Here is a 49,425-nt window from a genome sequence, read left to right as displayed (position 1 = left end):
TACCACCGCACCAACTGCTGCTGCTACCACCGCACCAACTGCTGCTGCTACCACCGCACCAACTGCTGCTGCTACCACCGCACCAACTGCTGCTGCTACCACCGCACCAACTGCTGCTGCTACCACCAGCCCTACCTCACAGATTGCCGACAAAGCGCAACTCGATGCGATCGGACAGCAGTTATATGCACAAATTGACCAAAATTGGACCACAACTCCTACCTTTACTGAAAGTTTGACTTATCGAGTCAAAGTGAAGCAAAATGGGGACATAGTGCAGTTCGATCCTACAAATAAAGCAGCTAAAGATTTCGTCAAAGAAACTCCTCTGCCCGTTTTGCAAATTCCGGCAGGTGCCCCAGCAGGTGCTGAAAAAACTGCTGAATTTCAAGTAACTTTTAGCCCCAGTAATGGTGGTAAATTAGAAGTTAAAACTGGCAAATAGCTAATGGGTACGATCGACCGGGTTTTTAGCAAAAATTCGGTCGATCCTAGTCGATTTATGGTAGTGGCTGATTGCTAGTAAGATCGAATGATAGGGTGCGTCAGGTAAGTTTTTTGAATAATTTTTATAGGGTATGAAACTGATGCACCTTACCAATGGTGACAATTACGTCCAGGAATGACCAACTATTCCTGCTAAAAAAAGGTAATATTTGATCCGCAATTTGCAGTAGTTCTTGCTTGCTACTACAATTAGCTGTTATCAATTACCTATTAGCTTAAAAAACAAGCATCTATAAATTAGCAGATGGAAACTATCAAAACTCTTTGCCCTTACTGCGGTGTAGGTTGTGGTCTAGAAGTTGTTCCCGACAAAAACCAAGGTTGGAAAGTCCGGGGCGATCGCAACCACCCATCCAGTCAGGGCATGGTTTGTGTCAAGGGAGCAACGGTAGCAGAGTCAATTCGCACCGATCGACTACTTTATCCGATGATGCGGGATACTCTCGATCGACCGTTCCGCCGCGCTAGCTGGGACGAAGCACTAGATGCCATTGCCGATCGGATTCAAACAATTCGCAGCACTACCGGCCCCGATGGTATCTGCGTTTATGGTTCCGGTCAATTCATCACAGAAGATTATTATGTGGCCCAAAAATTGTTTAAAGGTTGTCTGGGAACTAATAATTTTGATGCCAATTCTCGCCTGTGTATGTCTTCAGCAGTTTCGGGATACGTGCAAAGTTTTGGTGCTGACGGTCCCCCTTGCTGTTACGACGATTTAGAATTAACAGATTGCGCTTTTATTATTGGTAGCAATACCGCAGAATGCCATCCCATTGTTTTCAATCGCTTAGCAAAATACCATAAAAAGAATCCCCATGTCAAAATGATTGTCGTAGATCCGAGGCGGACTCCCACGGCGGAAGCAGCGGATTTGCACTTGGCAATCAAACCAGGTACTGATATAGATTTGCTCAATGGAATTGCCTATTTACTGTTGCAAAGCGACAGCATAGATCGAAAATTCATTCAAGAATCCACAGTTCATTTTGAGCAGTTTGTGCAAGTTGTCAACAGCTATACGCCGGAATTCGTAGCCTCGCGCTGTGGCATTTCTGTGGGAGACTTGGAAACCGCCGCTAAGTATTGGCAACAGTCCCAGCGGGTTTTGTCTCTGTGGTCCATGGGCATTAACCAGTCCTCTGAAGGCACGGCAAAGGTGCGATCGCTAATTAATTTGCACTTGATGACCGGTCAAATCGGCAAACCGGGATGCGGCCCGTTTTCCCTCACAGGCCAGCCAAACGCCATGGGAGGGCGGGAAGCAGGGGGACTTTCTAACCTATTACCGGGATATCGAGCGGTGAAAAATGCCCAACACCGAACCCAAGTAGAGGAATTGTGGGGTCTGACACCCGGAAGTATTTCGCCCAATCCAGGCCGCACTGCTTGGGAGATGATTTTGGGTTTGGAAACCGGCCAAGTAGATATGTTGTGGATTGCAGCTACGAATCCGGTAGTGAGTATGCCGGATTTGGAACGGACAAAAGCCGCTTTGTTGCGATCGCCTTTTACAGTTTATCAAGAAGCTTACTATCCCACCGAAACCTCCGGCTACGCTCACATCCTCTTGCCGGCAACTCAGTGGAGTGAAAAAACCGGAGTGATGACGAATTCAGAACGTCGCGTTAGTCTTTGTATCGGTTTCGACACTCCTTTAGGGGAAGCCCGCGACGACTGGAGTATTTTCGCTGAAGTGGGACGCAGGTTGGGTTTTGCCGAACAATTTGCTTTCAATAACAGTGGTGATGTTTACCAAGAGTTCGTACAGTTGACGCGGGGCCAGCCTTGCGACGTCACAGGCCTCAGTCACGAATACTTGCACCAAGAAGGCCCTCAGCAGTGGCCTTGTCGGGAAAATGAACCCAAGCATTCAGCCAAAGAAGCTAAGCGGCTTTACACTGATGCACGTTTCCCAACTCCCGACCAGCGGGCGAGATTTTCAGCTTATCATTCCCGTGGACTGGCTGAACCTCCAGACCCCAATTATCCTTTTGTGTTAACCACGGGCAGAGTTTATGGACACTGGCACACCATGACGCGCACTGGTAGAACCGACAAAATTAATCAATTGCACCCGGAACCCTTTTTGGAAATTCATCCCCGCGATGCTGCTAATTTGAAGATTAAGGAAGGGGATTTGTTGGAAGTTCGATCGCGCCGTGGTAAAGGAGTGTTTCCCGCAAAAGTGACTAAGGCGATCGCCCCTGGTACTCTATTTGTACCAATGCACTGGGGTTCTCTGTGGGCCCAAGGCGCCGAAGCCAATGCCATGACTCATGCTGAAAGTTGTCCTGATTCTAAACAACCGGAGTTAAAAGCTTGTGCAGTCCAGTTGGTGAGGGTTGGGGCTGAAATTGAAGCGGAAGTAGGTGAGTTTAATTGGGCCCAATCTCCCATCCCAGTCAGTTCTTGAGCACGGAGTTAATTTTTTCAGCTCAATTTTTGCGCTTTTACAGGTGGGTTGTTCCCCAGAAAAACAGGGTTTTTTAACCCCAATACTCCTCTGATACCTTTAAGTCCGATCGAAGCCACCAGGTTTTCGATCGGCCTGACTCTCATTTATATAAACAAAAATTTGCTGTTTAAACCCACAACGTTGAGTCAGAAACCCAATTAATTCATAGCTTTTGCCTCAGTTCTGTTTGCTTTTTTATTGGTTGTGTTTGATTGATTTTTGGTGGTTTTTGGTTTTGGCTTTCGATCGACTATCACCAAATAATTGCAGTATGGAGCGATAGGTGCTATGCTCTATTCATAAGGCTTATTTTCGGCAGTATAGTTCGTTCGATCGGCGTTCCTCCGGATTTAATTCTCTACACCCTCTAATTCTGGAGAATGTTTAATGTCAATTTATGTCGGCAATTTATCCTACGAAGTTACGCAGGAGCACCTCAACCAAACTTTCGGAGAATACGGCACTGTTAAGCGCGTTCAGTTACCTGCCGATCGGGAAACAGGTCGGATGCGTGGCTTTGCTTTCGTAGAAATGTCCACAGAAGCCGAAGAAGCAGCAGCTATTGAAGCACTTGACGGCGCTGAATGGATGGGTCGTGACCTGAAAGTCAACAAAGCAAAACCCCGCGAAGAACGTGGTGGTTCTAATGCCGGTGGTAACTGGGGCGGCGGCAACAATCGCTCTTCTCGTCGCTACTAAAGCATCCAAGCTAAATTTTTGGCTTCCTTGCTTGTCCCTAGGCTGGCCGCTAGTTAAGAGTCAATAATCCTTCTCTATTGACGAGAAAGAACTCTCTGTGCGATCGTACCCAGTCTTCAAATCCTCAAAATATTGTCGTTTAGCAATAGTTTGAGGATTTTTTATGGCAAAAAATAATTAAACAGTCCCAGACACAGGGGATTGCCAAGAACAGCAGACAATGACATCATTAATAATAAATCATCATTAAGTCAAGGGTATGCTGAAAAAAATACTGAGGCAACTTTCTAAATTCGGCAGCGATGAACAATTTCTGCACTTTACTGAAAATGTAGAAGTAGTCGTATCGAAAGTTTTATCTCTGGCGATGATTATGGTAATTATCATCAGCGTTTGCGATCTAATTATTTATTTAACAAAACAATTAATTAATGACCCCCAGACTTTGTTAAAAGACACGCTATTTGTAATCTTTGGGTTATTTTTAAATGTTTTAATTGCGTTAGAAATCTTGGAAAATATTACAGCTTACCTGAAAAAGCACGTCATTCAAGTAGAATTAGTCATTGTCACTTCTTTAATCGCCGTCTCTCGTAAAATAATTATTCTAGACTTAGAAAAAAAAACTGCCGCCGACTTAATCGGTTTAGCTACAGCAATTTTCGCTCTTTCCATTAGTTATTTGATAGTGCGACGCACGAATAAAGAAAATAATTAACATTGGGGGAATTATGTTTAGAGAATTTTAAACCTGATTCCTGATTCCTGATTCCTTAAATTTCATCCAACAAACCCGAAGGAGGAACAATTTCAATTCTACCTTTTTCTAAATCAACAATTGGAACTATCTCTTTCACAAAAGGAATCAAAACCTTTTTTGTTTGCAGTGGTTTAACACGAGGAGTTTTACGTTTTTTCCGACGACTATCTTTGTGTTCCACCTGTACAGACACAATTTCTGGTACTTCCGGTTCTGCCGCCTTTATCGCCTCCGTTTGATTTAATTCAACTTCCAAAAGGTCATTTCCTGCGGGGATAATATCACTAACTTTCCCCAACATTTCTCCCGTTAATTGATTGAAAACCTCCATCCCAAACAAATCTTGCACATAAAATTCATCTGGTTCTAGGTAAGGTCTCGATCCTTTTTGCACAAAAAGCTTGCAGCCCCGCAGCGCCTCAGCAGCATCCCGGTCTTCCACCCCAGCCACCTCTACAGCATACAATCCTTTGCCCGGAATGTAGCGACCTCCCAAAAATTCGATCGCTTCTGGTTCTGTTTTATTAGGAAACAACAGCCACCGCTTTCCCGGTTCGATAAACCTTTCCGGGAAATCAGAATCGGGATATACTCGCACTTCCCCGTATAAACCTTGAGCTGCTACAATTGTACCGATTTCTATCCACTCAGACATAGATTATTTGTGATGTGTTATTTGTTAGTAGTTATTTGTGATTGTTGGTTAGCCAACGGACAACTGCCAACTGCCAACTTTAAACCAATCCAGTTCTAAGCGCCACAACTGCTGCTTGCACCCGGTCGTCTACAGCCAACTTATTCATAATACCACGAACATGAGTTTTAATAGTATTTGGACTCAAATAAAGCGCCGCAGCAATTTCAGGATTAGTATTACCTTCCACCATCAACCTTAACACCTCCAACTCCCGCTGCGATAATTGACCAAAATTAGTGGTAGACACAGGCACTGGAGGTTTAAGATGTTCAATCACAGTGCGAGCGATTTGAGGATCGAGGTATGTAGCCCCCTCTGCCGCCGCCGCGATTGCTGCTAACAACCTATCTACAGAAGCACCTTTAATACAATAAGCGTCAGCACCACTAGACAGAGATGCAATAATTTCAGTTTCTGCCATATGGGAAGTCAACATCACTACTCGAACATCGGGTAATTGCGCTTTAATTTGTTGCGTCGCCGCTATCCCATCCAGCCGTGGCAAACCGATATCCATGACAATAATATCAGGTTTGAGTTTCAGTGCCGCTGCTACTCCTAAATAACCATCTTCTGCTTGTCCTACTATTTCTATTTCTGGGGCATCGGCTAAAACTTGCTCTAGCCCCAGTTGCATCATCGGATCGTCTTCAACAATTAAAATTTTCATATAACCAATAACTAATGACTAACTTTTAAAACATCAACAAATTCCCCTGCTAAAACCCAGGTTTCAGTTGGTGGTAAAACTGCTAAACCAGTCGTATGTGCCAGATTAATTAAATTCGCTGAATTTTGGCTACCCTTGGCCGGTTCAAATTCCCACACTCCGGTCACTAAATACAGTTTACCCCAAACATAGGTTTCCCGCTGACCCTGCGATCGCAATTCCACACGACATCGAGCCCGCACCAACTCCGGCCCCCAAGCATCTGCCCCAACTCCAGAAATTTTTCTCAAGGCAGGTACCACAAACCGCCAACAACATACTAACGCTGAAACCGGATTTCCCGGCAAACCAAAATAAAGACAATCAGAACTCATCATCGGCGAATCCGATTTGTTTTCATCTCCTTTAAACTGAGCAACCGTCAAAGGCTTACCCGGTTTAATTGCCACAGAGCGAATGTGAATTTCCCCTCCCAAATCCGCCAATATTTGCTCAACATAATCATATTCTCCTACCGAAACTCCCCCTGTAGAAAGCACTACATCTGCTGTCAAAATAGCTTGATTGATTGCTTTTGTTAGTTCCTGCTGATTATCGGGAATTATCCCCAATCTTATCACTTCACATCCCATTTGTGTCAGCAAAACAGTCAAAGCATACTGATTCGAGTCTACCAATTTACCAGGTGACAAAGGTTGGTCTGGTGATACCAATTCATCCCCAGTGGAAAAAATCGCCACCCGCACTCGCCGATAAACAGGCACTTGAATACACTGTGCAGTTGCTAACACTGCGATTTCCGAAGCATTGATAACAGTACCCGGATTTAACAAAGGAGTTCCTGCTTGATAAAAAGCGCCTTGGTGACGGACAAAAGCTTGAGGCTTACCAGGAGCAACCAGGATCGAAACACGATCGCCCTCACGCCTAGTTTCCTCCTGCATTACCACCGTATCAGCACCTGCGGGCATCATCCCACCCGTAAAAATCCGCGCCGCTTGTCCAGGTTGTACAGTATTTTGAGGCTGATATCCCGCCGGAATCTCTTCAACTATCTCAAGGGCGACAGGTATGTCGCTGTTGCAATTTTCCACATCAGCAAACCGCACCGCATAGCCATCCATTGCCGAATTATCCCAATAGGGAAAATCCAGGGAACTTGTGACAGTTGCAGCCAAAACTCGCCCCGATGCAGCCAGCAAATCTACAGTTTCTACATCCCGCTGACTGTCAAGGGGTTGTGCTAAATTTAGTACGATCGCTTCTGCTTCTTTCACTGACAGCATCACTGTCTCCTGGTTTTAATAACACTCTCATTAGTTTAGCAAAAAAAACCGACCTAGTGGAGTGATATAATTTTTTCGTGCTTCGACGCTCAAATCGCATTTTTATGTAAATCGCTTATGACTATTTCTCGCTCTCTTGTTAAATTAAATTGTTTCTCCTTATTGCTGGTATTAGGACTGATAATTATCACTCAATATTCGGGCTTGAAAGTCAGCGATTTATTCTTTAATCCTTATTTTTCCCCCAATCCAAATGTCGCCTTATTAACTCGGACTTTCCAGATTTTATGTGCTGTACCTGTCATTGTTTGTACTTTCACCTATGGATTAGCAAAAAGTAGCCACCCCCGCCATTTGGGCAATCAATTTATTTTATGTTCTGCGTTGTTAACAGGGGGATTTCTGCTCAATGAAATTTACAGAATTCATATATATATGATAGGGGTAGGGATTCCCAAACTGGGAGTATGTCTTCTGTATGCTGTTGTTTTGTCTTCCTATGGATGGTTTTTTCAGCGAGAACTTAAGTTGACTCCATACAAAATATTGTTAGTTGGTTTGGGATTGTTGTTTTTGGCGATCGGGATTGATACTCTCAAATTAAAAAGCCAGATACTTGCCAGTTTACTAGAAGGACTTCCTAAATTGTTTAGTGAAATCAACATTGCCTTTTATTATTGGTATGTGTGTAAGTGTTTCCTGCAAAAAACTGCTCTATCAATCGACTGAAAACAAAGTATAATCATGTGATACAATAGAATAGGTAAGGACAAAAAGTCAACTCCAAACCTTTTTACAAGATTAATATTTACAGTATCTGCATCGTCATTCATCTGCGTCCCAAAAAATCCAACGCATCCCTATAAAATACTATGATAGCAGCCACCATCAACTTTAATGCGATCGCCGAAATCACTGACGACCAATTTTATCAACTGTGTCGCCAAAACCCCGATGTCAAATTTGAACGCAACGCCAAAGGAGAAATAATCATTGTGTCACCGACAGGAGGAGAAACCGGAAGTTACAATTCTGAAATTAATGCTGATTTTGTGATTTGGAACAGACAAACTAAGCTGGGAATTTGTTTCGATTCTTCAACTTGCTTCAAATTACCAAGCGGTGCAAATCGTTCTCCCGATGTCTCTTGGATTAAACAAGAAAGATGGGATGCACTCACTCCCGAACAAAAACAGAAATTTCCTCCCATTTCTCCAGATTTTGTCTTGGAATTAATGTCACCAACAGACAGTCTCAAAGAAACCCAAGACAAAATGCAAGAATACATGAATAACGGAGTAAAATTAGGCTGGTTAATTAACAGCAAAACCCGCAGCGTTGAAATCTACCGCCCAGGACAAGAAATAGAAGTGCTGGAATCTCCTGCGCAACTTTCAGGAGAAGATATTTTGCCCGGTTTCGTGCTAAACTTACAGAGAGTCTGGAAGCAATCACCATCTAAATTTTTATAAAAAAATCAAATAATACTATGATAGCAGCCACCATCAACTTTAACGCGATCGCCCAAATCACTGACGACCAATTTTATCAACTGTGTCGCCAAAACCCCGATGTCAAATTTGAACGCAACGCCAAAGGAGAAATAATCATTGTGTCACCGACAGGAGGAGAAACCGGAAGTTACAATTTTGAAATAGCAACGGATTTTGGAATATGGAACCGACAAACTAAGCTGGGAATTTGTTTCGATTCTTCCACTTGCTTCAAATTACCAAGCGGTGCAAATCGTTCTCCCGATGTCTCTTGGATTAAACAAGAAAGATGGGACGCACTAACTGCCGAAGAAAAACAAAAATTTCCTCCGATAGCCCCAGATTTTGTCTTGGAATTAATGTCACCGACAGACAGTCTCAAAGAAACCCAAGACAAGATGCAAGAATACATGGACAACCAAGTAAAATTAGGTTGGTTGATTAATCGCAAAACCCGCAGAGTCGAAATCTACCGTCAAGGACAAGCAGTAGAAATACTGGAATCTCCCGCAGAACTATCAGGAGAGGATGTTCTGCCCGGTTTCGTGCTAAAATTGCAGCTAGTGTGGCAATAACCATAAATCTGGCATCTATAATAGACCTCTCCCATAATTAATTGTTGTGGAACAGGCATCCTGCCTGTTATTGACTATCTGTTTGGGATATATCTAGTGAGTCGTGAAACTCTATTCTCTTTCCGTTCTTCGCGTTCTTCGCGTCTTCGCGGTTCGTTTAAAACTTTTTTTTCACAACTCCTGCAAGACTGGCTTTATCAGTATTTATTTGCATTCATCTGCGTTAAAAAAATCCAATGGAAACTAAAGACACAAATTCCCTAACAGCGGAACAATACAAGCAGAAAATGCGCCGCCGCCAAGAAGTCCAATCTGAGCGCATCGCTAATTCATCAAAAGAAAAAGGTTTAATTATAGTCAATACTGGTAATGGGAAAGGGAAAACTACCGCTGCTTTGGGTATGGTAGTGCGATCGCTCGGTCACGGATATCGCGTCGCCATAGTACAATTTATCAAGGGAGCCTGGGAACCAGCAGAAAAAGCCGTGTTTGAAATGTGGGAAAATCAGCTAGAATTTCATGCCATGGGAGAAGGCTTTACCTGGGATACACAAGACAGGGACAGAGATATCGAAACAGCTCAAAAAGCCTGGGATAAAGCTCTAACTTTTATCTGCAATCCTGAATTCAGATTAGTCCTCCTAGATGAAGTTAACATAGCATTAAAACTGGGTTATTTGCAAATAGAACAAGTATTAGCAGGATTAGAACAAAAACCCGAAAATACTCATGTTATTTTGACAGGTAGAGGCGCGCCTTCTGCCCTCATTGAGCGTGCGGACTTAGTGACAGAAATGAGTTTAGTTAAGCATCCATTTCGAGAACAAGGAATTAAAGCTCAGGCAGGTATTGAGTATTAATCACTGTGGGATAAATTCTGGTCTCCCCAATCGATTTATAACCCAGCAGACAACATTAAAGTAAAAGTTGACCCCTTACCCAGCTCGCTCTCCACTGTAATTTCTCCCCCTAGCATCTGAGCATATTTCTGGCCTATTGCTAAACCCAAACCAGTACCTCCGTACTTGCGGGTAGTCGAAGCATCAGCTTGAGTAAAAGGTTGAAATAACTTCTGTACCTGTTGGGCATTCATCCCAATCCCAGTATCGATACACTTAAAAATTAAACTGTCATAATCCCAAGAATTTTCTGTGTTTTTAATTCTTTCCACCCTGAGTGTCACTGTTCCATTCTGCGTAAACTTAGCTGCATTACTAAGTAAATTTAGTAAAATTTGAATAAGTTTAGTTCGGTCCGAGTTAATGGCACCTATATTGACTTCAAATTCTATGTTTAAGCGATTTTTGTTCTTCAATAATAAAGGCTCCACAGTTGTTTTTACTTGTTGAAGAGCAGCGGACAAGTCAAAAGTTTCTAAAACAAGTTCCATGCGCCCTGCTTCAATTTTTGATAAATCCAGAATATCATTGATTAATCCTAATAAATGATTTCCGGCACTGTGAATTTTTTCCAAATCTATTACAAAATCATCTTCCCCCAATTCCAAGGCATCTTCTTGTAGAATTTCACTGTAGCCAATAATTGCATTTAGAGGAGTTCGCAGTTCGTGGCTCATGTTAGCCAAAAACTGACTTTTAGCCAAATTAGCTGCTTCTGCGGCTTCCTTCGCCTGATATAGTTCTGTCTCAGCTTGCAAGCGGTCTGTAACGTCCTGAGCTAACACTAACTCAGCTTTCCTGTTGTCAAATACTAACTCGTAAGAATTAATTTGTACATCAATAATCTCACCATTTTTCTTTTGGTGTTGACCGATGCTTATCGAAGTTATTTCCCCATCTACTAGAGGTAGATTTTCGATCAATTTAGGTGAATTTTCAGGAGCCATAATTTCCACAATAGTCATGGTGAGAAACTCCTCGCGAGTGTAACCGTAGTGTTCAATAGCCGCCTGATTGACAGCTATAAATTCAAGAGTTTTTAAATCATAAACCCACATCGGATGGGGATTTTTTTTAAATAAAAGTCGGTAGCGTTCTTCCGATGCTCGCAGTTCGGCTTCAGCCTGTTTGCGTTCGGTAATGTCGCGGACAACGGTGCAAATAATCTCCCGGCCACCGTAGGAAATCACACTCCCGCTGACTTCTACATCCACGCAGGAACCGTCTCGGCGACGGTAGAGAACTTCGCCAATTCGGAATTGTTTGTCAGCTAGTAGGAACTCAATATTGGTGTCAATCAGCTCTTTCGAGTAGGCCACTATATCGTAAATAGTCAGTTGCGAAATCACATCGGGGCTGTAATCTAGCAATTTTCTAAATGCTGTATTCGCTTCCAAAAGGCGTTGGGTTTTAGCATCCCAGAGGAAGATACAGTCTGTAGCCTGCTCGACTACGGCTTGGTACCGTGCTTTTTCTTCTATTTGCTCGTTTTCAGCGGTGGCGATCGCGCTGAGCATTCCGTTGATAGTATGAGCAAGGTCGGACAACTCATCTTCACCAACCACCGGTAGTCGCAGCGACAAATCTTGGCTAGCACTGACGCGACTGACTCCTTTGGCCAAATCGCTCAGCCGAGAAAGCACCAGATATTCCAGCAGCAGGAGAGTGCAGCCGATAAAACCGATTCCCGCCAACCCTACAGACACCAGAAGATATAGCAGACTTTTTTGACCTTGGCGATAGGTTTCTCTGGGGATGTCCACCCGTAATAGCAGCGCGGGTTGGTTGTAAATATCTTGGACTAAAGCGTAACCTGCGATCGAGTCTTCGTTCACAGCACGCACAAAAATCGATTTTTTTCCCGAAAATTTCGCCCGCACTTTTTGGAAGTCAGCAGGCAAGTCCGGCTCATTAATGCTGTGTACAATCAATGGTAGGCGAGTGATTTTAGAAAGCTTCGCAATGCCAACAGCGTCCAAATTGCGCCCAAACACCAGAGTCCCTCGAATCGGCCCTGTGCTTTTAGTAGTAACAATTGGTCGAGAACTAATCAGCATTGGCCCGGAAGGCATCAACATGACACCAGCCAGGCTGCTGTCCGGGTTAGGGTGCTGCAACAATGGGTCTTTTAGGGAAATGTGCTGTTTTAATGTCTCTGGAACAGGCCTTAGTTGCAGCTTTTTGGTGTCTAAAGCAGTACCGTAAACAATCTTGCCAGAAGTATTGACAAATACTGCAATATTAACTCTCAAATTAGCCAACCCTTCTGGCACCAGATTGGAGGCAATGAATTCTTTGTTGCGATTTTGGATGAAAGCATAGGTATCATCCCACGCTGACCAGTCTGCAAAGCGGGAGTTGAAGTCATCTGCGGTTTGACTGAAGACATTGAGCACTCCTTGGACAACCTGAGTGGCTTCCTGTTCCTCGGCTTTGACTAAGCTACCCAACAGGATACGGGAGGATGTGGCGTACAGAACACCAGTCAATCCAGCAATGGTAATCCCAACTATCGAGAGTGTCTTCCGACGCAGTTTCATGTTGCCGAGTATAGTTTGTCGGTCTGAAAGTTTCAACTTAGGAGCAACTTTACCGCAGTTAGTTGAACTATGACTGCTGATTTCCCCAAGTTTGACTTGTTAAGCAGTATACAGTTTAAATATTCTGACTTCAGGTATTCAGATCACAGCTATGTTGTCGGTAAAGAAAGCCGTTTTTAGGAAAAATCAGGGATTTGACCAGAAAGCATCCAGGAATTAATATCAAATCCCCTAGCATGGGAATTATTCATCTCTCCGATCTCCCTCTGTGTTCTCTGCGTTCTCTGTGGTCAAATCATTCCCATGCAACCGGAAACGATATAATGGGGTTTTTCAGCATTTTTGAGAGAGCCAACTTTCCGCTGACTCAGATGGTAATGCCAGGGCTACTTTCCCCACACTTCGTGCTGGTGATCTCTCTTGCAAATGCCCAAGATTCGCCGATCGTTGTCACTGACAGTGGAAAGGTGGTGATACTGTTGCAGGTTTACCGAGTAGGGAGAGCGACTGCCATCGTAGGTGTCTACTACTGTTAAATTTAACTGATTTACCTCCATACTGCCGTAAAAACAGTAAAAAGCAGAGCGAGGTAGGTAAAAAGCGCCGACTACCTTGCCCTGACGCACTTCAAATACAAAATACTCTTGTTTAATTTGTTCTGGCTCAGGAGACTGACCGTAGAGGTAAATACTCTGTGTGGCGTCGATGCTAGCTGCATCGGGCGTTGAATTTGGGACAGTTCGATCGCCCACAACTGGTTTTAACTCCTTCTCCTGTGCCCCATCTGGAGTTGACTGGTTTACCAGGAGTTGCGCCACGGGGAATGGCGTGCTGAAGTTACTGGGGGAAAAGCCCAGGGCGATCGCCCATAGTTGTAGACTGACACCATAGCAGAATGCCGAAGGCAAAAGTCGATTTGAAACTGCAATAAAATTAATGATTTCAGTAAGTAAAAATTTCTTAATTACCGACAAGGTGGCTATAAGTATCACATTTAAAATAACTGCAAGATTTGGGTTGACAAATTTGGCGATTTACCATTGAAATAACAATATCCCAACCCCAGCACCCATAGGTAAAAAGAGTTTAGATTTTGGGGATAATCTAAACTCTTTGAGGTGCTAGCTAGCTAGGTATTCTCGGACTTGAGCTTGGCGGCGTCGGAGGTGGGCGAGGGCTTGATGTTCTAGTTGCCTCACCCGTTCCCGGCTGAGATTGAGCCGTTCTCCAACTTTTGCTAGAGACATTTCAATGCCGTCTTCTAAACCGAAGCGCAGAATTATGACATCTCGTTGCTGAGGCGTAAGTTCTGATATCAAAGTATCGAGGTCTTGCCGCAACAATTCCGAAGTAATGTAATTGTCGGGAGATGCGGTTTCGTCTTCGAGAAGTTCTTGGAGTTCAGTATCTTGGTTGTCTCCTACCCGCAAGTCCAAGGAAACTGGATGCCTAGACATTAGTAGGTATTCCCGAATTTGGGATGGGTGCAGTTCCAACAAGTCGGCAATTTCTGTTGGTGTGGGAGACCGGCCCAATTGTTGGGTAAGTTCCCGCTGCACTTTTTTGATTTTGTTGAGTTTTTCAGTGATGTGAATGGGTAAGCGAATGGTGCGGGCGTGTTGGGCGATCGCGCGAGTAATTGCTTGCCGAATCCACCAGTAGGCATAGGTAGAAAATTTGTATCCCCGCATCGGGTCAAATTTTTCGACTCCTCGTTCTAAACCGAGGGTGCCTTCTTGAATTAAATCCAAGAATTCCATGTTGCGTTTCTGGTATTTTTTGGCGATCGCGACTACTAGGCGCAGATTCGCTTCAATCATCTTTTGTTTGGCGCGTCGTCCTAAATGCAAGATCCGGCTTAGTTCAGCTTCGGTCAACTCCATTTCGGCTGCCCACTCTTGGGGGGTCAGATCGCGCTGCCATTCTTTAACAAGTGCTTGTTTTGCTTCGACTAATTTCATCATTTGCTGCACTTGCTTCCCTAAAATAATTTCTTCTTCTCGGGTAAGTAGTGGCACGCGACCGATCTCGTGCAGATAGGTACGAACCGTATCCGTTGAGGAGTATGGCCGAGTGCCCATGCGATCGGCTTTCACTGTTTTGTTTTTGGCGGTTGTGGTGGACATGGGTGAGTATTGCACTCCTTGTAACAACAGATAAAAAGTTGGTGATACCCTGTCCCACTTTTGCAAGTGGGATACAGACTGCTACAGGGGGAGATGTTTCCCCTCCTGTTCATCGGTAACGATCGGTAGAAGCTTTTTGTTGGGGATTACTTTTAAGCTTGATTTTCCAGCAATCCTCGTTGATTTTGGGCAGCTCGCTAGCTTTAACGGCTAGTTCAAGGCGAAGTGAATTTCAGTTTACTTTGCTCAATATTATTCCAAATTTTGAGGTTAGTAAAGGGCAAAAACCTCTGTCTTAAGGTGAACATTCTACATTTTTCCTTAAGGTTTTATATTCCCTGCTAGTTTTGACCGTAATTCCACTTCACAATACTCATGCAAACAGACTCATGCAAATCGAGAGGTTTTTTTGCTCTCTGTTCTATCATCGCTTGAAATTTTCGTACTGCCTAGATGGTGGGATGCGAGATAACCGAACCCCCGATCGCGTAGTAGTATGGTCGAAGATCGATGTGAAGAAGGAAAAAGGAAGCGCGAGAAGGGGTGAGGGGGAGAAAGAGGGTGAGGGGGAGACCAAGAGCCAAGTAGAGCTGGTTAAACTCATCTCAAAGCTAGTTTTTGGGGTGTTTAATTTTCAAGATGGCGATCGGCTTAACAATACTTAACTTTTCCGGGGTTTTTAATTCGCAGTTGGAGGGATGAGGGGTGAGAGGGTGAGGGGTTTAAAACCCCGTCGTTTACGGCGTTATTGTGTTTAAATTAAAATTAAGTTGTTGACTTTGGGAACGCAGGAAACAAGCGACACTCCGTCATCCCTAAATCTCTGTCTGTCAACTGGTTTTCAAAAGATTAAACTCAAAGAGTTTGAGGCTAGATTGCCAGTAGGCGATCGAGTAATTATGTATTGTGTGTTACAATAGCCCTTCGATCGAGTCAACTAACAAAACTATACGATTGGTAGTGAGGCAAATGCTTATGTGATAATGATGATTAATTTGTAATGCCAAAACTAGCATCAAGATGTAAAATTAAGAATGAAGCCACTCGAATGGATAGCCAGTTCCAAAAAAGACCTCAAAGCAATGCCTGATGAGGTACAAGATGATGTGGGTTATGCTCTACTACTAGCTCAACTAGGTGAAAAGCATGATGATACTAAGCCACTGAAAGGTTTTAAAGGTGCTGGGATACTGGAAATTGTCGATAATTTTGATGGAGATACTTATCGTGCTATCTACACTGTCCGGTTTGAATCCGCCGTTTATGTCCTCCACGTCTTCCAAAAAAAGTCTAAAAGCGGCATAGCGACACCTAAACAAGATATCGAATTGATTGAGAACAGGCTCAAAGTTGCTCAAGAGCATCATCAGACTAATTATGAAAACTAACCACGATTTGACTGAAGATTTAGAAAACACTGTAACTACTGGCAGTGGCAATGTTTATGCTGATTTAGGCTATGATAATCCAGAAGAAATGCTGCTCAAAGCACAATTAGTGCGGTTGTTGAGTCAGGCGATCAAAGCCAAAGGTTTAAATCAATATCAAGCTGCTGAAATGTTGGGAATCGATCAGCCCAAGGTATCGGCTTTAGTAAGAGGTCAATTTCGAGGGTATTCGTTAGAAAGGTTGTTTAGGTTCTTAAATGCTTTCGATCTCGACGTAGAAGTCAGTGTCAAATCTAAGCCGGAGAATAGAGCGCGCAGCTATATTAATGTCGGAAGTTAGAGTGCGAACATTGAAGCGTGCCCCAAAACTAATGCTTGCTGCTTCGAGTCCAGTTTAGCTAAAACCGATCGTGAATCACTTCTGTGGCTGGTTTTTCTTGATTTATTTCCCCATCATTTGAATTGGTGCATTGATGAACATGAACTGTGCCGATGGTAGATAGCAACGTTGTTAGATATTCTTTGGCAAAGCGATCGTAAATAAATTGTGTCATTGTGACCCCGATCACTGACGTAGTCAAATGGTGCATCAATTCTTCTATGAAGAAAGAACCAAAGGATACCCGATGAAAAATTTACCCGGCAAAAGCTTCGCCCTCGCCCTGTTGCTCGCCTCGATCTTCATGAGCCTTGCCCCGGCCTCAGCCACGGAAGCCACCGGCGGAGCGAAGGCGAGTGCTACAACCTCCCTTAACGACCAGCCGCGCAACGACCACGTCGCGATGACCGCGCGGGAGCGTAACAGGCGCCCGTACCGCCCGCGCCGATGACCGCGCGGGGAAGATCAGGCCAACCTGAGCAATCGGGAAGCTTAGAGCATCTGATAAGGGCTAAACATAAACCGCTAAGTTTGACCTACAGATTTCTGTAGATTTTTAGAAGCGGTTTATAGCTGCGTCATAAAAGCTATGCACATCTGTACAAGTCTGGTAATGAAAGCTCGCGCTGAAGCGACGGGGCTTCGTGCCTCACTGAGGGTGATAGTTGACCAGCCGTTGTGCCTGTGTACTACGTTTTTTGAGTCATGACACCCTGCGGATGCGTAGCTAGTCCCCAGCTCTGTCGTTAGTGGTTAAACATCTTTATCGGGCTTAAAACCCCAGATCCATTTTGGCAGCTTCAGATTCTGCAAATACATCTGCGTCGGGCATTTCTTGCCAATCAATATCACCAATTTCCCGATAAAATTGTTCATCATAAGGACGAGTTTGCACAACCACCGGCATCGGTACAGCGTGCCCTAAAACTAATGCTTGCTGCTTCGAGTCCAGTTTTGCCAAAACCGATCGCAAACTTTGACCACCTGAAACACCAGTGAAAATAGCATCAATGTCCTTATCATCGTTTAGCAAGGCTGTGATGCGAGTGCCCACTTGCGACATCACTTCCCCGTCGATACCAGAGGGGCGCTGGTCTACAATTAACAGAGTTACGAAGTATTTTCGCATTTCACGGGCGATCGTACCGAAAATAGTCGATCGCACGATCGCCGGATCGAGAAAACGGTGCGCTTCCTCAATCGTAATCACTAACGGCTGCGGGCGATCGCACGGATTCTTACTCTGCAAAAACTTCTCAGCCTTCCGCACATAAGATCCGTGAATGCGACGAGTAATCACATTTGCTGCTAACATATAAGACAGCAAATCCGAGTGGGAACCAAACTCAATTACCACATTTTTGCCACCATCCAAACACTGCAAAACCTCACTCACATAATTTTTAGGACAGCGTTTGCGAATGTATTTTAAATCGTTCAATCTCTCCAACTTCCGCTGCAAAGCCATAATCGAAGACTTATTTCCCCGCTTCTCTTCGCAAAACATGGAAATATCTTCATTGCTCATTTCCAGCAACTTATTAATCCAACCAGTTCCCAACTCGTTTCGTAAAATAATCGCATTTTCAATACTAGCTTCCGATAGATTCAACTCCCGCTGCACCAGGGAAATATCTTCCACTTCAATTTCATCGAAACTCAAGTATAATTCTTGAGCATCGCGAACTCCCCGGCGTTTCGTCGATTCTGGATCGAGGGTATAAATCTGAATTTGACTCGGAAATAACTGCCGTAAACCTTTAACAGTGCTAAATTGTTTGCCTTCGGAAACTGCTTCCCAGCCGTATTCGGAGTGCATATCAAAAATTAGATTCACCGCAGCTTGTTTGCGAATAATCCCCGATAATAGCAAGCGCGTGAGGAAAGATTTGCCCGTTCCAGACTTGCCAAAAACTCCGTTGCTACGTTCGACAAATCTATCTAAATCTAAGCATACAGGAACGTCCATGTCAATGGGTTTGCCGATCGCAAAATTGCGGCGATAGGGGTCATCTTCCCAGCCAAAAACTGCCCTAAAGTCAGTTTCTTTGGCATCAAACACCTGGGAAAAGTGGCTGGGAATGGTTTTAACGGGCAATAGTTCAAAGTCAGCGCTGCTTTGTGGCTGTAGAGAAGCTAAGTTTTCGGCGCTGGATTTTTTACCATTAGTTTGGCTGGAGTTGGGAGCGAAAATTGCCTGTTGTTTTTCTCGTTCCGCAGTCAGCATCAACATGGGAGCTAGTTCAATTGTACCGTAGGTGCTGCTGCCGGCGAGCACTGCAATCAAAAAATCGTCGCTGGGGTTAGGAGGATTGGATAAAATCCGTCCGCTGGATGTTCCCAGAGACACATCAGTAAGCATACAGAAAAAGTGCGATCGGACCCCGCGCACTACTAAAAATTTCCCCACTCTCATATCTTCTACCGAAACGTCGGCGTGCAGTCGCACTTCCAATCCCTTGCTGAGGGAACCTTGGATAACAGAGCCTAAAGGTTTGTCAGTAGTCATTAGTCATTAGTCATTAGTTATTGGTCAGTAGTCATTAGTTATTGGTCATTAGTCATTAGCTGATTTTATTTATCCGCACTCTTTATCTTACAGTTATTAGTTGTTAGTTGCTAACAATCACTAATGACTGCTGACTAATGACTGCTGACTAATGACTAATTACTCTTCTGATTCCCATGGCAGTTCAAAGAAACTCGGACTCAGATGGATATCAGTCAAATCCGTTTCGCTCAAATGAGCATCAGTTAAAAATACTACCTTAAAATTTGCCCCTTTCAGGTTTGCCCCTTTTAGATTAGCACCTTTGAGATTAACTCGAAATAAATGAGCATCGCTCAAATCTACCTCAGTTAAATCGGCTCCTTCTAAATTTACCCTCACTAAATCTGCTTTTCTGAGGTCGGCTTCGTTCAACTTAGCGCCACTGAGATCGGCTTTTGTCAAGTCTACACCTCTCAAGTCGGCTCCGCTTAAATTAGCGAACAACAAAGTCGCGCCGGTTAAATCTGTCTCCCTCAAATCGGCATCGCTCAAATTAGCACCGCTGAGGTCAGCCCTAGTTAAGTCTACACCCCGGAGGTCTGCTGACCTCAAGTTTACTTGGTGCAAAATTGCGCCGCTTAAATCTGCTCCTCTCAAATCGGTTCCCTCCAAGTTGGCACCTTTGAGGTAAGCTTTTTTCATGCTAGCTCTGCTGAGGTCTACATTTTTGAGGTTGACTGAACTTAAGTTAGTTCCGCTCAAATTAGCTCCGCTTAAATCCAATCCGTTCAAGTCGGCTCCCGTCAAATTTAAACCTTGTAGCGATACATTGGGAGCAATTAAATAAGCGCCGGCCATCCTGGGGTCAATACCTTCTGAAAACAATGTTTTGTTGCTATAAACAGCTTTTTCCAAAATCGCGCCATTCAAATTAGCTTCCCTCAAGTCTGCTCCGCTGAGGTTGGCTCCTGTTAAGTTGGCGCGCTCCAGTTTGGCTCCAAATAATATAGCTTGGCACAGGTTTGTCCGGCGCAAATCCGAGCCTTTTAAATCAACTCCAGTTAAATCTACCATCGACAGATTTAAGCCTGGGAGTGAAGCGTTGGGGGCTAGTAAAAATGCTCCCATAGCACTGGGGTCAATATCGTAGGGAAATACTGTCCGATTGTTGTAGACAGCTTTGTCTAAAATTGTGTCGATCAACTGGGCACCGCGCAAATCGGCCCCACTGAGGTTGGCTCTGGTGAAGTTGGCTTCTTGGAGATTCGCTCCAACTAAATTGGCTTTAATTAAACTTGCTTGTTGGAGGTTGGCTCCCAACAGTTCAGCTCCTACGAGAGTAGCTTCTCTAAGCACCGCACCAGTCAAGTCGGCTTTGGTGAGGTTGGCTAAATTAAGAAATGATTCTGCTAAATCGGCCCCCCTGAGATTGGCAAGGGTGAGGTCGGCTTCGATCAGGTCTGCATACCTCAGAATAGCATCGCTGAGGTTGGTTTCTCTGAGGTCAGTGCCTCTGAGGTTTGCTCCTTTGAGTTCTGCACCGCTGAGGTTGATACCTTTAAGGGCCTGTCCTCTGAGGTCGAGCCGATTGAGAAAGTCACCAACGTTCATTTCCATTAGCGATAAGTAGTCTGGTCTGCTGTTTTTTGACGCCAGGAATATGCTGGCATCAACTAGCATTATTCTGGAACTTACACTTATTTTTGCTGGATTTTTGCCTAGATTCTCCCCTGGGCGGGAGGGGAGTTTTATTCTACATTATCGGTTTAGGGAACAGGGGCAAAACTGTAAATTTTTTGAGGTTTGAGCCGATCGCAAATTCCGACTAATTCTGACCAAGGGAATGTCTCGCGATCGAGCTGGACTTGCAGGATTTTGAGCGGATCGGAACCGGAGGAAACCATGAATTCTAATGTTTGCAAGTCTTCCCAGGTGCTGATTTCGCTGAGAATTTGGGCGATCGCCTTGACATAAGGGTGACTTGGTTCTTTGTACCAGTCGGTGGCGGCGAGTCCAGCTTGGTCGAAGCCGAGATGAAAGATTAAGGAACCTTCTCCGAACAGGGCTATGCCCACGGGGCGCGCTTCCTCTTGCAGCAATAAATCCCGATTTGCCGCCAGATGTCGCAGTTTTGCCAGGTGTTCGTACCTCCTGGCAATTCGAGATTGTAGTCCTGGAATTAAAGCTTCTTCTCCTTCCTGCTTCCTCCCTTTTTGTGCCGTTGGCGTAGTCGAAGGGCCTTCTGCCTTCTTCCCTCTGCCTTCTTCCTTGGTTTCGTCCCACTGAATTGCCACTGTGACTAGATAAGTTTGCAATAGCATATGACCTAGTTTTTCAGCTTTTGTTGCCAGATAGATAGAGTTATAATCTGTGGCTTCAATTAATAGGGGAAGGCGATCGACTACTTCTATGCCATAACCTTTCAAACCTGCTATTTTTCGTGGGTTATTGGTAATTAACCGGATTTTTTGAACTCCCAAGTCATTGAGCATTTGTGCTCCCACGCCGTAGTTCCGCAAGTCGGCGGCAAAACCCAAGCGTTCGTTGGCTTCTACGGTATCAAACCCGATATCTTGTAGCGAGTAGGCTTTGAGTTTATTCACCAGTCCAATGCCCCTACCTTCTTGGCGCAAGTAAACTATGATGCCAGAACCTGCATTTTCAATCATTTTCAGTGCGGCTTGCAGTTGCATTCGGCAGTCACAGCGCAGGGAACCCAAAGCATCGCCGGTCAGACATTCGGAATGCACCCGCACCATCACGGGTTTGTCTTTAAATTCTGCTGGATCGCCCTTGACAACGGCAACGTGTTCGGAGTTGTCTTGAGTATCGCGGTAGGCGTAAATCATAAACTCGCCGAATTGAGTTGGCAATTTGGCGACGGTTTCGCGGCGGACAAATCGATCGTGCTTCAGTCGGTAGCTAATTAAATCAGCAATGCTGATGATTTTCAAGTTATGGGTTTTGGCATACTCAATTAATTCTGGCAACCTGGCCATCGAACCGTCGGGGTTTTGAATTTCGCAGATGACACCGCTGGGGTAGAGGCCTGCGAGTCTAGCGAGGTCAACGGAGGCTTCGGTGTGGCCGGCCCGTTTGAGGACGCCACCATCGATCGCCCGCAGGGGGAAAATATGACCGGGACGACGCAAATCTTGAGGTTTGGTGTCGGGGTGAATGGCTACTTGGATGGTGCGAGCTCTGTCTTCGGCGGAGATGCCGGTACTAACGCCATGGACTGCATCGATGCTGACGGTAAATGCAGTTTGGTTGTTGTCGGTATTTTTGGTGACCATCAGGGGCAGTTCCAGGCGATCGAGTCGATCGCCCGTCAAGGCCAGACAAATCAAACCCCGTGCGTTTACTGCCATGAAATTGATATGGTCTGGGGTGGCGAATTGGGCGGCACAAATGACATCGCCTTCGTTTTCGCGGTTTTCGTCATCGACTACTACCAGGGCGCGACCTGCTTTGAGGTCTGCGAGGGCGCTGTCGATGGAGTCAAATTGAAAGGATTGAGTTGAGGTATGGTTATTGGGCACTGAGAAGTTCAAACTATAAACAGTAATGTTATGGAATCAGAGTGTATTTTTGATTGTAACCTTTTGTTTCCGACAGGGGGATTGGGCGATCGAGATGAGTTTCCCCATCTTTTTGAACTTGCCTACTATACTAATTGCATTTTGTCAACAAAATATCTCCCATTTCAAGACATTGATGGATGTTGTCGATCGCACCCATAGACGTGACAATACTCCGACAGCTTGCGCTGCGTCGCGGACTAAGAATCAAGTCTCCAGTAGATATAAAGCAGTCCTAGAATGACGGGGTTTTAAACCCTATTTCCTGATAGTTAGCAATTTTGTTGAATCGATCAACCTGAAACTATTGACTCGCAGAGGATTGAAATTGATGGGAGTAGAAGGACTTGAACCTTCGACCTTGAGATTAAGAGTCACCTGCTCTAACCAACTGAGCTATACTCCCGCATTTTTATTAATATAACATAGCAAGTTTATTTTGGCAATACTTTTTCAAATTTAGGGCGATCGCCCAGCAGAGAATTGCCCTATCTAGCTGTGGTTGAGAGTCTGATAGGGTGATGGGCATTAGGTTTGCGGAAGTGCGATCGGGCAAACACCTCATTGGAGCGCCAATCAGGAAATCCGTTCTTCTAAGATTTCCGCGATTGCAGCAAGTCGCTTCGATGTCAAGCACCAGATAGTAATTATAATGTTGTAAATTCATCTAAATTTAACCTAAAATAATCTCTAATGAATTTCAATGAGTTGTGAAACTCTCTTGTCTTTCCAATCTTCGCGTTCTTTGCGTCTTCGCGGACTGAACAGCCGGGAGAGTAGATGAGTCTATCCGAGTAGAGCAGCGATTTATGAGAGCGATGATACTCGTAGTATTTAGGACATTTTAAAAGGCTTTTGTACAGTGCAGAACTGCGTGCTAAGCTCTCTTCTTGCGCTTGGGAGCCTCTGATGAATCCACCACCAGGATTTTTAGCAGAAGCGAAATTTAGGACTCCAATTTTTGCAAATTTGTGCGATCGCCCTATACGCTCTGCACCCGTTAGCGTTGTCTCATTCCTCACCATAAATTCCGTGTTCGAGAATTGGGGAGTAGCTGAGAGAACCTTTTCCTGAATCGCTGACAGGGCATCGGGTTCGTAGTATGCCGTCCCAGCAAGACAGGATGCTAATTGGCGATCGATCTTAACCTGCTTCCCTTCCGGGGACAAGTAGCAGCCATCTTCGAGAATTTTTAGGGTGTTTTGGGCGATCGCAATTCTTTTCATGCTTGTTTATCCGATTAGTTAGTACAAAATTAACAAAAATAGGACTTACGCATGGGGCCCCAGAAACCGGGTTTTTTAGAGAATCTGTGGGTCAAAACGAAGTATTTTCGTCAAAAAACCCGGTTTCTTTGGTTGGGTGCGTAAGTCCTGAAAAATAAGATTTCGATCGCCCTTAGCAATTTGCTAAACTGGGAATCTGAGGTAAAACCTATGAAACTGATACTTACAGCACCCAATCCAGAATTATTCGCCGCCTTCCAAGAGTATTTTTTCTACCTGCCAAATGTCGAAATTACCGACAAGCGCTTCGAGGATTTAACCGAGTATGACTGTTTGGTTAGTCCCGCCAATTCATTTGGCATGATGGATGGCGGTATCGATGCAGCTATAGTCGATTTTTTCGGACATTCTCTGATGGTTAGAGTTCAGGAGCATATTTTAGAAGACTATCTAGGCGAACAGCCTGTCGGTACTTCATTCATCATCGAAACTCACCATCCCAAACATCCTTTTCTCGCTCATACTCCCACCATGCGCGTACCGATGTCTGTCGTAGAAACAGATATTCCGTATGTAGCAATGTGGGCAATGTTATTAACAATTCGGCGCTACAACCGACACGCAGAACGTAAAATTGAGAGTGTCGTTTGTCCGGGATTGGGAACTGGAATCGGCAGAGTTCCTTATCGCGAAGCTGCGCGGCAAATGGCGCTGGCTTACGATTATTTTGTGTATCCCACGCCCTATGTTAACTGTTTTGTTGCCGCAGAAAGACAACTGCAAATTTGGGAAGGTGGCGATCGCACTTCTGCCTAAAGAGCGATCGTATTTACCCAAGCAGGTGACAGGAGTTGAACCTGCAAGAAAGCTTTACAAGAGCCTCATATTGCCAGTTACATCACACCTGCAATTTTGGTGGCGGGGATAGGAGTATAATTGATCTGCTTTGGTAATAGCAGAACTCGGAAGGCAGGGCTTGAACCTGCATTTTTCCGCTTTCAAAGAGCGGTGCCATACCGATTAGGCGACTTCCGAATAATTGGATGCCGGGGTAGGCTTTGAACCTACATAAATTCCTGTTTCAGAGACAGGTGACTTTACCAATTTGTCTACCCGGCAATTTAGAAAATGGCTGCCTCAGTAGGACTCGAACCTACAACCTAGCGGTTAACAGCCGCTTGCTCTACCATTGAGCTATGAGGCAACGCAATCCCCCAAGTCAGTATCGAACTGACGCCCTCTTGTTCTTCACACAAGCGCTCTACCAACTGAGCTATCGGGGGAAAACGGAGAAGGTGGGATTTGAACCCACGACGGGTGTTAAACCGCTCTTTCTTAGCAGGAAAGCGCCATAAGCCGCTCGGCCACTTCTCCAAGAGCGAGAACGGAGGGATTTGAACCCTCAAATCTTCAGTCGCGCTAACTGAGTTGTTGTCCTGTCACAACACATTCTCAAAATTGCAACTGCATATTAAATACACAAGGCTTACCAACGGGGGTCAAAAACCCGGTTTCTATCTCAATATCTCTCGTAGAGATGCAAGATTTTTCTCAGAAACCTGGTTTTTTGTGTACGTCATAATACAGTTACAAATGGGTCGGGCTGGAATCGAACCAGCAACGCTTTAAGCTACTATTTTACAGACAGCTACCCACACCAATAGGAGGGCCGACCCAAGATCGAAAATTTGGTAGGTCGCCGAGGAATTGAACCTCGATCCATCCGCTTAAAAGGCGGCTGCAAAACCATTCTGCCAACGACCCACACAAAGTGCTGACGGGATTTGAACCCGCAATCACTTGGGTGAAAACCAAGCGGCTTATACCGTTTGCCTACAGCACTATAAATTGGCACAGGGACTGAGATTTGAACTCAGAAAATCAGTTTTGGAGACTGATATGTTGCCAGTTACATCATCCCTGCATTTGGTGGCAGTGGCGGGATTTGAACCCGCATTTACCAAGGTATGAACTTGGGGCTTTACCGTTAAGCTACGCTGCAACGTTATCTGATTTGAAATTTCAGATTTGAGATTCCTCCTATTAATAAATAGGAACAAAGGTTAGAGTGAGATTTGAACTCACGAAAATCGCTTTTGCAGAGCGACGCCTTAAACCACTCGGCCATCTAACCTGGGAGTCCCGACGAGGTTTGAACTCGCAATCTTCACGCCAGAGAGGGTGACGGCTTCAACCAATTTGCCTACGGGACTATCGACGGGACTGACGGGTTTCGATCCCGCTACCTTCGCTGTGACAAAGCGACACTCTCCCAATTGAGCTAGTACCTAGCTAGCGATTAAATAGACAAGGTGGTACACTTATAGACAAATCTACGATGTACCATTTTGTTCAAACCCTGCGCGATTCCCAAAAAAGCTTGGATTATCAGTAAAGACACTTGCTTTCGCAGGGATGTTTCGGGGAAGTTACCAGCCAAACGCACCCTGTCGGGTCATCGGTGAAATCCAGTGTTGAGGTCGAACAATGCTTTTATCCATCAAAACAAAGTTAAAGCTAAACAAGAGTCAGGCAACAATTATGAGCAAACACGCAGGAATAGCGAGGTTTACTTATAACTGGGGATTGGCTACTTGGAGCAACCTTTATAAAGATGGAGTAGCGCCCAACAAATACCTGCTTAAGAAATTCTTCAACAATCATGTGAAACCTGAGTTTACATGGATTAAAGAAACAGGAATCTGCCAGAAAATAACTCAATACGCTTTTGACAATCTTGGAGACTCTTTCTCCTTATTTTTCTCAAAAAAAGGTGGATATCCCAAGTTCAAGAAAAAAGGACATCACGACTCTTTCACGATTGACGCAGGCGGTAAGCCTATTCCTGTGGGCGGTACGTCTATAAAGTTACCCACAATCGGCTGGGTGAAAACTTACGAGGGATTGCCTCATACTACCTGCAAGTCTATCACCATTTCACGTACTGCTGATAGTTGGTTTATCGCCTTTGCTTATGAACAAAATCATGAACCGACCATCAAAAGTCATGAAGTTGTAGGGGTTGATTTGGGAGTAAAAGAGTTAGCTACCCTTTCAACGGGCGTAGTATTTTCTAACCCAAAACACTACAAATCGCATCAGGCAAAACTCAAGAGATTATCAAGAGTTCTGGCGAGAAAAGTGAAAGGTTCTAATAATAGACAGAAAGCTAAAGTCCAGCTAGGGAAACATCATGCAAAAATAGCCAACCTGAGAAAAAACACTCTGCATCAAATCACTACTTACTTATGCAAAAACCACGCAACGATAGTAGTAGAAGATTTGAAGGTCAGTGGGATGCTAAAGAATCACAAGCTAGCACAAGTAATAGCTGACTGTGGATTCCATGAATTCAAACGTCAGTTAGAATACAAGGCTAAAAAGTTTGGTTGTGAAATAGTCATTGCCGACCCTTGGTTTCCCTCAAGCAAAACCTGTTCAAATTGCGGACATATACAAGATATGCCACTAAAAGAAAGGACTTACAAATGTGGAAGTTGCGGTCATGCGATGGACAGGGATTTGAACGCAGCAATTAATTTATCGCGGTTGGCTAAATCGTGAAAGCTTGCCCAGGGATAGCCGCTCCCATGCTCCCGATGAAGCAAGAAGCAAATGTCTAGACAAGTCTTGGATTTGTATAGCAGCTACAACCCCACAGATTTTTGTTGGGAATTTCTGTTTGGACGGGGTGGCGGTTGATTCCGCGTACTACAACTCAAGGGAGTTATTGTTGCCGGAGTCTACACCGCCAAGGTCCAAAAGTCTGTGACATGATTAATTATCTATTTGGTTGTCAAGGTTCATATTGCTCTTGAGATAAAGCTTTGAGGCTCTTTCCCCTTCGCCATACATTTATACTACAGAATGTGTTACACAACTGTCAAGGGGGTAATACAATTTTTTTTTCGATCTGCTGCTTGGCGGGAAAGCAGAGGGGCTGTTTTGGGGCTGAACCTCTGATAAATCAAGAGATTTGGGAGCTGAAGTGGTAGTGTGACGGGAGGTGAATTCAATGCTGAAGCTGTACTACACTCCCATTTCTCTGAATTCTCGCCGCCTGTGGGTGGCCCCTTCTGGAAAAGCAGATGGCTTCTGAGCCGATCGAACTTAACCTAGATAGGATGTTTGGGATATTTTGTGATCAGTGTCGGAAGTTGCAGGCTTGGTGCGATCGAGCCGGCAGCAGACACAGGATATTGCTGTTAGCACTGCGACTTGTTACAGAAGTCGGAGTTGTGAGATCTATATAGATCGGCTTTAGATTGTTTCGCCACAATTCCCTTTATCATATTGGGCATTGTGGAGTGAAAGGAATCTGAAGTGAGCGGAAATCATTTATTTCAAATACTAAGAAAAAAATGGCGTTTTGTGGCGATCGTACTGGCAGGAGCAGCCATTAGCTTCGTCATGGGTGCCCTACTGCCGGAGTTTCAGCCGAATGACCATCCTGGCACTGCTGTGGCTCAGGTGCAAAACCTTAACCAATCTTTAACGTCAAATCCTTTATTTCATGAGGTAGGAGACAATCAAACAGGGTTTAATCTCGATCGCCAGATTCAACAACTTCTCACTGTATTAGAATCTAAAGAAAAACTGCTGACCTTTGTACCGCCAGAAAAATTTCAAGGAACGACTATTTTTGAAGGACAAGTAAACAAGTCAGATAAAGTTATTGCCTTAACCGTTGATGACGGGCCTTGGCCGGAAACGACGGCACAAATGCTAGATATTTTTCAGCAAAATGATGTGAAAGCCACATTTTTTTGGATAGGTAAATCTCTGGAACGTTCACCGGAAATTGGTCGGAGAGTTGTGGCCGAAGGTCATGCGATCGGCAATCATACGTGGCATCATCCCTACGATCCAATGGATGCGGCGACGGCTGCTGACGAAATCGATCGCACCGCCAAACTGATTTACGAAACAACGGGAGTTAAGACAACTTACTTTCGCCCACCTGGGGGAGTTTTGAATAACGGCTTGGCCAAGTATGCCAAAGAGCACAATTATTCTGTGGTAATGTGGTCTGTAACTTCCGCAGATACCGATCCGCGGGCTCAACCAGAAGCTTTTGTGGAAAATGTGCTCAAGGGTGCGAAACCGGGTGCGATTGTGTTGATGCACGACGGCGGGGGCGATCGATCTCGTACTATTAAAGCCTTACCTGATATGATTGCTGGTTTGAAAAAGCAGGGATATCGGTTTGTGACGATTCCTGAGTTGCTGGAAATGCCAGAGCAACAAGCGTAGCTCAAACGATGAGACCTCTCCGATAATAATTGTGGAACAGGCATCTTGCCTGTTCTTGACATCGTTTTTAGCTAAACCGACTCGAATCCCTCCTACGGCTTCTCTAGGAAGGTCTAAATAGGCGATCGTTTTTGGTTGGATGGGGATTTTTTTACCGCAGAGGGCGCAGAGCACGCAGAGAGATTTCTGAGATTTTTTGTTGGTCGATAGGTGCTTGTTTCTGGTTGGATGGGGATTTTTTTACCGCAGAGGGCGCAGAGCACACAGAGAGATTTCTGAGATTTTTTTCCGATGGAGAGGGGAATTGAGAGGTGGTTTTATGAATGGAATTTGCACGTTAGCTAATGATACAGTTTACGACCAAGTTGTTGCTTTGCTCAACAGTATTGAAGTTATCTTAGGCTCAAGTATTCCCGTTTGTATTTATCCTTTTGATGACCAAATAGAGCAAATTAAAGGGGAAATTGTCAACCGTCCCAATGTTTTTATTTATGATGATATCGCCTCTATTCAGCGATGGGACAATTTCATGGCATCTGCTGCGCCAGAGCGTTTGAATCGCAACAAATTTCGGCTTTACGGCGCACACAGACGTTTTTGTGCTTTCGACGGTCCGTTTGCAAAGTTTATCTATATGGATGCTGATACTTTGCTGATGAATTCCCTTGATGCAGTTTTTCGGCAGTTAGATAAATCGGATTTTGTAGTTTATGATTTTCAATTTAGGGACCCTACTAAAGTCTACAACATTAAATCACCTAAACTGGTTAAAGTGTTTGAGCAAGAGCGGATAGAATCGGAAATATTTTGTTCTGGATTTTATGGCAGTAAGCAAGGATTTTTTGAGCAAAATACTAGAGCATGGCTGGTATCTCAACTGCAATCGGGGGATGGGGAAATTCTCTATGAAGGTGCGGGAGAACAGCCTTTGCTCAATTATATGGTGATGAAAACTGGCATGAGTAGTTATAATTTTGCTTATAGTTTACCGGAGGATGCAAAAACTGGGTGTTGTGTCAGTTCTCAACATTTTGAAGAGCAAGATAAAATTTTGTACGATCAGGGAAATCGACTGACTTACATTCATTATATTGGGGTGCCGCCGGATTTAATTCGGAGAGTTTGTGCGGGGGAAAATATTGATTTTCCCTATCGCGATTTGTTTCTGCATTATCGCTATCTCCGGGAACCGTCCCAGAGTCCTGTTTTTAGGGAAGCGCCGAAGTCTTATACTGAGGTTTCTAGGTCGAATTTGTTAACAAGGGTATGGAGAAGGTTGAGGATAAATACATGAATCGCGGTATTTATATTGTGGCGAACGACCGGGTGATGGAAAGTGCGATCGCACTTATGAACAGCATAGGATTGTACAATCGTCAAGTACCAGTTTTTTTGATTCCCTTCGATGAGAATTATCAGCAAGTCGCCGCCACACTCAGCCATCTCCATGGGGTGCAATTGTTCCCAAATCTGGAGTTTGTCGAACAGTTTACCAGAGAAATTGGGCAAATATTCGATCGCAATTTTTTAGCCCTCCCTCACAAAATGCGAAAACTCGTCGCCTGGTTTGGCCCTCTGGACGAATTTCTGTACATCGATACCGATATCATCGTCTTTGAAGACATCGCAGCCAACCTCAACAAACTATCCGAAGTAGACTTTTTTTGCTGCGACTACCACCACCTCAGCGAAAAACTGCGAAATGTATTTTCACCCATTGTCAAAGCACAAAATATTTTTACAGATTCCGAACTTCAAGATGTCTTCAACAGCGGTTTTTGGGCTTCGCGGAAAGGAACTATTTCAGAATTGCAAATGTACGAAATATTGCGCGAATGTTCCCAGCATCGAGAATATTTCGACTTCACTCAAAATGTCACTGACCAACCGATACTAAATTACCTGATTCTTAAACTAATTCCCCAACGGTGTAACCTGGTGAAAGCGACGGAATCAGAACCGGGAAGCTGGGCTGGTTCCAAGCATTTTCAGGAAATAGATTATGTGCTTTATGACAAAGGTAAAAGGTTAAAATATATTCATTGGGCTGGAATACCGATTAAATCTGGTAGTCCTTACTGGAAACTGTGGAAACATTATCGTTATCTGAATGAGGAAAAACCCAATTTAGTGCAAAGAATATTTCGATCCTGGTAGGGATAATATTGTTTGTAGGGAGGGGGCGGGTTTACGAGATAGTTAATTTTCCCCATAGATGGTTGGTAAAACCCGCCCCTACGAGGTCACAAATTAGATAATAACGAATCAACCGAACCTGATATATATAATTTATTTTCAAAATATGACCAATGGTATTTATATACTAGCAAATGATGTGGTTTTCGACCACTTAGTCGCCTTATTAAACAGTCTGCAAGTGAACGGGGCAAAAGATATTCCTGTTTGCATCATTCCCTATGATGAGAGACTGCAAAAAGTGCGCGTAGAAATTGCAACTCGTCCTCATGTCACCTTGTTTGACAATACCGATTCAATCATGTTTTGGGAAGACTTTGCCACTCAAGTTTGGCAAACTCATGGGAAAGCTCAAAAAGTGTGGAAATCTAAAGGTTGGAAACCAGTTCAATGTTTGGAAATGCACCGAAAGTTATGTTGTTTTGACGGCGATTTTGATAAGTTTATCTATTTTGACGCAGACACTCTGTTAATGGGAAATCTGGATTACATATATCAAAAACTTAATGACTTTGATTGGGTAGCTAACGATTTTCAATACAAATCAGACCTCAACTATATATTTGATTTATCCTCTCCCAAATTGCCACAAATTTTAAATATTGACCAACTGCAATCTCATACTTTTTGTGCGGGTTGGTTTGCGTCAAAATCAGGCATTTTAAATCGGAATAATTGCTCTCAATATTTAGAATATTTAACATCAGGAGAAGCGGAAATTATGTCTTTGCGGGGGGCTGACCAATCTTTACTTAACTATTTAGTCGCCCGCAGCCAAATCTCTTTTTACAACTTTGCCTATGCTCAACCAGAACAGGTGACGGGGAATCATTGGTCTTCCCAATTTGATGTGAAAGATAATGTTCTATACGATAAAGGACGGAGGCTGACTTATTTGCACTACATGAGTATTTCGGCGGCCAAAATTAATCGATTGTGTGCTGGCGAAGATGTGGAGATTCCCTACCGAGATATATTTCTGCACTACCGTTATTTGAAGTCGCCGGAAACCCAGCCAAAACTCACCCCTCCAAATTTGCTAGTTCGCTTCCACAGAAATCTCAAAAGTTGGGGAAATCAAAAAGTTAATAATGTTCAATTTAAGTTGCGGAATTTCTGGGATAAATAGTATAATATCAAATCCTCTCATCATCGTAATTATTAATCTCTCTCTTCTCTTCCTTCGCGTCCTTTGCGCCTTCGCGGTTAAATCATATCAAATCCAGTTGTATCGGAATGATATAGAGGACAAAGCAAAGCCGTGTCCCTACTTGATAAATCGGTCAAAAACCCGGTTTCTGCATCAATATCTCTCGGATATAGCGAGGATTTTTCCAAGAAACCGGGTTTTTTGCGTAACTGTTATGGGATTTAACCGTACAAAGACTGAATCCACTCCCATTCGCGCCTTAAACCTGCTTCTAAACTAACTTGTGGCTGATAACCCAATATTTTCTTAGCTTTAGATACATCAGCGCTAGTGTGTCGCGCGTCACCCCGCGCCGTTTCGGTAAATTCGATCCGAATGGGTCGATCGACAATCTGCTCTATTGTATCAATAACTTCTTTCAAAACCACGCGACTTCCCCCACCAATATTAAAAACTTCCCCTGCTGCTTCTGCAACCTCAGCCGCCGCTAAATTAGCAGCAACGCAATCGCTGATAAAAGTAAAATCCCGCGTTTGTAATCCATCGCCAAAAATAGAAATCGGCTGGTTGAACAAAATCGACTTAAAAAACTTGTGAAAAGCCATATCAGGGCGCTGTCGAGGCCCATAAACAGTAAAATAACGCAGCGAAGTTGTGGGAACACCAAAATTATGATAGTAAAGCCCGCACAAACGTTCACCAGCTAACTTTGTAATTCCGTAGGGAGAAACGGGCTGGGGACAAGCATTTTCACTGGTGGGGAAAGATTCAGCATTTCCGTAAATTGAGGAAGAAGAAGCGTAGACAAACTTTTGCAATCTTGGTGCATTTTTAGCAGCTTCTAATAATACTTGGGTGCTGTTAATATTGCGTTCGGTATAGCTGCGAAAACCCTCGCCCCAGCTAGCACGAACTCCCGCCTGGGCGGCCTGATGAAAAATCACTTTAGCATCGGACAAAAGCGATGACCAATTTAGAGACAAAATATCTCCTTCCACCAATTCAAAACCAGGATAGTTTTCAAATCGTGCAATATTCTTGCGTTTGAGGGAGGGATCGTAATAATCGTTGAACTCATCAACACCTATTACTGTCTCGCCTTTATTTAAAAGAGTTTCTACTAAGTTAGAACCAATAAATCCCGCGGCACCCGTAACAATAAAAATACTCATTCTATTTTAAATTTTAGATTTGAAAGCTTTTACAGAAATCATTGAATAACTTGCGAGTCTCTTCTACCTCTAACTCTGCGTTCTCTGCGCCCTCTGCGGTTCAAAAATCATCGAAATTAATTAGGCTCAAAGATTCGAGAAAAATCAACCCCCTTTTTTTTATCAAAAAAGGGGGGTAATTGTTAACTATCATCCTTCATAGGAATCTAAGTCAAGGGCTTGGGAGCCTCCCCGTTCTAACTCCAACAATAGCTTACCTAGCTGCCTCCAAATTAGCCAGCCTGTGAGTAAAGTTAGTGGTAGAGACAAAGCATAAGAAAACAATTTAGGAATTCCAAAAATCTCTACACCAGAAGCTAAAAACACACAAATTCCTCCTGCCATTCCCAGGAAAGGCACGAATAATTGTAATCCTTGGAGGTTAGCTAAGGTGCGAGTAGAACGATTTTTTGACCAGAGCTTGACGGCTTCTTTTAGGGTTGCTTCAAAGGCTAAGCCAGAGGCGATTCCTGCTAGCAATCCAGCGGTCATTAAAAAATAGGGAGGTTCGGCAAAATAATACACGAATAATTCCTGAATTTGGGTAATTGGGAATGGGGAATTGGTAATTGGTAATGGGTAATTGTCTTTTGACTAATAACTAATTACCAATGACTAATTACCAATGACTAACTAAAATCGAGTGAGGGCGGCGGCTCCTTCTGTGGAAAGTTCTGCTAATGCGCCCAGAGCAACGTTGAATAGGCGGCTTGGTTGCAGGTCTTCCTTGACTAGGTTCCACAGGCTGCCAACTTCTGCTGTGTGGATGCGATCGTCCTCAATCAAAGCTAGCATTAGCTGGCGTCGCAAAAACGAGCCTTCCTCTGATAGCAAGAATTGTAAACCTAGTTGTGCAGTCGGGAGTAGATCGAAACTTCGATCGGACCTAGCGATCGCGATCATCTCCTCTAATCTATTCCACTGGAATTTGCCATCCTTGAATAATACCTCAATCAAGCGCCGCCGCAGTGCCGGAGATTCCCCGTTCAACAAACGTCGCGCCACGTAAGGATAGGCAACCTCAACTATCTTGAAATCTGGATTTAGCGTCAGGGCCAAACCTTCTTCTGTCACCAGAGAGCGAATAATTAAGGCAAACTTGGCAGGCACTCGGAAAGGATAATCGTACATCAATTCCGAAAACTGGTCTGTAATCGTTTTGAAGTTAAAATCTGCTACCTTTTCGCCGACGATATCTCCCAGTACAGATTCTAGGGCCGGGACGATGGGCATAATATTTGTATCGGGAGTCAAAAAGCCGAGTTTTACAAAATCTTTTGCTAACTCTAAATAATCTTTGTTGATTAAATGAACGACGGAATCAACCAAAGTTTCTTTAGTTGTTTCTTCCATCTGATCCATCATCCCAAAATCGATATATGCCATGCGGCCGTCCGCTAGAGCAAATAGATTTCCTGGATGGGGGTCTGCGTGAAAAAATCCGTGTTCTAGCAACTGTCGTAAACCGCTGCGGACTCCGACTTCAATTAAGCTATTGGTATCCAAACCTGCGGCTTTAACACTTGCCATATCGGTCAGCTTGATGCCGTCAATCCACTCAAGAGTGAGAACGGATTTTGAAGTATGGCGCCAGTAGATGCTCGGTACTTTTACTGTGGGGTCATCGGCAAAATTTGTCGCAAATTTCTCGGCGTTGCGGCCTTCATTGATGTAGTCGATTTCTTCGAACAATTTGATGCCGAATTCATCGACAATTAAACTGAGGTCGTGACCGAGATTTAGTGGCAAGAATGGGCCTAATAATCCGGCGGCCTGGCGCATTAAGTAGAGGTCAAGACTCAAGATGGGGAGCAAGTTTGGTCGCTGAACTTTGACGGCGACTGCTTCTCCGGTGATCAGACGAGCCCGATAGACTTGGCCGAGACTGGCTGCTGCGACTGGTTCTGGGGAGATTTGGCTGTAGGTGTCGCTAATTTTGCGATCGAGTTCTGCTTCAATAATCTCAAAGGCCAGGGCAGAGTCAAAGGGCGGCAACTGATCCTGGAGTTTGATCAGTTCTTGGAGAAAGTCTTTGCGGATCAAGTCTGGTCTGGTCGAGAGCGCTTGACCGACTTTAATGAAAGTGGGACCCAAGCGAGTCAGTATTTGTCGCAGGTGTGCCGCTCGTTCCGGCTGGTGTGCGGCGACTTCGTGCTGCCAACTGTCCCAGAGCATCCCGATGACGAAGCCTGCAAAGGACCAAATAACGGTGATGGCTCGCCAAATTGCTTTCCAAGGACGGTTGCGGTAATACTGAGCGATCGCTTGTGGATCGTAGCGTCTAGCTTGAGTAGATTGATACTGACGCACTCGTTTATTTTCCTCTTAGTTTCCGAAATTGACAATTTATAGGGAATGGGGCATTGGGTGTCGGGCATTGGGCATGGGTAGTTAAAACTGTCTTCCCTGTTCCTTTTTCCTTCTTCCTTCTTCCTTCTTCCTTCTTCTAAATTTGTTTCTTTTCATTAACTATAGTACATAAAAGTACAAGTGCTTATTGACATACTCCCCGTCGTAAACGAGCGGGGATTCTTGACACTTCAACGAGTCCTGCTACCAAAGTAGTCTTACAGTCCCGACCTGTCCGTTTAAAGTCTCCCAATGCCCGCTCGGCGACTATCTGTATTCTAGCAAAAAGCCGTCAAGCGAAGGACGGGGCTTGTATCCCATTTTCTTGGTCAAAAAACGTCGCTGATTGAGCTAAGCAATCTTTGAGTCCATAAATCGCGCGCTCTTGTTGATCCCTAGACAGTTCGGGGAACATGGGCAAAGACAAGACTTCGCAACAAACTTGCTCCGCCACGGGCAACTGACCAGGCTGATAACCTAAAGATTTGTAAACGGGTTGCAGGTGTAAAGGTAAGGGATAGTAAACCATGGAACCGATGCCGTTTTCCTGTAACTGAGTCCGCATCCAGTCGCGAAATTTGCCAGAGGGAGAAATAGGAGGATGGTGCGGGTTTTCTGGACTGGTGAGCCGGATAGTATATTGATTCCAAACTCCTTTTGCTGCGGGCAATTCTTGTGGTACGGCTACTCCGGGGATGTGGCTGAGAATTTCGCTGTAGAATTCGGCTTTCTCCCGCCGCTGAGCATTCCATGTGTCGAGATATCGCAATTTAATGCTGAGAATCACTGCTTGTATGGCATCTAAACGGCTGTTGTAGCCGATTTCTTCGTAAAAGTATCTGGAGGACTGGCCGTGTTCTTTGAGCATCCGCATGGATGCTGCCAGGGCCCGATCGTTTGTGGTGACAGCTCCGCCGTCGCCGCAAGCTCCTAAGTTTTTGGTCGGATAAAAACTGAAGCAGCCTACATGGCCGATGCTGCCGACTTTTTGAGATTGCCATTGGGCACCGACTGATTGGGCGCAATCTTCAATGACTGCTAGATTGTGTCTGTTGGCAATTTCCATGAGCTGTGTCATGTCTGTGGGTTGCCCGAAGATATGCACGGGCATAATTGCCTTGGTTTTTTCGGTAATGGCTGCTTCTAGGCGATCGACATTCATGTTAAATGTCCCAGAGTCAATATCCACAAACACTGGAGTTGCACCGACGGCGCTAATTGTCTCAGCGGAGGCAAAAAAGGTAAAAGGAGTGGTGATGACTTCATCGCCAGGGCCAATTTTGAGCGCCCGCAAAGCTAAAATCAGGGCATCGGTGCCGGAGTTACAGCCCACGCAGTCGGAAACTCCGGTGTAGTTGGCGAACTCTTGTTCAAAATTCTTCACAGCCGGGCCGCCGATGTAGCCACCAGAGGCAAGCACTTTTTGTACCGCAGCAGCTATTTCGTCGCCAATCAGGGCGTATTGGCTGGTTAAGTCGAGGGGGGGGACATTATTCACTCTTCACACCATAAATTTCAACCATTATCAAACCAAATTCTTGCAGTAAAACTGTTTCCCAGACACCTTTATTGCAATATCTTATATTTTGACGCGCCAACAATCACTTTATCGAAACGGAGTTCCTGTGTTAATTTTGCTAGATTTTACGGATTTGGGTTGGGCTTTGGGGATGGTGGCGATCGCGATCGGGCTTTCGGCTTGGCAGGAATTGGGAATGTCCGGGTCGATCGCGATCGCCGCGGGGCGCACCCTGATCCAGTTAATCTTAGTCGGCTACGTGCTGGCAGTCGTATTTGACCCCAATGCTAAAAATCCTTGGCTGGTTTTAGCAGTGTTAGCAATCATGGTGACAACAGCTAGCGTAGTCGCCACCAACCGCATCAGCAAAAAAATCAAAAACTTACTACCTTTAGTTTCGGGTTCAATTTTGACCGGCACCGCCTTGACTTTGGCCTATACAAATTTGCTAATTCTACAACCTGAGCCTTGGTACGAACCACAATACCTGATTCCTTTAGCGGGGATGATATTAGGAAATGCCATGAATTCCGGGGCGATCGCCGGTGAAAGACTCGTGAGTACAATTAATGGTAGTCAGTTAGAAATAGAAACCCATCTGAGTTTAGGAGCCACCCCCCAGCAAGCAGTAAAGCAGTATCGCAAAGATGCTATTAAAGCTGGATTAATCCCCACTTTAAATACAATGACGGTTGTGGGAATTGTGACTTTGCCCGGTATGATGACAGGTCAAATGCTCAGTGGTGTTGCCCCTCTGGATGCAGCATCTTACCAGATTTTGATTATGTTTGTGTTAGCGCTGGCAACTTTAATCGCAACCTTGCTATTGACTGAGGGATTGTATCGCAGATTTTTTAATCAAGATGCACAATTGATTAAATGGTAATTGGCCATAGGGAATTGGGCATAGGGCATGGGGCATTGGGAATTGGTAATTGGGCATTGGGCATGGGGAATTGGGAATGAGGAGACGGCAGTGCCGTTTCCCTACTATGATTAATTGTAGGGACACGGCATTGCCCATTGGTGTCAACTTAAGCTCAAACCCAGTCAAAGATGGCTGTTTGACCATTAAACTTAGATCCCCCCTAACCCCCCTTAAGAAGGGGGGGACAAGAAGTTACTCAAAGTCCCCCTTCTTAAGGGGGATTTAGGGGGATCTAGACTTGGCATAAAAACGAGATTTCTCAAGGGTTTCAGCCTTAAGTTGACACCAATGGGCATTGCCGTCTCCTGGCTGTGAGTAATATCAATTCCGATGCTACCAGATTTGATATGAGTTATCTTGTGGGGTGGGCTTCTAGCCCGCCCTAATCACCACTAAGGAGAATAACCATGATTCAAATAGCAACTAAAACACTAAGTTTTGAAGAATTTGCGGAATGGAAGCCAGAAAACGGACGCTATGAACTGCACAATAGAGAGATTGTTGAAATGTCACAGCCTTTAGGAGACCATGAAGAAGTTATCGGTTTTTCCGCAAGAAAATTGACTGTGGAATTCGATCGGCTAAACCTTCCCTACTTCATCCCCGGACAAGCATTAGTTAAGCCCCCAGAAAACGAATCAGCTTATTCGCCCGATATTCTGATCTTAAATCGTCCGAATTTAGCATCAGAACCTCTGTGGAAAAAATTCTCCACTGTGACTCAAGGGGCATCAATTCCGCTGGTTGTTGAAGTCGTGAGCACGAATTGGCAAGATGACTACATCAAAAAAGTAGGTGAATACGAACTAATCGGGATTCTTGAATACTGGATTGTGGATTATCTCGGTTTGGGCGGCCGCAGATTTATTGGTAATCCTAAGCAACCGACTATTTCGATTTATCGGTTGGTTGATGGCGAGTATGAAATTAGTCAATTTCGGGGAGACGATCGGATTGAGTCGCCAACTTTTCCAGGGTTGAATTTGACGGCGCAACAGGTTTTTCAGGCTGGATTGATTGCGGATGAGATTCCTGGGGATACTGATTAGTTTTGAATGAACAGGGCTTATTCAAAAAGTGGTTTTATGCGCTACTTATAGCTGTAAGGTGTTTAGGTTCCACTTTTATTCAGCAGATTCAATGATTGGAATTAATCGTTCTTCGATTTCATCAAGATAGGCTGTTAACCCTGTCTGAACACCTTTTTTTCGCAGAATTTCCAGCTCCGTGTCTTCCCAGCACTGTTGTTCCCGTTCCATCTTGCCACCTGTGAGCTTTTCCACAACAATTTTAGGGTTTCTAATGCGATCGGGTTCTGTCAATGACTTAAAGCGTAGTCTGTGTGACTCCTCGCAAGGATTAAACGTCAATTCTGTTGCGATCTCTTTAAGGATTTGTTCTTCCTTTTGATTAGATGGAACAAACCCATTCAAAACCCAGGCTTCCCGCATTCTGTCGGCTGTACCAATAATAATTGCTAATTTAGGTTGTCGATCAATGTTCTCTAAACGTACTTCCTCGATATGTTCTTTTCGCTGAGGTTGATTGTCTAAATCACGCATCAAAATAACCGCTTTAATATCTCTCTTTTGTTTGTATTGTAGAAAGCTGATTAACTTGATAATTTTATTAGCTGATTGACCATCACTTTTAAATCTTCCATTCGATCTGATGGTGGGGAACTTAAATTTATCTGAAATACGTTTAGTTATATCATCAATATTTTTCCAGCAAGAATTCTCTGTACCAGCTTCTAAACCACTCCATTGAAAATGATATTGCAGCAGATCAGGCTCTAACCAATCAATTTTATCTACTAAAACGCGATCGGCTAATTTAGTAGCGGTTCGTGCGTCTGCACTACTTTCGACAATCACCACAAACTCAATCATTGATTTCTCCTGCAACCACCCAATCTTCTCCCTCTGCATCCCAGAATTCTCCGGTGGTTAAAGTTTGTTTTGCCCATTCTACATCAGGATGTTCATCTAATCTTTTGCAACGAGTCACACCGGAGTTATTGTTACTTAATACATGAACTTGAGACGGCGTAAGTTCATCCACAATGTAAGGAGAATGGGTGGAAAAAATAATTTGGAGGTTGTTGTTTTGTTGAATAATTTCTTTAAAAACAGCGATTAATTCTCGTTGCGCTTTGGGGTGGAGTCCCTGTTCGACATCATCTAGTAACACTAAATTAGGTTGATTCGGATTCATTAAAACAGTCAGTAATCCGAGGGCGAGCATTGTTCCTTCGCTAATGGCATGGGCTGGAATGCGCTTACCAGTATTCATGTCTAGGACAACTTCTTGCCCTGCAATTTCCTGACTTTCTTCGTAGGAGATAGATTTGCCATCGACTTCGATTAAGCGTTGGCGATTTACCATAACCTTGGCTCGTCTTACGCCTACCTCGCGTACACCTGGTACAATCCGTTTCAACATTTCCTGTAAAGATTGAAATTTATCTGGAGCTTCGTCACGAAGATAGTCTAAGGTAGGTGCTAAGCCTGAACCATCGAACTCAACTCGCGGTGTAATTGCATCACTGTAAGCTGCTTTGGCAAGATTACTGGCTACGAGCTTAAGATGAACTGCGTTTCTCAAAGATTGCTGAATTGGCTCTGGAGCATACATGAAGGAACTTGCCTCTCCTTCCATACTGTTCGGCTTTTTATCTGCCTCCCATGATAGTCTAGGAGACCAATAATCATTAACTGTTTGTCTCCAGTCATAAGAAGCTTTCCAATCATTTCTATCTGGGTTTCCCCAAAAACCACTTACACTAACAGACATATTATTTTGCCCAATTGTTGTAAGAAATTGAGGCGCTCTTTCATACTGAAAAATATTGGCAAATGATGATTTAGCAAGCTGACTGAGATAATGCAATGCTTGCAACACTGATGTTTTACCAGAACTGTTTTGTCCTACGAGTGCGTGGAGGGATGAATTATCAAAATTTAGTTCTGTATTATTATGACTTTTGAAGTTATGAAGTTTGACCTTTTCTAGCATTTAATTTATAACATCTTTTTATAGCGTTCTTTACAGGATTTGCGATCGCATATTTTGACTTTGCGTAGGGGTTGGTGGATTAGTCCCGGTTAAATATTTACTTCATGGCCTCCGCCAACCCACGCTAAAATCTGTTCCAATCCCAACTAATTCCCGTGAGTGCCAATGCGCTTGCCTTCGGCATTGTACACTTGCATGGGAATATTGGCGTTATCGCCGATCGCCTCCAAAGCGAGTTGCAGAGTTTGAACGTGCTTTTCTACAGCTTGGCGAGTCTTGGTAGCATTGTTATAGTCAGCTTGAATGAAAATTTGTTGCAGTTTCTGGACGTAATCGGGAGTCATCTGCACAGCAATCAAATCTTTGCTAACAGTATAGTCGCAAATCTTGGGATTACCCTTGCAAGTTTTATCTAAATCAGTGCGGGCTTTTTGTAAAGTCCTTTCTTCCTGCAACTTAACTTCTGCTTCGTGCAAATAAGTTCGATAGGAAGGCATCAGCGACTTTGTTTTCAAGTAATAATCAGTTGTCGATGGAACTTTTTCGGCGTAACTCAAAGCTCGACGCCAGTGTTCTGATGCTTGAAACCAAGCATTTCGCTCCTCAAAAATTCTCGCTTGAGCAGCTATTGTTACTGCTTGAGTATAAGCCTCTTCTGCCATTGTTTCGACTTGTTTTCGCTCGCTAGCTTCTGATAGTTTGGTTTCGTATTGAGGAATCAGTGCTTTCGCTTGTTCGTAAGATTCCGTATTGGTGGAAATTTCTGATAGCTTGTCGAGGGATTTTTGCCAATTTGCTTGCACCTGTTCCCAACTTTCGGCTTGCTGAGCTACTATGGCGCGGGCTGCTGCTATTTGGGCTGTCTTTTTAGCATCTAGGAGTTGGTTTTCGGCTGTTTTTTCTGTGGTTAACTGTCTATTTCCCTTTGCTAGTTTTTGGCGATATTCCTTTAACTTTTGTTGAGCAAAGGGATAAGCTGTGCTGTTTTGGGGAATTTGTTTGAGTTTGGCGATCGCACTTTGCCACAGAGACTGGGATTCTTGCCAATTCTGTGTACTATGGGGCGGATTTTCGGTGATTTCTGCGGCGGATATTGCGAGTCTCGCAGCATCTACTGCCAAGTTTAAATTCTGACTTTGCCTGCGGTATCTGTCAAGTTCATCTTCAGCTTTGCCGTGATGAATTGACCAAAATGGAATAGGTTCTAAAAGGGCGATCGCCTGTTTTAACTGTACTTGCGCTGCTTCGGGAGTATTGTCAACTTTTGAGGTTTTGAGCGTCCTCGCTGAATTATCGCTTAACTGTTTAGCCTCAGCCAATGCGGTACACTCGCCGATAACGCAAGGGCGACTCAGCAGGTAATAAACGCCTCCCAAAACTACGATCGCCACACTAGAAATAGCTACTACAGCTAAGCCCACAAACGGTGAATGCTTGGGTTTTTTGGTGACGGTGACTGGTTCTAAATCCAGCGGATCGAAGGGATTTAGCTCGCCATCTGTCGGTATTGCTGAGACTTTAAAGGCGATCGGTTCCTCATGGCTGGGAGTCTCCCACACATCGGGAAAAGTTTCCTCAAACCTGGGGTTTCCATCGTCTGTTTCCCAGGGCGACTCACCAGCTACATTCGGTACACTAGCTGTCTCCGTTGTTTGCTGCGTCTCCGGTACTTTAAGTACGATCGCACTTTCCGTTGAGTCTGCGGCTATTGCTGCGGCTTTTTGCGGTATTTCCACTGTTTTTGTCCTTGACAAAACAGGGTGATTCATGGTAAAAGAATGAAACGCATAGGGCTGTTTTTGCCCGGTAATTTTCAGGCAAAGTCCAATCTGTTGAATAGATTGGGGTTGCAATTCCAGAAGGGCTGCTTCTAGCACCGCAAAAGTTTGTTTAGCTTTGAGAACCAAACTACGCGGATGTTCTCCAACTACTGTTAAAGATGCTTCTTGAAAATCGCAGCTTAGATAAAGTGGTAAATTTTTAAATCCGGCGGCCTGTAAATACTTCTGTAAATCTACTTCGAGAATTTCCGATTTGCTTTGTCGCGCTGCTACTTTCATATTAATTGTTCCTTACGATCTCACCACAATAACAATTTTCGATGGGATATTTGAAATTTTTTATGGCTCGGTTGTCTGTGTTCAATAGGACTTACGCAGTAGGGGCTGTTATGCCATAATTTGAGATGCTTGGCAACATTTGTGAATGACAGCATCATGTTGAAATTCGTAAGTCCTATTAATTTTCCGGGTACGCACTTCTAGGGAAAGTCTAAACTCTAAATATTCCCCTTTAAAATCGCAAATATTCCCCATAACTTTCGCTGTAATAAACTCGATCCAAATTAAAGCGTCCGCCGTATTTTTTGAAAGGTTCTTCTGCATAACCAAGGGGAAGCAAACAACAAACATCCACGGCTTCGGGAATGTTAAAAGCTTCTTTCACCTGGGCGGATACAAAACCTTCCATCGGACAACTGTCCACCCCAAAACTTTTGGCTGCAATCATTAAATGAGCTACAGCTAACATTGTGTGGCGATTAGTCCAAGCTTCTAAGGACTCAAAACTAGGACGAGACTCGAACAATTGCGGGATTGCGCCGCGTATATAATCGGCTAAAGTGTCATTTACCCCACCCACGGCTTTACCCAATTCAATGACTGCTTCAATGTTTTCGGGTTGAGCAGCGCGCCGATCGCCACAGCAAATTAATACAATGGGGGCTTCTACAACTTGGCGCTGATCGAAAGCACAGGCTTTCAATTTTTCCTTACTTGTTTGGTCTTGGAGTATGATAAACCGCCAAGGCTGTAAGTTGTAACCCGAAGGCGATCGCACTCCCAAGCGTAAAATCTCTTTGATAATTTCTGGGGGAATTAGATCGGGTCTGAAACTGCGGGCAGCCCGGCGGCTTTCGATGGCTGTTTTGACATTAATTGAAGGCTGCATTTCAATATTCATGGGTGATGGGTTATGGGTTATTCGTTATTAGAACAACAAATAACAACTTTAACTGCTTTCGGGTCAACTGACTTATCCTAAGCCCAACTCGCGCTTGAGCAAATTAATCGACTTAGAACCGATGTAATTTTCGCAGCATACCAGTTGAGGCGGACGAATAATATCTTCTCTGGCCGCGTTAATCGCAGCTTTTACTGTAGCAAAACTTGGTTGGTCGCAAAAGATTGTTCTGGCCGATCGCACGATGGAGTTAATTTTGTACGTGTCTGACAGCAGCGCCGTCATCACCAGCAAATCCTCTCCCCGGAAACTGTGAATGATTACTTCAGTCGATCGCAGCATACCAGGGCTGAGACTGACCAAACCCAAATAACTGTCTTTCGGTAAACCCCCCACTAACTTAATCTCCTGAACATAATCGTAAATGTCTACGGGAATCACTCGCACAGAACGAGGTGCCGCGATCGACTCTGCCTCTCCGATAAAATAGCGGCTAGTGATGACAGTTCCAGAAGAGATTTGATCCAAAAAAGTGCCCAAATCTTCCATCGCCACCAACTGTATGGGGATACGCAAAGCTTGTTCAAGTTCTTTCGCCATCAACTCTCCGACGCCGATGTCTTCTGCGGGGGCTGTGACAACCACCCGCGCGCTGCACCGGAGACGCCAGTCAATTTCGGCCAAAAATAATTCCCTGGCTTGGTTGAGGGTACAGCCCTGTCCCAGCAGTTGATCCAGGCTTTCTTGCACTATCTTGTTTGCCAGAGGATATTCATCCAGGATGGGAGATTTGAGTTTACTGCCGCCTTCGTGGCCTTGAGCCCGCACGTAAATCCCCGATCCGGCTTGAGCTTCCACGAGTCCAGTATTTTCTAGCTGTCGGTAAACTTTGCTGATGGTGTTGCGGTGCAAACCCGTCTGCATGGCTAGTTGTCGGGTACTGGGTAAGCGGTGTCCAGGCGGAAATTGTCGCGAGGCGATCGCAAACCTGATTTGATTGAACAGTTGCGTGGAGGCTGGAATGTCACTATCTGTTTGAATATGAAATTGAACCATCTTAAAGGCTCCAAGGACTTCAACTTAATATTTATATAGGTGAGTACCGGGCCCATTAGGGATCGGATATCTCTCTCTATAGCATAATCTTATTTGGATCATCACTTGAGGTTTTCCTCCCCTTCAGGAGATAAGTCCGCATTTCCCCCTTGCCTTTAATCTCGATCAAGCCCCGTTCTTCAAATTCATATTTTTCCTGGAGTAATTCGTAACTGTAGATGCTAACTTGAATCCGACCTGGTAGGCCGTGAGATTCCATACGGCTGGCTGTATTTACAGCATTTCCCCACAAATCGTAAATAAATTTTTTAGTACCAATGACTCCCGCTACCACCGGGCCGCTATTAATCCCGATGCGGAGGTCAAATTTCGCTTCTAGCTTCACATTTAATTCCTTAATTGCTGCTAGCATATCCATGGCCATTTCGGCGATCGCCTCTGCATGATCTAGCCGTTGAATGGGAATACCAGCCGCTACCATATAAGCATCCCCGATCGTCTTAATTTTTTCTAAACCGTGCTTTTCTGTTAATTTGTCAAAAGTTGAGAAAATTTCATTGAGCAAGTACACCAATTTAGTCGCCGACATCGTGGTAGAAATTTGAGTAAAATTCACCAAATCAGCAAACAGGACAGTGGTGTGTTCAAACTTGTCAGCAATCACCCCCGGTTGGGACTTCAATCTGTCAGCGATCGCCTCTGGTAAAATATTTAGCAATAAGCCATTAGTTTTTTTCTGTTCTTTCCTGAGAGCCGATTCAATCCGCTTACGTTTGGTGATGTCATGAAAAAACACAGAAATGCCGTCATGGGAAGGAAAAACTCTAACTTCCAACCAAATTTTTAAATGACGATAATATTTTTCAAAACTCATTCCCACTTGTCTAGATACAGCTTCCTGAAACTCTTGGTAAAATACTGAACTAAACAAATCTGGAAACTCTTGCCAGATATTTTTACCAAAAATTTCTTCCGGTTGGCGCTCCAAGAATTTAGCAGCTTTGTAATTGACATAGGTAAATCGCCAATGGGGGTCTAAAGCAAAAAAAGCATCGCTCATTCCTTCTAAAAAATTCACAATTTGCTCATCAGAAGCCCGCAATTTTGCTTCTACTTGTTTTTGCCTTTTGATGGAGCGATTTAACTTAACTAAATTAATCCGCAACTCCATTTGACTGATGACTTGTCTTCCTAAAACCCTGAGCGCTTCTAATTGTTCGGGGCTGAGATGCCGAGGTACTGTATCTATGGCGCACAAAGTACCCAAAGGAAAACCATCAGGAGTCACTAGAGGAGTTCCCGCATAAAATCGAATATTGGGATTAGAAGTGACTAAAGGATTCCCAGCAAAACGCTCATCTTCTGTAGCATCGGGTACAACTAGCAATTCATTTGGCTTTAAAATAGCATGAGCGCAAAACGCCAACTCTCTAGGAGTTTCTGTTGCTTCTAAACCAACTCTTGATTTAAACCATTGCCTATTAGCATCAACTAAACTAACTAAAGCAATGGGAGTACCACAAATGTGGGATGCCAAAGCTGTTAAATCATCAAAAGCTCCTTCTGCATCGGTATCCAGAATATTATAACTGTCAAGTGCTTTTAGCCTTTCTTCTTCATTGCTAGGGAAGATTGCAGCTTGCATGGGTGGCGGTGGCGATACAGCTTTCCGAAAAATACGCGCAACTCTCGCTGCGGCCATTTTTTGGACTTGCATTGCCAGCCTTTCCACCAGCATTAAAAAACCTACCTTCCAAGCTTTGTTCATATTTATCTTGTTTCACACCCAATTTAACTGCACAAGTAAACCTCTATTTTGAGATGTACTTACGCATTTACCGTAACTAAATTTTCAATTTCTGAAGCCTGAGTAGGCAATTTTGCAGTCAAAACTTCTCTCCCCCTGTCTGTTACGAGTATATCATCTTCAATCCTAATTCCCCGAACATCTGCAAATTTTTCTAACTCGTCCCACTTTACAGAATCTTTATATTTTGTCCGAGTTTCTGGGTTGTGCAAAATAGCCGGAACCTGATAAAATCCAGGTTCGATGGATACCAGCATTCCCTCCTGTAAAACTCGATTTAACCGCAGGAATCCCAAACCAAAACGACTGCTTCTAACTCTCCCTGTTTCATAGCCAGCCAAATCGCCTAAATCTTCCATATCATGAACATCTAAACCAATTAAATGTCCAATGCCATGCACAAAAAATAGGGCGTGAGCATCCCTAGCTACCAAATCTTCAACATCACCTTGCAAAATACCCAAATCAACCAATCCAGCCGCCATAGTCTGAGCAGCTAACAGATGAATATCTTGGTATTCAACACCAGGAGTAATCTTGTCAATACAAGCATCGTGGGCTGCCAAAACCACATCATAAATGGCGCGCTGAGTAGGAGAAAATTTTCCCGAAACGGGCCAAGTGCGAGTCACATCGGCGGCCCATCCCAGTGCTGTTTCTGCACCCACATCTGCTAATAGTAAATCTCCTGTTTGTAGCGAATTGTGATAATGTTCGCTGTGCAGCACTTCTCCGTGTAGGGTGACAATACTTGGATAAGCAGTGGTCATATTTTGTGATATAATCGCACTTTCCATTGCAGCACGAACACCAGCTTCGATTTGAGCTGTGGGAGTGGCGGCCATTCCGGCTTTGTGGGCTGCCACGGTGACAGCAGCCGCTGCTCGTAATTCTGCCAAACTTGCAGCATCTTGGGTGAGACGAAGTGATATAATTGCCTTGGTTAGTTCTAGGTCAATGCCTGCGGGTGATTGAGATGGTGTCAAAGGGCGATCGAGCATTTGTGACTGTTGCAACTGAATCAAGCTATCCTCAACTGGTATAGTTGCTGCATCAGCCGTTAGCGGAGCCCTCGAAGAGGATCGCGATTTCAACTGGGCCATGGGAAAATCAGCATCAGCCCCCATTAGTGCCGCAATTTCCGCTCTTTTCGGCATTTCTCCATGCCACAGGGTGCTGCTAGGAAGTGCGTCATCCATGAACAGTTCTAACTTGCCAGATTCTAAACGAATCGCCGCATTTTCTAAGGGTAAACCCGCAAAATAGAGAAAGTGACTGCTGGCACGAAAGGGGAACTTCAGAGCCGGATAATTACGAGAAATACTGCGACCCGACCAGAGAATTGTGGGAAAATCAATTAAACTCGCCAGTTTTTCTCTTCGCTGACGTAAAGCAATTGTTAACAATTCGTAATCACGGAAAATATTCATAGCGATCGGCTCTATTGACGGTTTTATCTTGATACTTTAAAATATAACTAAAATCCTTAAAAAAACCATGAAAAATTATCATAAAACCAATTATAGTTCTAGGGAAGCGCCGGATTGGCCGATCGCAAATTTGCCCGGATTAAGCAATGAAGACCAGTCTCAACTAGCAGGATGCGGAATTAGCACCACCGCCCAACTAATTGGGCAGACTAAAACACCAACGGCGAAGGTATCGTTAGCGCATCAGTTGCAGGTTGATATTCGATATATTAACAAATGGGTAGCGATGGCAAATTTGGCTCGAATTCCCAGTGTAGGGTGTAAGTATTGCGGGCTGTTACTCCACGCAGGTGTTGCTTCTCCGGCTCAACTCGCTCAAATGCCCGTGGGGAGATTGCACCAACAAATATTGAGGCTGCACGTAGCCACAATGCAGCGGAACGATTTGACTCCTTCAGTCGATCGCGTGCAAAAATGGGTTGAAGATGCTAAATTAGTCATTAGTCAGTAGTCATTGGTCATTAGTTATTAGTTATTAGTTATTAGTTATTGTTATTCCAATTCCCCATTAGACATCTCCCATAATTACTGTGGAACAGGCATCTTGCCTGTTCTTGACAAGCTTTTTAGGAGATGTCTATTCCCAATTACCAAAAAATTGGGTCTAAAGCCCCGTCCTTCTAGGACGGCTTTAATTTCCACTTATTGCAAATAATTGTTAAATATACGTATTTTGTAACTAAAAGCTTTCGCAAAAGTGATAAGATTTTGT

At 44.2% G+C, this 49,425-nt stretch carries 43 protein-coding genes, 15 tRNA genes and 2 pseudogenes; 21 read left to right on the top strand and 39 right to left on the bottom strand.

What is annotated here, in order from left to right:
• From AAFP14_RS02775 to AAFP14_RS02760, 4 genes and pseudogenes are all read left to right on the top strand, one after another.
• Positions 1-445 (top strand): annotated as a pseudogene (locus AAFP14_RS02775) (nitrate ABC transporter ATP-binding protein); the annotation flags it as partial.
• A gap of 306 nt (positions 446-751) precedes the next feature.
• Positions 752-2,923, top strand: a complete 2,172-nt coding sequence (locus AAFP14_RS02770) for a molybdopterin oxidoreductase family protein (RefSeq protein WP_341730793.1) — start codon at positions 752-754, stop codon at positions 2,921-2,923.
• Between the two features lie 429 nt (positions 2,924-3,352).
• Positions 3,353-3,664: an RNA recognition motif domain-containing protein gene (locus AAFP14_RS02765; RefSeq protein ID WP_341730792.1), complete on the top strand. Its 312-nt coding sequence runs from the start codon at positions 3,353-3,355 to the stop codon at positions 3,662-3,664.
• Positions 3,665-3,923: 259 nt separating this feature from the next.
• The gene (locus AAFP14_RS02760) at positions 3,924-4,382 is read left to right on the top strand and encodes a phosphate-starvation-inducible PsiE family protein (protein WP_341730791.1); all 459 of its coding nucleotides are present in this window, start codon (positions 3,924-3,926) and stop codon (positions 4,380-4,382) included.
• 55 nt (positions 4,383-4,437) lie between these two features.
• Here AAFP14_RS02760 and rimM read toward each other — a convergent pair whose 3' ends face one another.
• The 3 genes from rimM to AAFP14_RS02745 form a co-directional block, all read right to left on the bottom strand.
• Positions 4,438-5,079, bottom strand: coding sequence for a ribosome maturation factor RimM (rimM, locus tag AAFP14_RS02755; protein WP_341730790.1), 642 nt, complete (start codon positions 5,077-5,079; stop codon positions 4,438-4,440).
• Between the two features lie 79 nt (positions 5,080-5,158).
• Positions 5,159-5,791 (bottom strand): response regulator transcription factor, encoded by a 633-nt coding sequence (locus AAFP14_RS02750; RefSeq protein ID WP_341730789.1) that lies wholly within the window; start codon positions 5,789-5,791, stop codon positions 5,159-5,161.
• 11 nt (positions 5,792-5,802) lie between these two features.
• Entirely contained in the window at positions 5,803-7,077 is a 1,275-nt protein-coding gene (locus tag AAFP14_RS02745; protein ID WP_341730788.1) for a molybdopterin molybdotransferase MoeA, read from the bottom strand.
• Positions 7,078-7,194: 117 nt separating this feature from the next.
• Between AAFP14_RS02745 and AAFP14_RS02740 the strand changes: the two genes are divergently transcribed.
• From AAFP14_RS02740 to cobO, 4 genes are all read left to right on the top strand, one after another.
• Positions 7,195-7,806: a hypothetical protein gene (locus tag AAFP14_RS02740; RefSeq protein WP_341730787.1), complete on the top strand. Its 612-nt coding sequence runs from the start codon at positions 7,195-7,197 to the stop codon at positions 7,804-7,806.
• Between the two features lie 143 nt (positions 7,807-7,949).
• Positions 7,950-8,549 carry a Uma2 family endonuclease gene (locus AAFP14_RS02735; protein ID WP_341730786.1) on the top strand — a complete coding sequence of 200 codons (600 nt, stop codon included), beginning with the start codon at positions 7,950-7,952 and terminating at the stop codon, positions 8,547-8,549.
• A gap of 17 nt (positions 8,550-8,566) precedes the next feature.
• Positions 8,567-9,145 (top strand): Uma2 family endonuclease, encoded by a 579-nt coding sequence (locus AAFP14_RS02730; RefSeq protein ID WP_341730785.1) that lies wholly within the window; start codon positions 8,567-8,569, stop codon positions 9,143-9,145.
• 236 nt (positions 9,146-9,381) lie between these two features.
• Entirely contained in the window at positions 9,382-10,005 is a 624-nt protein-coding gene (cobO, locus tag AAFP14_RS02725; protein ID WP_341730784.1) for a cob(I)yrinic acid a,c-diamide adenosyltransferase, read from the top strand.
• A gap of 35 nt (positions 10,006-10,040) precedes the next feature.
• Here the strand turns inward: cobO and AAFP14_RS02720 are convergent, their stop codons facing one another.
• From AAFP14_RS02720 to AAFP14_RS02710, 3 genes are all read right to left on the bottom strand, one after another.
• Positions 10,041-12,620: a sensor histidine kinase gene (locus AAFP14_RS02720; RefSeq protein ID WP_341730783.1), complete on the bottom strand. Its 2,580-nt coding sequence runs from the start codon at positions 12,618-12,620 to the stop codon at positions 10,041-10,043.
• A gap of 350 nt (positions 12,621-12,970) precedes the next feature.
• Entirely contained in the window at positions 12,971-13,576 is a 606-nt protein-coding gene (locus AAFP14_RS02715; protein WP_341730782.1) for a hypothetical protein, read from the bottom strand.
• Positions 13,577-13,705: 129 nt separating this feature from the next.
• Positions 13,706-14,710 carry an RNA polymerase sigma factor, RpoD/SigA family gene (locus AAFP14_RS02710; RefSeq protein WP_341730781.1) on the bottom strand — a complete coding sequence of 335 codons (1,005 nt, stop codon included), beginning with the start codon at positions 14,708-14,710 and terminating at the stop codon, positions 13,706-13,708.
• Positions 14,711-15,744: 1,034 nt separating this feature from the next.
• On the opposite strand from AAFP14_RS02710, the gene AAFP14_RS02705 reads away from it, so the two are divergent.
• Positions 15,745-16,098, top strand: coding sequence for a type II toxin-antitoxin system RelE/ParE family toxin (locus AAFP14_RS02705; RefSeq protein ID WP_096829704.1), 354 nt, complete (start codon positions 15,745-15,747; stop codon positions 16,096-16,098).
• Positions 16,088-16,438 (top strand): helix-turn-helix domain-containing protein, encoded by a 351-nt coding sequence (locus AAFP14_RS02700; RefSeq protein WP_236507185.1) that lies wholly within the window; start codon positions 16,088-16,090, stop codon positions 16,436-16,438. The genes AAFP14_RS02705 and AAFP14_RS02700 overlap by 11 nt, the downstream gene beginning before the upstream one ends.
• A gap of 58 nt (positions 16,439-16,496) precedes the next feature.
• Here AAFP14_RS02700 and AAFP14_RS02695 read toward each other — a convergent pair whose 3' ends face one another.
• Positions 16,497-16,652, bottom strand: a complete 156-nt coding sequence (locus AAFP14_RS02695) for a hypothetical protein (protein WP_236507186.1) — start codon at positions 16,650-16,652, stop codon at positions 16,497-16,499.
• A gap of 27 nt (positions 16,653-16,679) precedes the next feature.
• Between AAFP14_RS02695 and AAFP14_RS02690 the strand changes: the two genes are divergently transcribed.
• Complete coding sequence (locus AAFP14_RS02690; RefSeq protein WP_341730780.1) at positions 16,680-16,928, top strand: hypothetical protein; 249 nt, start codon at positions 16,680-16,682, stop codon at positions 16,926-16,928.
• A gap of 321 nt (positions 16,929-17,249) precedes the next feature.
• Here AAFP14_RS02690 and AAFP14_RS02685 read toward each other — a convergent pair whose 3' ends face one another.
• From AAFP14_RS02685 to ribBA, 3 genes are all read right to left on the bottom strand, one after another.
• A complete protein-coding gene (locus tag AAFP14_RS02685) occupies positions 17,250-18,986 on the bottom strand; it encodes an ATP-binding protein (protein ID WP_341730779.1) in 1,737 nt (578 codons plus the stop codon).
• 159 nt (positions 18,987-19,145) lie between these two features.
• Entirely contained in the window at positions 19,146-20,585 is a 1,440-nt protein-coding gene (locus tag AAFP14_RS02680; RefSeq protein WP_341730778.1) for a pentapeptide repeat-containing protein, read from the bottom strand.
• Positions 20,586-20,734: 149 nt separating this feature from the next.
• On the bottom strand, positions 20,735-22,510 hold the full coding sequence (gene ribBA / locus AAFP14_RS02675) for a bifunctional 3,4-dihydroxy-2-butanone-4-phosphate synthase/GTP cyclohydrolase II (protein ID WP_341730777.1): 1,776 nt from the start codon (positions 22,508-22,510) through the stop codon (positions 20,735-20,737).
• Between the two features lie 49 nt (positions 22,511-22,559).
• On the opposite strand from ribBA, the gene AAFP14_RS02670 reads away from it, so the two are divergent.
• The gene (locus AAFP14_RS02670) at positions 22,560-22,793 is read left to right on the top strand and encodes a hypothetical protein (protein WP_341730776.1); all 234 of its coding nucleotides are present in this window, start codon (positions 22,560-22,562) and stop codon (positions 22,791-22,793) included.
• 88 nt (positions 22,794-22,881) lie between these two features.
• On the opposite strand, the gene AAFP14_RS02665 is transcribed toward AAFP14_RS02670, so the two are convergent.
• The 3 genes from AAFP14_RS02665 to AAFP14_RS02655 form a co-directional block, all read right to left on the bottom strand.
• Positions 22,882-22,955: transfer RNA gene (locus tag AAFP14_RS02665), tRNA-Lys, on the bottom strand.
• 9 nt (positions 22,956-22,964) lie between these two features.
• On the bottom strand, positions 22,965-23,216 hold the full coding sequence (locus tag AAFP14_RS02660; protein ID WP_341730775.1) for a hypothetical protein: 252 nt from the start codon (positions 23,214-23,216) through the stop codon (positions 22,965-22,967).
• Positions 23,197-23,775, bottom strand: coding sequence for a TIGR02452 family protein (locus tag AAFP14_RS02655; RefSeq protein ID WP_341730774.1), 579 nt, complete (start codon positions 23,773-23,775; stop codon positions 23,197-23,199). Before AAFP14_RS02655 ends, AAFP14_RS02660 begins: the two co-directional genes overlap by 20 nt.
• A gap of 210 nt (positions 23,776-23,985) precedes the next feature.
• On the opposite strand from AAFP14_RS02655, the gene AAFP14_RS02650 reads away from it, so the two are divergent.
• The gene (locus AAFP14_RS02650; protein WP_341730773.1) at positions 23,986-24,591 is read left to right on the top strand and encodes a macro domain-containing protein; all 606 of its coding nucleotides are present in this window, start codon (positions 23,986-23,988) and stop codon (positions 24,589-24,591) included.
• 20 nt (positions 24,592-24,611) lie between these two features.
• Here AAFP14_RS02650 and AAFP14_RS02645 read toward each other — a convergent pair.
• The 14 genes from AAFP14_RS02645 to AAFP14_RS02580 form a co-directional block, all read right to left on the bottom strand.
• Positions 24,612-24,683 (bottom strand) — tRNA-Thr (locus AAFP14_RS02645).
• A 53-nt stretch (positions 24,684-24,736) separates the two neighbouring features.
• Positions 24,737-24,810: transfer RNA gene (locus AAFP14_RS02640), tRNA-Gln, on the bottom strand.
• A 5-nt stretch (positions 24,811-24,815) separates the two neighbouring features.
• Positions 24,816-24,894, bottom strand: a tRNA-Gln gene (locus tag AAFP14_RS02635).
• A gap of 10 nt (positions 24,895-24,904) precedes the next feature.
• Positions 24,905-24,979, bottom strand: a tRNA-Asn gene (locus AAFP14_RS02630).
• A 6-nt stretch (positions 24,980-24,985) separates the two neighbouring features.
• A tRNA-Phe gene (locus tag AAFP14_RS02625) sits at positions 24,986-25,058 on the bottom strand.
• Positions 25,059-25,062: 4 nt separating this feature from the next.
• Positions 25,063-25,149 (bottom strand) — tRNA-Ser (locus tag AAFP14_RS02620).
• Between the two features lie 220 nt (positions 25,150-25,369).
• Positions 25,370-25,451, bottom strand: a tRNA-Tyr gene (locus AAFP14_RS02615).
• A 13-nt stretch (positions 25,452-25,464) separates the two neighbouring features.
• Positions 25,465-25,539 (bottom strand) — tRNA-Lys (locus AAFP14_RS02610).
• A gap of 5 nt (positions 25,540-25,544) precedes the next feature.
• A tRNA-Glu gene (locus AAFP14_RS02605) sits at positions 25,545-25,618 on the bottom strand.
• 6 nt (positions 25,619-25,624) lie between these two features.
• Positions 25,625-25,699 (bottom strand) — tRNA-Trp (locus AAFP14_RS02600).
• Between the two features lie 3 nt (positions 25,700-25,702).
• Positions 25,703-25,777 (bottom strand) — tRNA-Ile (locus tag AAFP14_RS02595).
• A gap of 58 nt (positions 25,778-25,835) precedes the next feature.
• A tRNA-Cys gene (locus tag AAFP14_RS02590) sits at positions 25,836-25,909 on the bottom strand.
• Positions 25,910-25,988, bottom strand: a tRNA-OTHER gene (locus tag AAFP14_RS02585). It abuts the tRNA gene before it with no gap.
• Positions 25,989-25,993: 5 nt separating this feature from the next.
• Positions 25,994-26,064 (bottom strand) — tRNA-Asp (locus tag AAFP14_RS02580).
• Between the two features lie 198 nt (positions 26,065-26,262).
• Between AAFP14_RS02580 and AAFP14_RS02575 the strand changes: the two genes are divergently transcribed.
• The 5 genes from AAFP14_RS02575 (at position 26,263) to AAFP14_RS02555 (ending at position 32,353) form a co-directional block, all read left to right on the top strand.
• On the top strand, positions 26,263-27,339 hold the full coding sequence (locus tag AAFP14_RS02575) for an RNA-guided endonuclease InsQ/TnpB family protein (protein WP_341730772.1): 1,077 nt from the start codon (positions 26,263-26,265) through the stop codon (positions 27,337-27,339).
• Between the two features lie 759 nt (positions 27,340-28,098).
• Positions 28,099-29,028: a polysaccharide deacetylase family protein gene (locus AAFP14_RS02570; protein WP_341730771.1), complete on the top strand. Its 930-nt coding sequence runs from the start codon at positions 28,099-28,101 to the stop codon at positions 29,026-29,028.
• Positions 29,029-29,347: 319 nt separating this feature from the next.
• Complete coding sequence (locus AAFP14_RS02565; RefSeq protein WP_341730770.1) at positions 29,348-30,322, top strand: Npun_R2821/Npun_R2822 family protein; 975 nt, start codon at positions 29,348-29,350, stop codon at positions 30,320-30,322.
• The gene (locus AAFP14_RS02560; protein WP_341730769.1) at positions 30,319-31,185 is read left to right on the top strand and encodes an Npun_R2821/Npun_R2822 family protein; all 867 of its coding nucleotides are present in this window, start codon (positions 30,319-30,321) and stop codon (positions 31,183-31,185) included. Before AAFP14_RS02565 ends, AAFP14_RS02560 begins: the two co-directional genes overlap by 4 nt.
• Positions 31,186-31,330: 145 nt before the next feature.
• Positions 31,331-32,353: an Npun_R2821/Npun_R2822 family protein gene (locus AAFP14_RS02555; RefSeq protein ID WP_341730768.1), complete on the top strand. Its 1,023-nt coding sequence runs from the start codon at positions 31,331-31,333 to the stop codon at positions 32,351-32,353.
• Between the two features lie 242 nt (positions 32,354-32,595).
• Here AAFP14_RS02555 and AAFP14_RS02550 read toward each other — a convergent pair whose 3' ends face one another.
• The 4 genes from AAFP14_RS02550 to AAFP14_RS02535 form a co-directional block, all read right to left on the bottom strand.
• Entirely contained in the window at positions 32,596-33,546 is a 951-nt protein-coding gene (locus tag AAFP14_RS02550; RefSeq protein WP_341730767.1) for an NAD-dependent epimerase/dehydratase family protein, read from the bottom strand.
• Positions 33,547-33,735: 189 nt separating this feature from the next.
• Positions 33,736-34,110 carry a hypothetical protein gene (locus tag AAFP14_RS02545; RefSeq protein WP_341730766.1) on the bottom strand — a complete coding sequence of 125 codons (375 nt, stop codon included), beginning with the start codon at positions 34,108-34,110 and terminating at the stop codon, positions 33,736-33,738.
• Positions 34,111-34,218: 108 nt separating this feature from the next.
• On the bottom strand, positions 34,219-35,895 hold the full coding sequence (locus AAFP14_RS02540; RefSeq protein ID WP_341730765.1) for an ABC1 kinase family protein: 1,677 nt from the start codon (positions 35,893-35,895) through the stop codon (positions 34,219-34,221).
• Positions 35,896-36,226: 331 nt separating this feature from the next.
• Positions 36,227-37,432: a DegT/DnrJ/EryC1/StrS family aminotransferase gene (locus tag AAFP14_RS02535; protein WP_341730764.1), complete on the bottom strand. Its 1,206-nt coding sequence runs from the start codon at positions 37,430-37,432 to the stop codon at positions 36,227-36,229.
• A 127-nt stretch (positions 37,433-37,559) separates the two neighbouring features.
• Here AAFP14_RS02535 and AAFP14_RS02530 point away from each other — a divergent pair, with 127 nt between their 5' ends.
• Together AAFP14_RS02530 and AAFP14_RS02525 are read left to right on the top strand one after the other, a co-directional pair.
• Positions 37,560-38,339, top strand: a complete 780-nt coding sequence (locus AAFP14_RS02530) for an ABC transporter permease (RefSeq protein WP_341731073.1) — start codon at positions 37,560-37,562, stop codon at positions 38,337-38,339.
• Between the two features lie 449 nt (positions 38,340-38,788).
• On the top strand, positions 38,789-39,430 hold the full coding sequence (locus AAFP14_RS02525; protein WP_341730763.1) for a Uma2 family endonuclease: 642 nt from the start codon (positions 38,789-38,791) through the stop codon (positions 39,428-39,430).
• Positions 39,431-39,505: 75 nt separating this feature from the next.
• On the opposite strand, the gene AAFP14_RS02520 is transcribed toward AAFP14_RS02525, so the two are convergent.
• The 8 genes and pseudogenes from AAFP14_RS02520 to AAFP14_RS02490 form a co-directional block, all read right to left on the bottom strand.
• Entirely contained in the window at positions 39,506-40,273 is a 768-nt protein-coding gene (locus tag AAFP14_RS02520) for a hypothetical protein (protein ID WP_341730762.1), read from the bottom strand.
• The gene (locus AAFP14_RS02515) at positions 40,266-41,177 is read right to left on the bottom strand and encodes an AAA family ATPase (RefSeq protein ID WP_341730761.1); all 912 of its coding nucleotides are present in this window, start codon (positions 41,175-41,177) and stop codon (positions 40,266-40,268) included. The genes AAFP14_RS02520 and AAFP14_RS02515 overlap by 8 nt, the downstream gene beginning before the upstream one ends.
• Before the next feature lie 72 nt (positions 41,178-41,249).
• Positions 41,250-41,399: pseudogene (locus AAFP14_RS26655) on the bottom strand (AAA family ATPase); the annotation flags it as partial.
• 146 nt (positions 41,400-41,545) lie between these two features.
• A complete protein-coding gene (locus AAFP14_RS02510) occupies positions 41,546-43,459 on the bottom strand; it encodes a GumC domain-containing protein (protein ID WP_341730760.1) in 1,914 nt (637 codons plus the stop codon).
• 232 nt (positions 43,460-43,691) lie between these two features.
• Positions 43,692-44,348, bottom strand: a complete 657-nt coding sequence (locus tag AAFP14_RS02505; protein WP_341730759.1) for a nitroreductase family protein — start codon at positions 44,346-44,348, stop codon at positions 43,692-43,694.
• 84 nt (positions 44,349-44,432) lie between these two features.
• Positions 44,433-45,416, bottom strand: coding sequence for a GntR family transcriptional regulator (locus AAFP14_RS02500; protein ID WP_341730758.1), 984 nt, complete (start codon positions 45,414-45,416; stop codon positions 44,433-44,435).
• A gap of 76 nt (positions 45,417-45,492) precedes the next feature.
• Positions 45,493-47,061 (bottom strand): adenylate/guanylate cyclase domain-containing protein, encoded by a 1,569-nt coding sequence (locus AAFP14_RS02495; protein ID WP_472851022.1) that lies wholly within the window; start codon positions 47,059-47,061, stop codon positions 45,493-45,495.
• 182 nt (positions 47,062-47,243) lie between these two features.
• Positions 47,244-48,653: an aminopeptidase P family protein gene (locus AAFP14_RS02490; RefSeq protein ID WP_341730756.1), complete on the bottom strand. Its 1,410-nt coding sequence runs from the start codon at positions 48,651-48,653 to the stop codon at positions 47,244-47,246.
• Between the two features lie 67 nt (positions 48,654-48,720).
• Here AAFP14_RS02490 and AAFP14_RS02485 point away from each other — a divergent pair, with 67 nt between their 5' ends.
• Entirely contained in the window at positions 48,721-49,164 is a 444-nt protein-coding gene (locus AAFP14_RS02485; protein WP_341730755.1) for a DUF4332 domain-containing protein, read from the top strand.
• The last annotated feature ends 261 nt before the right edge of the window (positions 49,165-49,425 follow it).

Source organism: Microcoleus sp. EPA2 (genome assembly GCA_020882975.1).
In the GTDB taxonomy this organism is placed as follows: Bacteria; Cyanobacteriota; Cyanobacteriia; order Cyanobacteriales; family Microcoleaceae; genus Microcoleus.
The sequence above is the reverse complement of the archived record's forward strand: the minus strand, read 5'-3'. Positions and strand labels throughout refer to the sequence as shown.

Excerpts from the sequence above, each read along its gene's own strand:
- AAFP14_RS02750 (WP_341730789.1), bottom strand. The coding sequence starts at position 5,791 with ATGAAAATTTTAATTGTTGAAGACGATCCGATGATGCAACTGGGGCTA.
- AAFP14_RS02680 (WP_341730778.1), bottom strand. The coding sequence starts at position 20,585 with ATGGAAATGAACGTTGGTGACTTTCTCAATCGGCTCGACCTCAGAGGA.
- rimM (WP_341730790.1), bottom strand. The coding sequence starts at position 5,079 with ATGTCTGAGTGGATAGAAATCGGTACAATTGTAGCAGCTCAAGGTTTA.
- AAFP14_RS02760 (WP_341730791.1), top strand. The coding sequence starts at position 3,924 with ATGCTGAAAAAAATACTGAGGCAACTTTCTAAATTCGGCAGCGATGAA.
- AAFP14_RS02765 (WP_341730792.1), top strand. The coding sequence starts at position 3,353 with ATGTCAATTTATGTCGGCAATTTATCCTACGAAGTTACGCAGGAGCAC.
- AAFP14_RS02740 (WP_341730787.1), top strand. The coding sequence starts at position 7,195 with ATGACTATTTCTCGCTCTCTTGTTAAATTAAATTGTTTCTCCTTATTG.
- AAFP14_RS02490 (WP_341730756.1), bottom strand. The coding sequence starts at position 48,653 with ATGAATATTTTCCGTGATTACGAATTGTTAACAATTGCTTTACGTCAG.
- AAFP14_RS02520 (WP_341730762.1), bottom strand. The coding sequence starts at position 40,273 with ATGATTGAGTTTGTGGTGATTGTCGAAAGTAGTGCAGACGCACGAACC.
- AAFP14_RS02560 (WP_341730769.1), top strand. The coding sequence starts at position 30,319 with ATGAATCGCGGTATTTATATTGTGGCGAACGACCGGGTGATGGAAAGT.
- AAFP14_RS02485 (WP_341730755.1), top strand. The coding sequence starts at position 48,721 with ATGAAAAATTATCATAAAACCAATTATAGTTCTAGGGAAGCGCCGGAT.
- AAFP14_RS02685 (WP_341730779.1), bottom strand. The coding sequence starts at position 18,986 with ATGACTACTGACAAACCTTTAGGCTCTGTTATCCAAGGTTCCCTCAGC.
- AAFP14_RS02550 (WP_341730767.1), bottom strand. The coding sequence starts at position 33,546 with ATGAGTATTTTTATTGTTACGGGTGCCGCGGGATTTATTGGTTCTAAC.
- AAFP14_RS02660 (WP_341730775.1), bottom strand. The coding sequence starts at position 23,216 with ATGAATTTACAACATTATAATTACTATCTGGTGCTTGACATCGAAGCG.
- AAFP14_RS02515 (WP_341730761.1), bottom strand. The coding sequence starts at position 41,177 with ATGTCTGTTAGTGTAAGTGGTTTTTGGGGAAACCCAGATAGAAATGAT.
- AAFP14_RS02700 (WP_236507185.1), top strand. The coding sequence starts at position 16,088 with ATGAAAACTAACCACGATTTGACTGAAGATTTAGAAAACACTGTAACT.
- AAFP14_RS02510 (WP_341730760.1), bottom strand. The coding sequence starts at position 43,459 with ATGAAAGTAGCAGCGCGACAAAGCAAATCGGAAATTCTCGAAGTAGAT.
- AAFP14_RS02575 (WP_341730772.1), top strand. The coding sequence starts at position 26,263 with ATGCTTTTATCCATCAAAACAAAGTTAAAGCTAAACAAGAGTCAGGCA.
- AAFP14_RS02505 (WP_341730759.1), bottom strand. The coding sequence starts at position 44,348 with ATGCAGCCTTCAATTAATGTCAAAACAGCCATCGAAAGCCGCCGGGCT.
- AAFP14_RS02745 (WP_341730788.1), bottom strand. The coding sequence starts at position 7,077 with ATGCTGTCAGTGAAAGAAGCAGAAGCGATCGTACTAAATTTAGCACAA.
- AAFP14_RS02735 (WP_341730786.1), top strand. The coding sequence starts at position 7,950 with ATGATAGCAGCCACCATCAACTTTAATGCGATCGCCGAAATCACTGAC.
- AAFP14_RS02705 (WP_096829704.1), top strand. The coding sequence starts at position 15,745 with ATGAAGCCACTCGAATGGATAGCCAGTTCCAAAAAAGACCTCAAAGCA.
- cobO (WP_341730784.1), top strand. The coding sequence starts at position 9,382 with ATGGAAACTAAAGACACAAATTCCCTAACAGCGGAACAATACAAGCAG.
- AAFP14_RS02555 (WP_341730768.1), top strand. The coding sequence starts at position 31,331 with ATGACCAATGGTATTTATATACTAGCAAATGATGTGGTTTTCGACCAC.
- AAFP14_RS02500 (WP_341730758.1), bottom strand. The coding sequence starts at position 45,416 with ATGGTTCAATTTCATATTCAAACAGATAGTGACATTCCAGCCTCCACG.
- AAFP14_RS02695 (WP_236507186.1), bottom strand. The coding sequence starts at position 16,652 with ATGACACAATTTATTTACGATCGCTTTGCCAAAGAATATCTAACAACG.
- AAFP14_RS02690 (WP_341730780.1), top strand. The coding sequence starts at position 16,680 with ATGGTGCATCAATTCTTCTATGAAGAAAGAACCAAAGGATACCCGATG.
- AAFP14_RS02710 (WP_341730781.1), bottom strand. The coding sequence starts at position 14,710 with ATGTCCACCACAACCGCCAAAAACAAAACAGTGAAAGCCGATCGCATG.
- AAFP14_RS02565 (WP_341730770.1), top strand. The coding sequence starts at position 29,348 with ATGAATGGAATTTGCACGTTAGCTAATGATACAGTTTACGACCAAGTT.
- AAFP14_RS02770 (WP_341730793.1), top strand. The coding sequence starts at position 752 with ATGGAAACTATCAAAACTCTTTGCCCTTACTGCGGTGTAGGTTGTGGT.
- AAFP14_RS02650 (WP_341730773.1), top strand. The coding sequence starts at position 23,986 with ATGAAACTGATACTTACAGCACCCAATCCAGAATTATTCGCCGCCTTC.
- AAFP14_RS02525 (WP_341730763.1), top strand. The coding sequence starts at position 38,789 with ATGATTCAAATAGCAACTAAAACACTAAGTTTTGAAGAATTTGCGGAA.
- AAFP14_RS02655 (WP_341730774.1), bottom strand. The coding sequence starts at position 23,775 with ATGAAAAGAATTGCGATCGCCCAAAACACCCTAAAAATTCTCGAAGAT.
- AAFP14_RS02495 (WP_472851022.1), bottom strand. The coding sequence starts at position 47,061 with ATGCAAGCTGCAATCTTCCCTAGCAATGAAGAAGAAAGGCTAAAAGCA.
- AAFP14_RS02730 (WP_341730785.1), top strand. The coding sequence starts at position 8,567 with ATGATAGCAGCCACCATCAACTTTAACGCGATCGCCCAAATCACTGAC.